This is a genomic window from Nocardia suismassiliense, from assembly GCF_900269665.1.
In the GTDB taxonomy this organism is placed as follows: domain Bacteria; phylum Actinomycetota; class Actinomycetes; order Mycobacteriales; family Mycobacteriaceae; genus Nocardia; species Nocardia suismassiliense.
Genome location: NZ_LT985361.1, coordinates 1,471,919 through 1,516,819 on the forward strand (window position 1 = coordinate 1,471,919; position 44,901 = coordinate 1,516,819).

General features: G+C 67.1%; 35 protein-coding genes (1 of these 35 running past the window's edge). 18 read left to right on the forward strand and 17 right to left on the reverse strand.

All coding sequences use genetic code 11. The features are described 5' to 3' along the window. A protein-coding gene (locus DBO33_RS06540) for an NADPH-dependent FMN reductase (protein ID WP_107654214.1) crosses the window boundary here: on the forward strand, positions 1-376 show its 3' portion. 185 nt of this gene lie to the left of the window's left edge; 376 of the gene's 561 nt are visible here — the last part of the coding sequence; the start codon falls outside the window, past its left edge; it ends in the stop codon at positions 374-376. Between the two features lie 139 nt (positions 377-515). On the opposite strand, the gene eccE is transcribed toward DBO33_RS06540, so the two are convergent. Further along, a complete protein-coding gene (gene eccE / locus DBO33_RS06545; RefSeq protein ID WP_107654215.1) occupies positions 516-2,168 on the reverse strand; it encodes a type VII secretion protein EccE in 1,653 nt (550 codons plus the stop codon). Between the two features lie 111 nt (positions 2,169-2,279). On the opposite strand from eccE, the gene eccB reads away from it, so the two are divergent. Next, the gene (eccB, locus tag DBO33_RS06550; RefSeq protein ID WP_107654216.1) at positions 2,280-3,767 is read left to right on the forward strand and encodes a type VII secretion protein EccB; all 1,488 of its coding nucleotides are present in this window, start codon (positions 2,280-2,282) and stop codon (positions 3,765-3,767) included. Positions 3,768-3,771: 4 nt separating this feature from the next. On the opposite strand, the gene DBO33_RS06555 is transcribed toward eccB, so the two are convergent. The 3 genes from DBO33_RS06555 to eccD form a co-directional block, all read right to left on the reverse strand. After that, entirely contained in the window at positions 3,772-4,572 is an 801-nt protein-coding gene (locus tag DBO33_RS06555; protein WP_107654217.1) for a potassium channel family protein, read from the reverse strand. 208 nt (positions 4,573-4,780) lie between these two features. Then, positions 4,781-6,115 carry a type VII secretion-associated serine protease mycosin gene (mycP, locus tag DBO33_RS06560; protein WP_234390716.1) on the reverse strand — a complete coding sequence of 445 codons (1,335 nt, stop codon included), beginning with the start codon at positions 6,113-6,115 and terminating at the stop codon, positions 4,781-4,783. A 77-nt stretch (positions 6,116-6,192) separates the two neighbouring features. Beyond that, a complete protein-coding gene (eccD, locus tag DBO33_RS06565; RefSeq protein ID WP_107654218.1) occupies positions 6,193-7,659 on the reverse strand; it encodes a type VII secretion integral membrane protein EccD in 1,467 nt (488 codons plus the stop codon). Positions 7,660-7,898: 239 nt separating this feature from the next. Here eccD and eccCa point away from each other — a divergent pair, with 239 nt between their 5' ends. Next, a complete protein-coding gene (gene eccCa / locus DBO33_RS06570) occupies positions 7,899-11,933 on the forward strand; it encodes a type VII secretion protein EccCa (RefSeq protein WP_107654219.1) in 4,035 nt (1,344 codons plus the stop codon). A 17-nt stretch (positions 11,934-11,950) separates the two neighbouring features. Continuing rightward, positions 11,951-13,393 (forward strand): type VII secretion-associated protein, encoded by a 1,443-nt coding sequence (locus DBO33_RS06575; RefSeq protein ID WP_159080134.1) that lies wholly within the window; start codon positions 11,951-11,953, stop codon positions 13,391-13,393. Positions 13,394-13,482: 89 nt separating this feature from the next. Here DBO33_RS06575 and DBO33_RS06580 read toward each other — a convergent pair whose 3' ends face one another. The 8 genes from DBO33_RS06580 to DBO33_RS06615 all read right to left on the reverse strand — a co-directional run bounded on the left by DBO33_RS06580 (position 13,483) and on the right by DBO33_RS06615 (position 22,490). Next, positions 13,483-13,785: a WXG100 family type VII secretion target gene (locus DBO33_RS06580; RefSeq protein ID WP_107654221.1), complete on the reverse strand. Its 303-nt coding sequence runs from the start codon at positions 13,783-13,785 to the stop codon at positions 13,483-13,485. A 45-nt stretch (positions 13,786-13,830) separates the two neighbouring features. Continuing rightward, positions 13,831-14,148, reverse strand: coding sequence for a WXG100 family type VII secretion target (locus DBO33_RS06585; protein ID WP_159080135.1), 318 nt, complete (start codon positions 14,146-14,148; stop codon positions 13,831-13,833). Positions 14,149-14,532: 384 nt separating this feature from the next. Further along, on the reverse strand, positions 14,533-15,792 hold the full coding sequence (locus DBO33_RS06590; RefSeq protein WP_456093892.1) for a DUF7373 family lipoprotein: 1,260 nt from the start codon (positions 15,790-15,792) through the stop codon (positions 14,533-14,535). Positions 15,793-15,797: 5 nt separating this feature from the next. After that, on the reverse strand, positions 15,798-16,988 hold the full coding sequence (locus DBO33_RS06595; RefSeq protein ID WP_159080137.1) for a DUF7373 family lipoprotein: 1,191 nt from the start codon (positions 16,986-16,988) through the stop codon (positions 15,798-15,800). A gap of 148 nt (positions 16,989-17,136) precedes the next feature. Then, positions 17,137-18,690, reverse strand: coding sequence for a serine/threonine-protein kinase (locus DBO33_RS06600; RefSeq protein WP_107654225.1), 1,554 nt, complete (start codon positions 18,688-18,690; stop codon positions 17,137-17,139). Positions 18,691-18,766: 76 nt separating this feature from the next. Continuing rightward, positions 18,767-19,987: a DUF7373 family lipoprotein gene (locus DBO33_RS06605; protein ID WP_107654226.1), complete on the reverse strand. Its 1,221-nt coding sequence runs from the start codon at positions 19,985-19,987 to the stop codon at positions 18,767-18,769. Next, positions 19,984-21,198: a DUF7373 family lipoprotein gene (locus tag DBO33_RS06610; RefSeq protein WP_107654227.1), complete on the reverse strand. Its 1,215-nt coding sequence runs from the start codon at positions 21,196-21,198 to the stop codon at positions 19,984-19,986. Before DBO33_RS06610 ends, DBO33_RS06605 begins: the two co-directional genes overlap by 4 nt. An 86-nt stretch (positions 21,199-21,284) precedes the next feature. Continuing rightward, positions 21,285-22,490 carry a DUF7373 family lipoprotein gene (locus tag DBO33_RS06615; protein ID WP_107654228.1) on the reverse strand — a complete coding sequence of 402 codons (1,206 nt, stop codon included), beginning with the start codon at positions 22,488-22,490 and terminating at the stop codon, positions 21,285-21,287. A 146-nt stretch (positions 22,491-22,636) separates the two neighbouring features. Between DBO33_RS06615 and DBO33_RS06620 the strand changes: the two genes are divergently transcribed. Beyond that, the gene (locus DBO33_RS06620; protein ID WP_107654229.1) at positions 22,637-23,926 is read left to right on the forward strand and encodes an FHA domain-containing protein; all 1,290 of its coding nucleotides are present in this window, start codon (positions 22,637-22,639) and stop codon (positions 23,924-23,926) included. A 20-nt stretch (positions 23,927-23,946) separates the two neighbouring features. Here the strand turns inward: DBO33_RS06620 and DBO33_RS06625 are convergent, their stop codons facing one another. Then, on the reverse strand, positions 23,947-25,395 hold the full coding sequence (locus DBO33_RS06625; protein ID WP_107654230.1) for a neutral zinc metallopeptidase: 1,449 nt from the start codon (positions 25,393-25,395) through the stop codon (positions 23,947-23,949). Between the two features lie 107 nt (positions 25,396-25,502). Here DBO33_RS06625 and DBO33_RS06630 point away from each other — a divergent pair, with 107 nt between their 5' ends. The 5 genes from DBO33_RS06630 (at position 25,503) to glmM (ending at position 32,574) form a co-directional block, all read left to right on the forward strand. After that, on the forward strand, positions 25,503-28,019 hold the full coding sequence (locus tag DBO33_RS06630) for an FHA domain-containing protein (protein ID WP_107654231.1): 2,517 nt from the start codon (positions 25,503-25,505) through the stop codon (positions 28,017-28,019). 76 nt (positions 28,020-28,095) lie between these two features. Next, positions 28,096-29,877: a hypothetical protein gene (locus DBO33_RS43855; RefSeq protein ID WP_234390717.1), complete on the forward strand. Its 1,782-nt coding sequence runs from the start codon at positions 28,096-28,098 to the stop codon at positions 29,875-29,877. A 158-nt stretch (positions 29,878-30,035) separates the two neighbouring features. Continuing rightward, positions 30,036-30,479 (forward strand): 50S ribosomal protein L13, encoded by a 444-nt coding sequence (gene rplM, locus DBO33_RS06640; RefSeq protein WP_107654232.1) that lies wholly within the window; start codon positions 30,036-30,038, stop codon positions 30,477-30,479. Further along, the gene (gene rpsI, locus DBO33_RS06645) at positions 30,476-30,991 is read left to right on the forward strand and encodes a 30S ribosomal protein S9 (RefSeq protein WP_107654233.1); all 516 of its coding nucleotides are present in this window, start codon (positions 30,476-30,478) and stop codon (positions 30,989-30,991) included. Before rplM ends, rpsI begins: the two co-directional genes overlap by 4 nt. Before the next feature lie 206 nt (positions 30,992-31,197). Continuing rightward, positions 31,198-32,574: a phosphoglucosamine mutase gene (gene glmM, locus DBO33_RS06650; protein WP_107654234.1), complete on the forward strand. Its 1,377-nt coding sequence runs from the start codon at positions 31,198-31,200 to the stop codon at positions 32,572-32,574. A 41-nt stretch (positions 32,575-32,615) separates the two neighbouring features. Here the strand turns inward: glmM and DBO33_RS06655 are convergent, their stop codons facing one another. Continuing rightward, a complete protein-coding gene (locus tag DBO33_RS06655) occupies positions 32,616-34,271 on the reverse strand; it encodes an ABC-F family ATP-binding cassette domain-containing protein (RefSeq protein ID WP_107654235.1) in 1,656 nt (551 codons plus the stop codon). 179 nt (positions 34,272-34,450) lie between these two features. Here DBO33_RS06655 and DBO33_RS06660 point away from each other — a divergent pair, with 179 nt between their 5' ends. From DBO33_RS06660 to DBO33_RS06690, 5 genes are all read left to right on the forward strand, one after another. Then, entirely contained in the window at positions 34,451-34,642 is a 192-nt protein-coding gene (locus DBO33_RS06660; RefSeq protein WP_107654236.1) for a PspC domain-containing protein, read from the forward strand. 105 nt (positions 34,643-34,747) lie between these two features. Then, positions 34,748-35,056: a DUF6802 family protein gene (locus DBO33_RS06665; protein ID WP_107654237.1), complete on the forward strand. Its 309-nt coding sequence runs from the start codon at positions 34,748-34,750 to the stop codon at positions 35,054-35,056. Positions 35,057-35,162: 106 nt separating this feature from the next. After that, a complete protein-coding gene (locus DBO33_RS06670) occupies positions 35,163-35,495 on the forward strand; it encodes a hypothetical protein (protein ID WP_107654238.1) in 333 nt (110 codons plus the stop codon). 39 nt (positions 35,496-35,534) lie between these two features. After that, the gene (locus tag DBO33_RS43860) at positions 35,535-37,448 is read left to right on the forward strand and encodes a hypothetical protein (protein WP_234390718.1); all 1,914 of its coding nucleotides are present in this window, start codon (positions 35,535-35,537) and stop codon (positions 37,446-37,448) included. Positions 37,449-37,608: 160 nt separating this feature from the next. Then, positions 37,609-37,956: a hypothetical protein gene (locus DBO33_RS06690; protein WP_159080140.1), complete on the forward strand. Its 348-nt coding sequence runs from the start codon at positions 37,609-37,611 to the stop codon at positions 37,954-37,956. A gap of 209 nt (positions 37,957-38,165) precedes the next feature. Here the strand turns inward: DBO33_RS06690 and DBO33_RS06695 are convergent, their stop codons facing one another. Continuing rightward, positions 38,166-39,023: a dienelactone hydrolase family protein gene (locus DBO33_RS06695; RefSeq protein ID WP_107654243.1), complete on the reverse strand. Its 858-nt coding sequence runs from the start codon at positions 39,021-39,023 to the stop codon at positions 38,166-38,168. A gap of 36 nt (positions 39,024-39,059) precedes the next feature. Between DBO33_RS06695 and glmS the strand changes: the two genes are divergently transcribed. Further along, positions 39,060-40,943, forward strand: coding sequence for a glutamine--fructose-6-phosphate transaminase (isomerizing) (glmS, locus tag DBO33_RS06700; RefSeq protein WP_107654244.1), 1,884 nt, complete (start codon positions 39,060-39,062; stop codon positions 40,941-40,943). A 248-nt stretch (positions 40,944-41,191) separates the two neighbouring features. Here glmS and DBO33_RS06705 read toward each other — a convergent pair whose 3' ends face one another. After that, a complete protein-coding gene (locus tag DBO33_RS06705) occupies positions 41,192-42,388 on the reverse strand; it encodes an MFS transporter (protein WP_107654245.1) in 1,197 nt (398 codons plus the stop codon). A gap of 139 nt (positions 42,389-42,527) precedes the next feature. On the opposite strand from DBO33_RS06705, the gene DBO33_RS06710 reads away from it, so the two are divergent. Continuing rightward, the gene (locus DBO33_RS06710) at positions 42,528-43,019 is read left to right on the forward strand and encodes a MarR family winged helix-turn-helix transcriptional regulator (RefSeq protein ID WP_107654246.1); all 492 of its coding nucleotides are present in this window, start codon (positions 42,528-42,530) and stop codon (positions 43,017-43,019) included. On the opposite strand, the gene DBO33_RS06715 is transcribed toward DBO33_RS06710, so the two are convergent. After that, positions 43,020-43,451: a cupredoxin domain-containing protein gene (locus DBO33_RS06715; RefSeq protein WP_234390719.1), complete on the reverse strand. Its 432-nt coding sequence runs from the start codon at positions 43,449-43,451 to the stop codon at positions 43,020-43,022. It abuts the gene before it with no gap. Positions 43,452-43,562: 111 nt separating this feature from the next. On the opposite strand from DBO33_RS06715, the gene DBO33_RS06720 reads away from it, so the two are divergent. Beyond that, positions 43,563-44,901: NAD(P)H-hydrate dehydratase (locus DBO33_RS06720; protein ID WP_107660034.1), on the forward strand; the 1,339-nt coding region annotated here is incomplete at its 3' end.

A 44,901-nucleotide genomic window follows, 5' to 3' on the forward strand; every position in this document is an offset into this window, starting at 1 on the left:
CCGGGCCAGGCTGGCCGCCGCGGACGCCTTCGTCGCGATCACCTCCGAATACAACCATGGCTACCCGGCCTCGCTGAAGACCGCGTTCGACACGGCGAAACACGAATGGCGCGCCAAGCCGATCGGTTTCGTCTCCTACGGCGGACTCTCCGGCGGCCTGCGCGCGGTGGAGCAATTACGTCAGGTGGTGGCCGAGATCCACATGGTCTCGATCCGCGAAACCGTCAGCTTCCACCAGGCCAAGAAGCAATTCGACGCCGCAGGACAAACACAGGACGGCGCCGCCATCGACGCCGCCGCCCGCATGCTCCGCCAGTTGTCCTGGTGGGCAAGGACTTTGCGGGTAGCGCGGAACGTCGACCCTTACCCGGGCTGATCACAACATCGCGCTGGTTCGCCGCTATAACCGCGTGTCAGTGCTGCAAGCGGTCGAGGGCCGCGCATTCATCAGCATGCGCCGCGCACGAAATCGCGGGCCACTTCATTACGCGGCGGAACAAACTGGTGCGCGGGCGTCAGCCGTTAGCGCCGACCGGTGCGCCGCGACGCCCGCGCGGGTGGCCGATGTACGTGGCTTCGCGGGGGATGGAGACCAGGGTGAGGTCGACCTGTGCGGTGCCGGTGCGCAGGATGACGTGGTTGCCGATCGCCGCGGGCTGGTGGATGGACAGGTCGGGGCGGGTGGCGGGCCAGCCCATCGGGTCGCCGGTGACGTAGATGGTGGTGACACCCGCGTGCGGGGCGGGCGCGAGCACGCCGTCCACCACGGTGGCGGTGAAACCCGCGTCGGACTGGTGGGTTTCGACTGCGAGGGTCAGGCGCTCCGGGTTGCCGATGGTGGTGACCAGGTTCTCCCAGGCGTGCGCCCGGTCGGTGCGGATCAGGATGCGTTCGCCGACCGCGAGCGCGCGGAACACCAATTGCTGTGCGAGATAGAGCTCCCCGGCCACGTAGACGGTCGAGATGCCCGCGCCGACGATGCGGACCGCGACGCCGTTGCCTTCGTCGTCGGAGCCGATCAGCTGACCGCAGCCGGAGGACGGCAGGTGTAGCGCGTCGATCACGTCGATCGGGTATTCGCTCATCGGGACGGTGGCGTCCACGCCGGGCACGGCGAGCGGCAGGTGTGCGAGCAGCCCGTCGCGATGCCTGCCGTTCATCGACACCATGCCCGCGAGTTTGTGGCGCTCCGGCAGTTCCCGCGCGGTCAGCCGCCATGCCGCACCGATGCTCACCGACTCCGCCGAGCTACCCGGCCGCAGCCGCACCGCCACCGTGGTGCCGCGCGAGGGCGCCACCCAGAGCTGGGCGAGCAGGTCCGAGCCGAGTCGTTTCGGGTCGACGGCCATGCCGATGTTCACGCTGTTGCCGATTTCGGCGTAGCGCCACCGATGTTCGAGGGTGCGCGGATCGAAACCGCTGGTGATCTGCAGGACCGCCTTGCGGATTTCCGGTGCGGTCAGGATGCGGGCGTTGCAGTCGGCGTCTTCGAGCGTGCGCATGATGCGCTGGGTCGCGATGGTGACCGCGCGCGACGCGCCCTCCGCGCCGCCGCCACGCCGGGCCGCAGCCTCCGGGCACGCGACCGCATCGAAGCTGATCGCCAACCAGACGGTGCGATGTGCGGTGGCGGGCAGCGGCCCGAGCAGCGATTCGTAGATCTTGCCCGCGGGGGTGCCGGACCGGCTGCGATGACCGTGGCTGACGATGTCGATGCCGCTGAGCAGGATGTCATGCTGATTCAGGCATTTCGCCAGTTCCGGCAGCGGCAGCAGGTGCGAGGCGTGCACGGTGTTGCGGGCGATACGGGTGAGCCCGCCGGGAGGGGCGAGCACCTCGACGACCGTCACGACTCGGCTGCCATCCCAGTACAGCCCGAGCGAGCGTCCGTCCGCGCCGCGGAAGTCGACGGTCTGGCCGATCGTGTAGTCCCGCTTGGTGAGGTAGCGCCACCAGGTGGCGATCCAATCGAGCACGGTGCGTTTGGCGATCGGAATCAGCGGAATCAGTGCGACGACGATGCCCACCCCGAGGGCAATCAGCGGTTGCAGGCCGGCAATCAACGCCACCGCCCCCGCGATGAAGCCGATCACCTGCGCAATCAATAGATTCTGCAGTGAGATTCGGCCAAGGAGCGGCCGTGGTCCCGCCCCGGCAGGTTCCGCCATCGTCGTCCCCCAAGTACCCGGTGTCGGCCCATAATAGTGGGCGAGCTGAACAAGAGTCCTCGGGAACTGTACTGTGTTGCGCGAATGTGAGCACTGTTCGGGGGAGGAATAATGCCTTCAAAACCCACCACTCGGTGGCAGGTGAGCGGCTACCGTTTTCTGGTTCGCCGGATGGAGCATGCGCTGGTCCGCCGGGACGTGCGGATGCTGCACGACCCGATGCGCTCGCAGTCGCGTGCGTACGCGGTCGGCCTCATCTTGGCGATCGTCGTATTGGCAGGTTGCGGCGTCCTCGCACTGCTGCGACCGCAAGCCAAGATCGACAACAGCAAGATCCTGATCGCCAAGGAGTCCGGCGGCGTCTACGTGGTGATCGGCGATGTCGTGCACCCGACCCTCAACCTGGCCTCGGCCCGGCTGGCCGCCGGTGACGCGTCCAAGCCTGCGGTCGTCAAGGATTCCGAGCTGGGTAAGAAGCCGCGCGGCCAGCTGATCGGCATCCCCGGCGCGCCTGGTTCGCTGATCTTCGACAAAGCAGGCAAAGGGCGGGCCTGGACCGTCTGTGATTCGTTGAAGGCGGACGGCAGCGACGACCGCAGCACGTCGGTGTTGATCGGCGACCTCGAACTCGGCGACAAAGCCTCGGAAATGGGGAACGACAAGGCGCTGCTGGTCAAGGGCAAGAGCGCGACCTACCTCGTGTGGAACAAGACGCGTGCCCGGGTCGACATGAACGACCCGTCCGTCACCGGCCCATTGAAGATCCGCGGGGCAACGCCGCGACCCATCAGTGAAGGGCTGCTGAATTCCATTCCCGAAGTGAATCCGATCGTGCCGCCGAAGATCGATGATCCGGGTGGGCAGCCCGACGGGTACTCGATCAACAATCTGAAGATCGGCACCGTAGTTCAACTGGCAGGTAAAGCTGATCAGAATTACGTGATCCTGCGCGACGGACTGCAGCAGATCAATCCGCTGACCGCCGAAATTGTCCGCAGTTCGCAGCCGAACCCGGACCACAACACGGCAATCGGCGATTTCGAGGCCAACCACGCGCGCCCGTCGAAGGCGCTGAAGGTGGACACGTACCCGGCCGCCGCGCCGACGATCGTCCAGGCCAATTCCCGTCCGGTCAGTTGCTTGTCGTGGAAGCCGATCCCCGGCGCGGCGGGTAATGCCGACGTCGCCGTGCGCGCGACCTTGTCGGTGATCGACGCCAGCGACCTGCCGATGTCGAGCAGTGCCAAGCTGGTGTCGCTCGCCCAGGCCGACGGCAAGGGGGACAACGTCGACTCGGTGTACTTCAAGCCCGGCTCGGGCGCCTTCGTGCAGACCACCGGCATCGAACCGGACAGCCGCCGCAAGGACAGCATGTTCTACGTGTCCGACACCGGTGTCCGCTACGGCATCAAGAACAACGATGCGGCGAAAGCGCTTGGTATGGACCCGGAATCGGGCGTGACGCCGGAACCCGCGCCATGGCCGATCGTGGGTCTGCTCGCCGGTGGGCCGACCATGGGCCGCGAGGAAGCCATGGTCGCGCACGACGGCGTCGCCCCTGATCCGAACCCGGCCAAGCAACCCGTCGCCGCCAAGTAGTCGGCTAACGACCGTCCGCGACAACGGCATTCGAGCCGTCGGAGTTGTCCTGCAATGCGGCAACTTCGGCGCGCAACGAACGCAGCTCCTCGACCAGTACACCGATCTCCCGATCCGTGCGGTCGGCGGTCTCCTCGGCGGCCTTCAGCTGATCGATCACCCAGCTGGTCGTGGTGCCGATGGCGAAGGAGATCAGGCCGATGCCGAAGGTCATCAGCACCAGGGAGATCAGTCGGCCTTCCACGGTGACCGGGTAAACGTCGCCGTAGCCGACCGTGGTGACCGAGACCGCCGACCACCACAGGGCGTCACCGAAGCTCAGCACCTTGCTGCCTTCTGCCCCGTATTCGGCGTCGAAGAAAGCCAGGCTGCACAGGAAGAGCACCAGGATCGAACTGGTTCCGACGAACACCGACAGGCGCGACCGTTGAGTCAGCGATTGCCGGTTCAGGGTGCCGAGCACCAGCACCGCGGCGCGCACCAGCCGTAGCGGGCGAAACGGTGGAATCAGCACGATCAGCAGCTCCACGGGATGGGTGCGCAAGAACTCCCACCGGCGAGTGGACAAGGCAAATCGCGTCCCGAAGTCGATAGCGAACAAAGCCCAGATCGCAATGTCGACCCGGCTGAGCCAAGCGTCCAGCTGTGGCGAGGCGCCGGTATCCAGCACGTACCAGGCGTAGACGACGAGAAATAGCACGGCGAGCAGCATCATCGGCACGCCGGTGGCCTGCTCCCACGCCTCTCGCCGGCTCAACCCCTCGGTATCGGGCGGGCCGTCGGGTGCTTGTTCTTGCTGCTTCATGGGAACTACCTGCGTCGATCGGATCCGGCACCTTATGTACCGCGGTTCGCTGTGCAGACGCTACATGCCGTGCAGTCATTGTTCGGTCGAACCCGCGAGTCGCCGATCCGAGCCTTCTTCGCCGAAGGGACACGATCGGATCCGAAAATTAGCAACCCAGATCGGTTGATCAGAAGGGCCTCAGCGGAATTCGCTGAGGCCCTTCGGCTTACATATCGTCGCCGGTGACGCCGAATCTACGGCGGATCGGGAAAGACGCGAGCATGCCGAGCGTGAGCAGGATCGCGACTGTTGCGCTGCCGACCAGGGCGATATTGCGGGCTCGGTTGTCCGGCGGTGGTAAGGGAGCCGGGACCGCGAGTTGCATGCTGCGGGGGCTGGTCGGCTGTTTCGGTGGCAGACTGGGCGGGACCTCGTTGGTCAGCGCGGCTACGGGGTCGACGGCGCCGTAACCGACATACGGATTCCAGCCCTCAGCGGGTGCGTGCGCGGTGGCTTGGATGCGTTTGATTACTTCCAGCGGGGTCAGCTCGGGAAAGCGGGCGCGCACGAGCGCGACGACACCGGCGACGTACGGCGCGGCGAAGCTGGTGCCTTTCAGTGGCGTGACACCACCTTGTTGATTGACGAAACCGGTGATGGTGCCGGTGCCGCGGGCATCGAGGGACACGATGTCCTCACCGGGCGCTGCCACACCTACCCACGGTCCGGGCACACTGAAAGCCGACGGTTGCCCGTTGCGGTCGATGGAGCCGACGGTGAGGACGTAGTCGTCGTAGCGAGCGGGGGTGACGTTGGTGCTCAGGTTCTTCCAGAGGTCACCGCTCGGGTTGAGCGGATTGAGCCCGGGGTTGCCTGCATTGCAATTCTGTTCCTTGTTACCTGCTGCGACCACGACGACGGCGTTGCGCTCGAGCGTGGCGTATCGCAGTGCGGCGCCCAGCGGTCCGTCGGCGGGATTGTAGGAACCGTCGGTGCACAGGACCAGCGAGATATTGATTACCGTCGCGCCCCAGTCCGCTGCTCGCCGGACCGCGGAGGCCAGCGCGTTGATGTCGCCATAGCCGTCGGGTTGATCCTCGGGTCGCTGTTCGCCGGACCGGCCCTCTCGCTGGAACACTTTGCTGGTCTGCCGGATCGTCAAGATTCGCGCATCGGGCGCTACCCCGGAAAAGCCTTGGTCAGCAACGTGTTTCGCACCGATGATGCCGGCGACGACGGTGCCGTGCCCATCGCAGTCGCTGGTCCCGTCACCGCCTTCGGCCACGTAGTCACCACCGGCATCGAGGTCGGGCAGGCGTGGATGGCGCGAAACGCCGGTATCGATGACCGCAACCAGCTGTCCCGCGCCCCGGGAGAAATCCCAGGCGCGTGGCAGATCAAGTGCCAGCTGCGGTGCGGGAGTGGCGAGGCCTTCTCCGCCCTGCTGAGTGCTCACGCATGGGGTGTTGGACTTCTGTTCGGTCTTGTCCGGCGGCCGTGCCGGGTCACCGGGCGGCAGTAATGCCGGATTGACCGGCGGCGGCCGATCAGCATGTGCCACACCCTGACTCGTTCCCACCCCGAACGAGACACTCAGTGCGAGCACCGCCGCTGCCGCACCGGTGCGCAGGATCCGGTTCACAGCCCGCGGACGAGGGAGTAGAGGCTGGCCACCCAGAAAACCAGGGGGAGGACGGCGGCTACGAAGGCGTATTCGAGCAGTTCGACGCCGCGGCGCATCGGCGGGGTGGCCGACTGGTTCGGGATGATGATGCCGAGGATCAGGGCTGCGATGAGGATGACCATGGCGGCGCCGAAGACGGCGAGGGGCTGGTCCATCGCGAAACCGGCACCCAGCAACATGATCAGCACGATGCCCGCGCCACCCGCGATGAGTACGACGGCTTGTTCGGCGCCCGCGTAGGTGCGGCTGCGGAACATCAGGACGACCGCGCAGACCAGGGCGAGCGCGATGCCTTGCCAGTACGGGTTCTCGGCTTCCGGGTCGGTGCTGGCGAGCGCGCCGACGACGGTGACCAGGGTGGTGGCGGCGACCAGGCCGGCCAGGTACATGCGGGCCCGCTCGGACTTCACCCGCAGTGCCTCCATGGTCGGCAGCGCGCGGTGATCGTCGGGGTCGTCTTCGGTGGGGTCGATCGGGGTGCCGGGTGAAGGGACCGGTGGCAGCGGCAGTTTGGCCAGCAGCATCGAGATTCGTGGTGCCAGGGCGAGGCCGGCGAGTCCGAGGGCCGCGGCACCCGCGCCGATGGCGCGTTCCGGTTGCCCGGTGAGCATCCCGACCAGGGCGGCGGGCACCGCGTAGAGCGCGAGGGTGGCCGAACCGATGAACAGCGCGAGGCCGACGCCGCTGACCCGCCACGCCAAAACCGCGGTGGCGCCGAACAATACGGCGCCGAGCAGGATGTGCGGCCAGCCGTAGTGATCGGGTACGTAGAGCATGCCCGCGGTCAACGCGGGTGGCAGCGCGCAGCCGCCGAGCACCAGCGCGGTGGAGGTGTCGCCGTACATCCGGCTGAGCACCATGGACGCGATGACGAGCAGGATCGCGACGGCGAGCGCGACCGAACCGCTGACCCAGGAGGGCAGGGCATCGGGCGAGAGCAGCAGACCGAGACAGCCGACGAGCATGGTGAGCGTGGCGAGCACCGAACCGGTGATGCGCGCGACCTTCGGAGTCCAGCTGCGGTAATGGTCGGTGTCGGCGATCGCGACGTTGTACATGATGTCGTCGAACAGCGGCGTCGGCGCGGTATGCGAGGCACTCTCCAGCATCAGCAGCTCGCCGTCGCGGACACCGTGCTCGCCGAGGCTCAGCGAATTGGAGAAGGGGGGATGACCGATTCGGGCGAGCACCCACTCGGCCGGCTCGAAGCGCTCGCCTTCGTTGTCGAAGTCGTTGGTGCGGCTGTGTTGTGCGACCATGTCGACGACACTCGGGATCACCAGGGCAACGGGCACGTCGACCGGGATCGCCATATCTACCTGGGTGTGTTTGGCGAGAATCGTCACCCTGGCGAGATCTGGTGCGCGGACGATGCCGTGCGCGGAGTTTTCATCGATGTGGTCAAGTCGCGCGTGCGTCAAGCTTCCCCCAACTCGTCTTCTACCTCGTATTTTCGCAAACTCGAGAGCCGACGTCGAGTTTGCGAACCCACGTTTCGGGCAGCAGAATGCTGGTCGAACTGTACGACATGTGCGCTGCTGCCTCTACACTGAGCCGGAATCACAGCAGTCGAGGAGGGGGATTCTCGCACCATGAGGGAGCGTCGCGTCCGAATCATGTGCCAGCGCATTCCGGCGCCGAGCGGTAGCGAGGTGCGGGAATGAGTACCGTACGGTTCCAGCGCCGCGCGCGCAGGGAGATGCCGCGCTCGCCCGGCGGCGAGGTCACGCTCCAGCCGCCGCCCGAGATCCCCCGGGTGACACCCGGCAATCTGCTGATGAAGCTGATGCCGGTCGTGATGATCATCGGCATGGTCGGCATGATGGCGCTGCTGTTCACCCAGGGCGGCGGCATCGGATCGAACCCGATGAGCATGATGTTCCCGCTCATGATGATGTTCTCGATGGTAGGCATGTTCGCAGGTCAGGGCGGCGGCAAGGGGGCCAAGGCCGCTGAGGCGAACGAGGACCGCAAGGACTATCTGCGCTACCTCGACCAGGTGCGCCGGGACGTGGACAACACGGCCACCCAGCAGCGCGCCTCGGTCGAATGGAGCCACCCCGAGCCCGGCCTGATCTGGATGCTCGCCGGCACCAGCCGCATGTGGGAGCGCCGCGCGGGCGACAAGGATTTCTGCCACGCCCGCATCGGCGTCGGCGGCCAGCGACTGGCGACCCGCCTGGTCGCGCCGGAGACCGGACCGGTCGAAGAGCTGGAGCCGATCGCGGCCGTCTCGCTGCGCCGCTTCGTGCGCGCACACTCGACCGTGCCCGATCTGCCGACCGCGATCGCGGTCAAGGGTTTCGCGACCATCGCACTGGACGGCGACCGGGTCGAGGCCAGGGACATGACCCGCGCGATGTTGTTGCAGCTGTGCATGTTCCAGGCGCCGGACCAGGTGCTCGTCGCGGTGGTCTGCGGCCCGGACACCGCGCGGGAGTGGGAGTGGACCAAGTGGCTCCCGCACACCCAGCACCCTGACGCGCAGGACGGCATCGGCACCCAGCGCATGTTCTACGGCTCGATCCGGGAGGCGATGGCCGGCCTGCAGCCGCTGCTCGGCAACCGGGTCCGCTACTCGCGTAACCAGCCTGCCAACGCGAACATGGTGCACATCGTCATCATCGTGGACGGCGGCTTGCTGGAGGCCGAAGAAGATCAGCTGCGCGAATCGGGCTACGAGGGCGTCACCATCATCGACCTGTGCGGGTACGCACCGCGGCTGGCGGTCTCGCGCGGCATCAAGATGATCGTGGAGAACGGCGAGTGCGTCGGCCGCGGTGCGACCGGTAACCAGGAGCGCTTCGCGCTGATCGACCGGATCAGCCCGCAGCAGGCGCAGCAGGTGGCCCGCAGGCTCGCGCCGTACCGGGCGGCGACCCAGCGCAGCAGCGACGTGGAAACCGATGACTCCGAGGTCATCTCGACCTGGAGCCAGCTGATGGGCCTCGGCGACATCGGCTCGTTCAACCCCGAACACGCCTGGCGTCCGCGCTACGGCCGGGAGCGGCTGCGGGTGCCGTTCGGCGTCGGCGCCGACGGCCTGCCGGTCGAACTCGATATCAAGGAAGCCGCCGAGAACGGTATGGGCCCGCACGGCTTGTGCATCGGCGCAACAGGTTCCGGCAAGTCGGAGTTCCTGCGCACCCTGGTGCTCAGCTTGCTCGCCACCCACTCGCCGGACCAGCTCAACCTGGTGCTCGTCGACTTCAAGGGTGGTGCGACCTTCCTCGGGCTCGACAGCGTGCCGCACGTCGCGGCCGTCATCACCAACCTGGAAGAAGAAGCCGACCTCGTCGACCGCATGAAGGACGCGCTCGCCGGTGAGATGAACCGCCGCCAGGAAGTACTGCGCGCCGCGGGCAACTTCGCCAACGTCTCCGAATACGAGAAGGCCCGTGCGGCAGGCGCCGACCTGGACCCGCTGCCCGCCCTGTTCGTGGTGCTCGACGAGTTCTCCGAACTGCTCACCCAGCACCCGGATTTCGCGGAACTGTTCGTGATGATCGGCCGGCTCGGCCGCTCGCTGCACGTGCACCTGCTGCTGGCCTCGCAGCGCCTGGAAGAGGGCAAGCTGAAGGGCCTGGAAAGTCATCTGTCCTACCGGATCGGCTTGAAGACCTTCTCCGCCAACGAATCCCGCCAGGTGCTCGGCGTGCCCGACGCCTACAACCTGCCCAACAATCCCGGTGGCGGTTACCTGAAGTCGGACTCCGGCGAGATCGTGCGTTTCCAGGCGTCCTACGTCTCCGGCCCCTACGTCGGCGGCGGCTCGCAGCGCGACATCACCGTCGCCACCCAGTCCGGCGAAATCGACATCAAGGCCCGGCCGTTCACCGCCACCCACGTGGATTTCCGTGCGGTGGACCGGGTTCCGCTGCCCGCCGAGCCCAGCGCCGCCGACCAGCAGACCGACGACGGCGAGCAGGTCTCCAACGTGCACATGCTGGTCTCGCGGATCAACGGCCACGGCCGTCCCGCGCACGAGATCTGGCTGCCGCCGCTGGACGAGGCACCCACGCTGGACCAACTGATCCCGCGCTCCATCCTCACCGGCGAATACTCCGCGGTGGCCACGCTGCGCGCGCCGATCGGCATCGTCGACCGGCCGTACGACCAGCGGCGTGACCCGCTGGTGGTCGACCTGTCCGGTGCGCGCGGCAACGTCGCCGTCGTCGGCGGCCCGCAGTCCGGTAAGTCGACCGCGCTGCGCACGCTGATCATGGCCATGTCGTTGACGCACACCGCCGAGCAGGTGCAGTTCTACTGCCTCGACTTCGGTGGCGGCACGCTGATGAGTCTGCAGGGCCTGCCGCATGTCGGTTCCGTCGCAAGCCGATTGGACGCGGACCAGGTTCGGCGCACCGTCGCCGAGATGACCACCATCGTGCGGCAGCGCGAGGCCCGGTTCCGGCAGCTCGGCATCGAGTCGATGACCGAGTTCCGCAGGCTGCGTGCGATGGATCCGTCCAGCAGCCCGGCCGCGACCGGCGCGCACGAGGATCCGTTCGGCGATGTGTTCCTGGTGATCGACGGCTTCGGCTCCATCCGCCAGGACTTCGAGATGCTCGAACAGGTGATCATGAACCTGGCCGTGCAGGGTCTGTCGTATGGCGTGCATATCGTCATCGCGCTGGCCGGTTGGCGAGAGGCACGGCCTGCGCTGAAGGACCAGATCGCCACCAGAATCGAGCTGCGCCTCGGTGATCCGATGGATTCCGACCTCGGGCGCAAGTTCGCCTCGATGGTTCCGCAGGCTCGTCCCGGCCGCGGTATGACGCCGGACTGCTTGCACATGCTGACTGCCCTGCCGCGCGTAGACGGCAGTTCGGACCCGGCCGATATCGGCCAGGCCGTTGCCGAGGCGGTGTCGACCATCGCGCGCCTGACTCCGGGCCGCCCGGCCCCGCCGGTGCGCATGCTGCCCGAGGAGCTGCCACGCGAGCAGCTGCTCTACCTGGCGGGCAACTGGCCGTCCCAGGTCGACCAGTCGGTCAAGTGCATGCGAATCCCGATCGGTATCAACGAAGCCGAGCTGGCCCCGGTCTACCTCGACTTCGCGGTGAGCCCGCACTTCATCGTCATCGGCGACACCGAGTCGGGAAAAACGACGCTGCTGCACTCGATCATCGAGGGCATCGCCGCGTCGAACACCCCGGACCAGGCGCGGATCATCATGGGCGACTACCGGCGTTCGATGCTCGGCATAGTGCCGGAGGGTTACCTCGCCGGCTACGGCTCGACCGCACCTCAATTCACGCAGAACATGGCCGATCTCGCCGCGTACGTCAGCAACCGGACGCCGGGTCCCGATGTGACGCCGCAGCAGCTGAAGGATCGCTCATGGTGGAGCGGCCCCGAGCTGTACGTCGTCGTCGACGACTACGACCTGGTGGCCACCTCCAGCGGCAACCCGGTCCAGGCGTTGGTGGAACACCTGCCGCACGCCCGTGACCTCGGCTTCCATCTGATCATCGCGCGGCGCTCCGGCGGCGCGGGACGTGCCATGTTCGAGGCGACGCTGGCCAGGATGAAGGACCTCGGGTCGGCCGGCCTGATCATGAGCTGCAGCCGGGACGAGGGTGTGCTGATGGGGACGACGCGGCCGAGCCCGATGCCGCCGGGCCGCGGCACCTACGTCACGCGCAACACCGAGGGTCTGATCCAAACGGCCTGGATGCCGCCGCAAACCTGATGGTTACCGTCGAGCTGGTGGTCACCGACACACGCGTCTGGGCGCGTGGCGCGACGACGCACTGGGACGTGGCGCCGTCGATCGTGCTGGGCAGCAACGGGTTCGACCTGGTGGTCGGTGAGTCGCTGGCCCCGCCGACCCAGGTGAGTTCCGTGGTGCAGTACGTGCCCGCCGAGGCCGTCGCGTTGCTGCCGCGCGTCCCGTCCGTGGTCGACGGGCTGATCGCGGTGTTCGGCGCCGTGCTGGAGAACCTGCGCGTCAGCGCGCCGTGTGAGCGGATCACGGTGATCTGTCCGACGGAATGGGGTGCGTCCCGGCGTTCCGTGCTCGACCAGGCGGCTCGGCGGTTCACCGCGGACGTGGTGTTCGAAGAGTTGGCGGTGCGGGCCGTCGCGTCGGACGAGGGCACCAGTCACAGTCGTCGCACGTTGGTGCTGGAATTCGGTGCGCTCACCACCACGGCCAGCACGGTCATCCGCAGCCATCAGGGTGTGCACATCGAATCGTGCGAGCACGCGCCAACTCTCGCGCTCGCCGAGATACTGCCGGAATCCAGCGGCTTCACCACCCTGTGCGCGCTGCTCGACCGGCTGCTCGATGGTCAGCCTGCCGATCTGGCGCAGTCGGTGGGTGTCACCGACGCGGCGAAACTCGGTGTACTTCGCGCGGCTGTGCAGCAGCGGTGCGGGCCTGGTGTCGCGCTGCGGGCGCTGACCGGGCCCGATCTGATCCGTGGCCAGCAGACCGAACCGATCCAGCAGCCGGAGTTACCGACCGCGCTGCCGCAGACCGAATGGATGCAGCCGCTGCGCGAACGTGCTGCGGCGCAACAGCCTCGGCGCAACGGGCTCGGTTATGTGGGTGCGGCGGTTGCTGCGATCGTCGTTGTCGGTGTCGCTATTGTCGGCGGGGTTGTGCTGTTGAACGGACCCGATGACGGTCCGACTGCCGCGCCTGGCACTATCTTGGCGCCGAGTAGCGAATCGGTGCCGAGCAGTACCATCGGCCCACCGAGCAGTACCGTTGCCGTCGGGCCGGAAACCTATGGGCGCATTCGTTTTCAGGTGCCGGATGGTTGGCATATGGCGTCGGCTCCCGACGCTGGTGGTAGGTCTCGGGTCGAACTTTCCCCGGATGATGGTGCCCGGCTACGTGTCACAGTGACGCAAACGCCGGTAGCGCCGGGGTCGAGCTATGAACAGGTTGCGGCGCGGCTCGAGACGCAGATGAAGCAACGGCCGGCCGGGGTGATGTCCGAGCTGAAACGCGATGTCGTCTACGGGGGGCGCTCCACTCTGGCGTACACCGAGCGGCCCGGTGACGGTTCAACTGTCCGCTGGCATGTGTTGCTGGAGTATGGAATTCAGGTCAGCATCGGCTGCCAATATGCCGACAATAATTGGCAGGCGCTGTCGACCACGTGTGAGAACTTCGGTAGTTCGGTTCGCGTCATTCCCTGAATTCGGGTGTGTCGGCACCGCGACACTTCACATAATTCGGGCCCCCGGCAAAGAGCTTGCCGGGGGCCCGAATTGGCCGAGACAGGATCTCAGAAAAGGCCTGCGAGGCTGGTGTCGGTGGCCTGCAGATCGCTATTGCCGGTGCTGACAGCCCGACCAGCGGTCTCCAGCGTGGCGTTCAGCTGGGTGACGCTGGTGTTCCACTGCGACTGGAGCATGGCGAACGCGTCGTTCGCATCACCCTTCCAGTAGTTGGTCACGAAGTCGGTGACCTGCTTGTGGAAATCCTCGAGCATGCTCGTGATGTTCCGCGCTTCGGCCACGATGGACTGAGCGCCTTCTTCGACCGAGCCGAAGTTAGAGGCAATTGTGCCTGGATCGTTTGCTGCCATCTGGAGCTTCTCCTTGGTATCTGGTGGTTCGGCTGACCGAGTCGATCAGGGAAGCGTCAGGCTGGAAGCCTGTTGCGTCACCTGCTGGGCGAACTGCTCGTCCTGTGCTACGAAGGCCTGACCGGCCTTCCTGAGGTTGTCGGCAGTCTGGTCCAGTGCGTCGTTCAGCTTTCGTGCCTGGGCGAAGTAGTTGTCCATGAGCGAATCGAAGGCAGCTCGGGCCTGACCGCTCCAGCTCTGAGTGGTCATGTCCGACTTGATGTCCAGCGCGCTGATCCTGTCCATCAAATCTTTGTGCCGATCCCTGCAGTTCTTCTCGAACGCCGTGATCGCTTCGTGGTTCGCTTGAAGCTGTCCTGCCATTTCGGCTCCTCTCGGTTTCCCGTCTCGGCCAACGGCAGAAGCCCCCAGTTGGCCTGTACATCTGATTGGACGCTCGATAGGTCTGATCGGTTCCATCCGACTCGAGAAAGTTTGGATCTCCCCCTACGAAGATCAGACCCAGCGTCCTTTACGCAGCTCGTCCATGCTTTCGGGGCCGCGTGGGCCGCTCGTCAGGCCATGGACGTAATCACGTTGGCATGATTGCAACGCCAGCGCTCGGCTCCCCTCCTTCCCCCTGCTCGCTGATGTCTTGACTGGCGAGTGGGCTGGCTGCTTGTACCTTACCCAACCACTATGGCTCCCGCTACAGCAGATCGTGGGTATATCGGCCAGGAACGCATCGAGAGGCGGAGGGCCGACGTGCTACTGGCTGTTGGCGAGCAGAGCGTACTGAGCTGCCGCTCGCTGCTGTGCGTCCTGCAGTTGAGTGCTCCAGACATAGCCGACGTAGTTGCGGTACCGAACGGTGCAAACCCAGTCCTTGACGTACCTATCCGATGGAATCTCGGCGCATTTGCTGTCAGGAACCCTGGGCGGTGCCTGGCCGGTATCAGGCGCGTCGAGAATCATCGACCAAAGCGTCTGGGCCGTATCGATGTCCCGTGTTCGGATCAGGATGGCTCCGTCCAAGAACCTGCCGATACCCTTGCCGAAACTCTGCGCGATTCCGCTGGTGTAGCTGTTCGTCGACGGCGAGTAGGCGCCCGAGAGGATGAAACGTTCGCCGTGTGCGTAAAGATTCTTAGCCGCTGTGCGGTCGGTCTGCCAATGCAGGAATCCTTGCAATTCGTATGCCGCAAGGCTGCCGACACTGGGTACGCCGTTCTTGTCCGGATTGAGGACTCGGCGGATTACGCCCTCGGGGTCGAGGTCCAATCGCAGGGCCTGTTCGGCCGACAGTGGCGCTAGGGTGTCGAGCATCGGCAGTTGTGCTGCGTAGACCTTCTCGACAAGGGTGGTCAGGTCGGCGAGGTCAGGCTTGGGGGTAGAGATGAATGTACTGACCACATAATTCCCGTGTGCGACGACCGAACCGATTGTCGGAGTTCCGGGGCGCCAATGGGAATGCGCCCGTGGGTACGCCGCCAGCGGTACGCGCTCATTCTGGTCCGGAGCTACTGCGAAATCAGCCTCTTCGAACTCGGCCGCAGCCCGGTCCGCGTACTCGGGGTCCGGGAATTGCATGACCGTCACGGTGGTGAGTGTCGAGTCAGGCGGCACGGCCACGTGCGGATCCGCCTTGAAATCGCTACTGCCGGAGGCGAAGCCGAACAACATCTTGTTCCGAGCCGCGATCGGCACGTTCTGTTCCGCGAGGACGTTCTTGACATCGTCGGGCTTGGTGATTTCCTGCACGCCGGTGCCGTAGCGCAGCTTTGCGTCGATATCAATGCCTGTCACTACATGGTTGGCCAGACGCGAGACGGCCAGCGAGTTCCCGCTGCGCACCGAGTGGATGTATTCGAAGTACGAATCCAGCGGCTCCGTGGAATATTGGCCGACGTCGAACGTGCGGACGTCTACCTCACCGGGCCGCGGTGTCCCGGTCATCGGTGCGCCGCACCCGGTGACGATGACCAGAATGAGGGCAGCGGACGCGTGCCGCATACGTCTGTTGAGCATGCGGCTCACTTCGCCTTCGTGAGAATCGCGTACTGCGCCGAGATCCGCTGATGCACATCGATCAGCTGATCCGACCATACTTCCGCGGTATAGCGGTCATAGGACGCGACGCAATGAAATCTTGGGACGAAAATATCCTTCGCACGGAACTCGTCGCAGCGCGCATCTGGAAGGTTCTTCGGTGAATCGATCCGGCGTTTCAGCTTGCTCAGTGTGCTGTGGCCTTCTCGGATAAGTTGCGCGCCTTTTGGATTCGCAGCACGGTAAACGTTTCCGGCATAGTTCGCCATCCAGTCCACCCCCGCCTCCTCGAATAGCTTCTTATCGCTTACCGGGTGATCACTCATATGGAGAGCGCCGGTGCGGTCGTACAGGCCGGGAGGGTTGCGCCAACCGTCTTCGTTCGGTCGTGGAAGCGAGCGGCCGAGCATGCCGTCGCGGTCCAGGGGGATATCCGTCAGCTTGTCGAGTGGCGTCGGGCGGAACTCACGCAGCCGCGTACCGACCGTATCGATGCTCTTCTCCGCGAGGTCGACCATGCCCGGCAGGTCCGCGGTGCCCAGCAGCTTCTTGGCTTCATCCTGAATTGTGGTGTAGATGACGTACTGTCCGGTCGCCCGAAACGAGATCAACTCCGGTGTTCCTGGTTTCCGGAACGCGAGAGCATCGTGATGTTTGTTGAGGCTGACCGGTTCGCTCGAACCGTTCTTCGCGGCAACGGCCTCCGCGAGAGCTGTAGCAGCCAGCTCGGCGGCCTGCTGGTCGGAGAACAACAGCACGATATTTTCGAGGCTGGTCGCGATCAGGATGTCCTTGTCGGAATATCCGAGGCTGTAGAAACCTGCGATGAAGCCCGGTGTTCTTGCTCGAAAGTCGTCAGCGGAAAGCAGTAGGGTATATACGCTTTCGATGAATGCCAGCGTAGTGCTTGTATCCGAGCCGGACTGGATGGTGAATCGGGGGTCGATGTCCATCGGCAACGGGACGAAGCTGGCGAGGCGCTGACCTTCGCTGACTCGTGCGCGGTCGAGTCCGGGCTTGCCGATCTCACGTGGTGCGGTCGCGTAGCTACCGACATCGAGCTGGCTGATATCAACGGCAGGCGCCGTCGGCGGTGGGGAATCCGACCCGCATCCCGCCGTGCCCACGGACAGTGCAGCCAGTCCAACTGCCAGCGTTCTGAGTGCTCTCCGCATCGTTCCCTCCATCGACCGGCAAGGGGAGGACGAGCCAGCGAGCAGCGATCCCCCGGGTATACGTCCGCGTGCTGGTCACCCCTGCGCGGCTACGTATCGCAGACGGCAACATAACACCCGGGACCGTTGCCCCGCGACACCGCTCGACCTACCTCACTCGCTTCTGCAGCAGCGGCACCAGCTTGTCGAGTAGCCCCTTCTCCGAGCCGGCACCCCAATTACGGAATGCGGCTACGGCTTCGGCATCGTCGAGCGGGATCACGGTGGCCCGAGTACCGGCGACCTGATAAGGCAGGCCACGCAGCCCGCCGCTGCCTGCGTCCTCGTCGGTCCGTACCGCAAGCACGAAGCTGTCGGCGTTTACCTCGAGCGAATCCGCATTGGGCAGCACACGCAGCGACTCGTCACCCTGTTTGGGATAGTTCAGGTTGTAGACGAAACCCAAATCTTCCAGGAACTTTGTCTGCGCGGAGCCGCCCAGGTAGATAGAAACTTGTTTATTCCGTGGCACATCCACCACGGTGATGGTCTTGCCGCGGAATGCCGGATTGGTGGCCCGAGCCTGTTCGATCGACGGCAACGAACTCACCGCGACGGTGGAACCGGCCGAGACCGTACCGGTGGCGGCATTCGTATTGGCGGAGTCGTTTCCGCCCAGCGTCCAGATCCCGAGGCCTACGGCCAGGGCGACGACGACGGCACCGACACCTGCGCCGACGAACCACCGTTTGCGAGAACTGGGCGGTGCGGACACCAATGCCTGAGGACCCGAAACCGCTACGCGCGGATCGGTATTCGGCCGCGGATCGAAGACCTGGATGGGATAGGTCGGCGAGGTGTTCGTGGGGGCGGGGTTGTACCCGGGGGTGAGCGCGCTCGCGGCCGCGTCGGTGAATTCGCGGCACGTGTTGTACCGGTCGGTGGGGTCTTTCGCCAGCGCCTTGGCGAAGACGTGGTCGATGGCGGGCGGTAGACCGGGGTCGACGGCGGTGGCCAGCGGGGGTGGCTCGTGCAGGTGGCCCATCATGACCAGCGCGGGTTGCGTTGCCGGGTAAGGGTTTCGGCCGGTGAGCAGTTTGAAGAAGGCGCAGGCGAGGCTGTAGATGTCGGCACGATGGTCGAGGTGGCCGCCGACCAGCTGTTCGGGTGGGGCGTAGGCGATGGTGGCGACGAAGCTGCCGGTCTGGGTGAGTTCGGTGGTGTCGTCGTTGGATTTGGCGACGCCGAAATCGGTGAGCAGGACGCGTTCTTCGTCACCCTCGGTGGAGGAGAGCAGGAAGTTGGCGGGTTTGACGTCGCGGTGCAGCAAGCCTTTTCGGTGCGCGTAGTCGAGGCCTTTGCCCACCTCGGTGGTGATGCGTAGTGCGCGTAGCGGATTCATCGAATGCCGGTCGCGGGTCAGTTCCGCGGAGGCGTCGGTGCCGTCGACGTACTGCATGGCGATCCACAGCCGGCCGTCTTCTTCGCCACGGTTGTAGACCGACACGATGTTCGGATGGTCGAGTCCGGCGGCGAGATTGGCTTCGCGCTCGAAGCGAGTGCGGAACTCGTGGTCGTTGCTGAGTTCGCCGCTGAGCACCTTCAGCGCGTCCATCCGCGGCAGGCTGGGATGTTTGGCCAGGTAAACGGTGCCCATGCCGCCCGCACCGAGCACGCCCTGGATGCGGTACCCGCCCACGATGGTGCCGGGGCTTATCGCCATGATCCACAATCTCCTGAGTCGGTGCTCCCCACGCGGCAGCATACTGGACCGCTCGGGATGGGACGGCTGCGTGGCATTACCGGCTGTTGGCGAAGATTGCGTACTGCGCGGCGGCGCGTTGGTGGACGTCGAGCAACTGGTTACCGGTGACGAATCCCGCGTATTGGCGGTAAGCGACGACGCAGGTGAATCGTTTCATCTCGAAGTTGAAGGCCTCCTGTCTGTGCTCGACGCAGGCCGAATCCGGCACATTCGGTGGTGCGGCGGCATCGTTCGCAACGGGAGCGGGAGTGAGCCTTTCGGCGACAATCTTTTTCGCCGCCGCCGCGTCGGGCGCGCGGGCCACGATTGTTCCGTCGGATACGGCGAAGCGGTCCGCGTTCATCGCGCTGAAACGCTGTTTCGCGACGCTCAAATCATCGGCGTACTGGACGATGCCGCGCAAATTGTAGAGCGCTTGCGTGCCTATCGCCGGTCGTTCGAATTTGTTCGGATTCAATGCGCGGCTCAGCAAATGATCCGGGTCCCATGGCAGCTGATAGGTCTCTTCTTCGGTGAGCGGCTTGAGCTGGTCCAGCACGGGAAGCTGGATGTCGTAGGTCTTTTCGGCGAGCGCCGTCAGTGCGGGCAGGTCCGGGCCGTTGGAGGAGACGAGCAGTGCGACGACGTAAGGGCCGTGGGCCATGGTGGTGCGAAGGAATGGCGCATCCGGACGCCACTGTGCGCGGGCGGCCGGATACTTCGGCAGCGGCACCCGCTGGTTGTCCCGGTTGGCGGCGAAGTCGGCGTCGTGGAACTCGGTGGCTGCCGCCGTTGCCCGCTCGACGTCGGGAAACTGCATGACCATCGTCGAGATGGTTGTCGTGTTCTGCCGGGTCTTGACCGGCCAGCCGGACGGAATGATCGACGTCTTCTGATCGAAACCGGTTGTCCGGAAGCCGAACAGCAGTTTGTGCCGCGCGGCGATCGGCTTCAGGTCGGGTTCGATACCGAGTTCCGACGGCAGCGAGCCACGGGTGATCTCGAACGGCAGCTGGCCGTATTTCAGTTTCGGGTCTATTTCGTAGGCGGGTACCACGTAGTCCGACAACCGCATCGCCGCGATGTGCGGCATGGTGATGAAATCCGGTTTGTAGTCGTCGTCGTGCGCATTGAGCGGCTCGGTCGGGTAGGATCCGGTATCGAGCGTGCGAATGTCGATCTCGGCGGGCTCGACGGTCCCCGGCATGGTGGATCCACAGGCCGTGAGGCCCGCCGCGAGCAAGGCGGCGAAGGGGATCAGGAACGCGCGCCTCATCGGGCATTCACCAGCACTGTGTATTCGGCGGCGATCCGCTGTTGCGCGTCCAATAGCTGGTGCGACGCGGAGAACGCGGCGTAGCGGTCGTAGGACACCGAGCAGTAGAAGCGGATCGCCAGGTTGCCGCGCCCGATGTACTCCTTGCATTCGGCGACGGGCAGGTTGGCGGGGGAGTCGGCCGTCTTGAACCGCTTCGTGAGGCCGCCGAGGTCTTGCTGCAATGTCGTGGCCGCGGCGGCATCACGGGCCCGATAGAGGTCGATCCCGTTCGCCGCGAAACGGTCGACGCCCGCTTTCTCGATGTCGCGCAGCACCTCGGCCGCGTTATTGGCGAAATGGATGGCAGTGCGGCCGTGGTACGCACCGGGCGGATTGAGCCAGGAGTCTTCTCTGGGGCGTGCGATGGTGCGGTTCAGCATGCCGTCCAGGTCGATCTGCAGGTTCATCAGCTGGTCGGGCGGGGTCGGGGTGAACTTGGTGATGGACGGAACCACGGTGTCGAGGCTCTTCTCCACCAGCGCGATCAGGGCGGGCAGGTCGACCTTCTCGATATAGATCTTCAGATAGTCGTATACCCACGTGTAGACGACGAATTTGCCGGTGGCGAACCAGGATCCGATCGACTGCTGGTTCGGTTGCCAATGGGCATGTGCTGCCGGGTATTTCGGGATCGACACGGCGGTGTTGCGATCGCCTGCCTCGTAATCGACCCGCTCCAGCGCCGCGGCCGCGTCCTTGGCCTTCTGTTCGTCGGGGAAGACCATGACCGCGTTCATCAGATCAATGCCTCGGTTCTCGGCCTCGGTGCGGCCGAAGCTCTGAAAGCCTGCGACGAAATCCGGGGCGGCCTCGGCGAACCGGTCCACCGCCATCACCTTGCCGAGGGCGGCTTCCGGATCGACGAACACCGTCGCCATGAACGGATTGCCGTGCACGAAGCGGGGATCGATGTCCAGGGCCGGGGGGACGAAATTGCCGAGCCGTTCCGCCTCGATAATTCGAGCCTGTTCGAGACTTTTCACGGCGCCTAATTGGCGTGGCTTCGTCTCGTAATTTCCCACATCGAGCCTGCTGAGCTCGATGGCCGGAGGCGGGTTGGTCGCAGGCTGCTCGTCCGACCCGCAGCCGCCGCAGGCGACCACCAGTGCTGCCGTCGCGACCAGGGCATACGTCGCTCGGCGCGGTATCGTCTTCGCGTGCGGCAGCAAGGTCCCTCCCCTGACGACTGTGGTTCCCGGCGGAATACTACGTCACCGCGCGCCGCGGCACCTGACCATAAAGTTGCGGGACCGCCTCACAGACTGTTCGCCAGCAGCGCGTATTCGGCCGCCACCTTCTGCCGGACATCCGGTTCTTTGTCGCTGGTGACGACACCCACATAACGTTTGTATGCGACGTAGCACCGGAACTTGTATTCGCGTTCCGGATTGCCTTTGCTGTTGAGCTGCAGGCATTTCGCGCCGGGCACGTCCTTCGGCGCCCCCAGCGTGTCGTAGTGCGCCCCTTCGCTTTCCATCAATCCGGCGGCCAGTTCCTGGGCGGCGGCGCTGTCCCTGGTGCGCGCGATGTAGCTGTCGTCGGCGATGGCCTGACGGTCCACCCCCGCCGCTTGGATCAGGCGCAGGTGTGCCGATTCATCGTCGGCGCGGTGCACCATGTGGTGCGGGCCGAAAATGGCGAAGGTGGCGGTGTCGGGAGTGCGGTTCTTGCGGTCGCTGACGGCGACGCGGGCGAGCAGCCCTTCGGGGTCGACCGGCAGATCCTTGATCTTCTCCTGCGGCGTGGCCTGGAACTTGTCCAGCTGGGCCACCTCGGCGGCGAGGGATTTCTCGACCCACTCCACCAGATCGGTGCTGTCGGCGCGCGGGCGCTGGATGAACAAGGAGATGACGAATTCCCTTTGGGCCATGAAGGTGCCGACGGTGGGAACGCCGGGGCGCCAATGGATGTAGGCGTCCGGGTAAGCGGTGGAGGGCAGTTTGCGGTTCTCCGGTGAGATCGCGATGTCGACGTCCTCGAGCTCCCGGGCGGCGAGTTTCGCGGTCGCCTGGTCCGGAAAGCGGAACAACGCGATGGTGACCGCGGTGGCCTCGGGGGCCGGGTTGGTCTGTCCCTCGGGGTCGGGGCGATCGGCGCCGCTGGCGGCGTAGCCGGTGATCAGCTTGCGGTCGTCGAAGACCGGCTTGGAGGACTTGGCGACGAAATCGAGCGCCTGCTCGGCGTCGGCGACCACGGCACTGCCCCGGCCGACCTTCAGCGAAGGATCGATCTGCACGGTCGGGACCACCGCGTCGGACATTCGCATGCCCTCGACCAGCGCGGCTTTGTCGCCCGCGTCCTGGTCGTACCGGTGGCGGTCGACCGCGTAGGTGCCGACTTCCAGCTGGCGTACGTCGATCTCACCCGCGGTGGCGGTGCCCGGCACGCCGCCGCATCCGGTCAGCAGACCAGCCACTGTGATACACGATGCGACCAGCGCGATACGTGATGTGCGAACCATGACCGGCCCCTCGTTTCCTCCACGTGCTGCCACTGAAGTTACCGGACGGACGCCGGGCAGGGGGCCCGATAGTTGTGGGATTGCAATACCCTGGGTCGTGTGCAAACGACCCCGCAATGCCCGCTTCGCCGAGGCCGATTCCTTTGATGGACCGGCAGGTCGAGGTCGTTGTCGGTAGTCACGCGGTGGCGCGCGTCGCGGGGTCGGTGGTGGTTGTCGCGCATCGCGGACAGGGCAGGCCGACCCAGGATTCGCCGGCCGCGCTGGCCCTGGAATCGCTGGCCGAGTTGGTTCGTACGGCCACCGAGCACGAGCCGAACGGGCCGGGGGCGTTGGTGGCGCGGGAGGCCACCCGCTGGTTGATGAAGCAGGCCGAGCAGATCAGCCCGGGGGAGCCGATCGATTTCGGGATTCTGTCCACCGCGGAGAACGGTGGGGTGGCGATTTTCCTGCACGGTGCGGTGACGGCGGTGCTGGTCGGGGATGGCGCGATCGAGCGGTACCGGGGAAGTGACGCGGCGTTCACCGTCGATCGGGTGGCCGGCGTGCCCGCCCGGGCCGTCGCGCTGTTCGTAGACGACGCGAAGGGGCGCATCCCTGAACTGCCCGCGGAGCGCGGCATCGGCTGGCTGGTCGAGGGCATCGCACAGGCGGGTGGCGCGATCATCTGGTCCGACGGAGCGCGGGCCCGGTCCAGTGTTGTGCGCGAAGGAGCGCACCGGCGCAACGAGGAGGCGCCGCTGCCGACCGCGCGCATCGACCACGAACCGCCACCGGAGCAGCAGCGAGCAGCGGAGCCGCCCACTGGAAGTCAGGCGGCGACCGCCGCGCACCGGACCGGCGGCGCACCGGAACCGCAGCACGCGCCGACCCAGCTACGCGGCACCACGCCGGCCCCGCCGCCCGACCCGGACCTGCAGCGCCGATTGGAAGCGACCGCGAAGTCCACCGCGCTCACCGTCAAGGTGATGGGATTCAAGTGCGCCAGAGCGCATCCCAGCGATCCACGCGCGGCGTTCTGCACGGTGTGCGGCATGCCGGTGGACCAGACGCAGCCGCTGATCGAGGTGGTCCGGCCGCCGCTCGGCATGTTGATCCTCGACGACGGCATCACCTTCGTGCTCGCCGCGGATGCGGTAATCGGCCGTGACCCAGAGCATTCCGATGCCGCACAACGCGGCCTGGTCCCGTGGCGAATAGAGGATTCCTCGGGTGGCATGTCCCGCGCGCACGCCGAGATCCACCTCATGAACTGGGATGTGACCGTGGTGGATCGCGGCTCGACCAACGGCACCCGCACCCGCCTGCCCGGCTACCGCGACTGGATTCGCCTGGCCCCCAACCAATCCATGGTGCTGGTCCCGGGCGCCGAGGTCATGCTCGGCAATCGGGTGCTGCGCTTCGAGCCGATGGCCCCGCCACCGTTCGGCGGTTGAGACGCGAACCGATCTTCCGGTCAGGAATACCTTGACATGCAGGTCTTTTCGCCGTTGATCACACCGGCGCGGAAGGCGTCGACGCGGGCGAAGCCGCTGCGCACGGTGTTGCCCTCGGTGTCGCTGGCCGCCAGTCCGTCGGTGAGCAGGCCGGAGACGGCCTCGTCGAGATCGCCTGCGGCCAGGCTGATGTCGCCTTGGCCGGAGGTCCGGCCCGGCTGGGCGAGCTTGCCGGTGATCACGCCGGCCAGGCAGGCCGCGCGCAGGCCGGTCTTGGCGCCGACGAGTTGCTGGCCCTGATTCTGCTGCACCGCAAGGGTGTAGCGGGAGATGAAGACGATGTAGCCGTTGTAGTCGCCGGTCACCTTGAGCGGCAGCGGGTCGTCCACATCCCAGTTGGAGGCGCCGCGCTGGGCGAGGGCGGGGATGTCGGTGCCGATGGTGTTCTTCTCCGGGCAGTAGCTGACCGGCCCGGTGGGCACCCCGTTGCGGCAGGTGATCTTGGCGCCGGAGTAGTCGTAGGTCGGTGACGGCTTGGTCGGCAGCAGCGCGGCGAGAGCCTTGCTGAGCTCGATCAGAGTTTCCTTGTTGATCTCGTATTCGCCGCGGCCGGTGTCGTCCTTGAAGTCCTTCGGCAAGTTGCCGCGCCGCTGGGTGATCTCGTCCATGTCGATGCGCTTGCAGCCCTTCGGGCCGTCGGTGAAACCGACCTGCACGGCGGTGACGCGCTCGAAGGCCGAGCCGTGCACGCTTTCCGGATCATCGGGGTCGGAGTCGCGGATGGCCACGGTGGCGGCGAGCACCGAGTTGAGGCCGTCGGAGGTATCGATGGTGAAGTGCTTGGACTTGCCTTCGGCGACCGAGCGCATGAACGCACCGGCGAAGCAGTCGGCCTGCTGCTCCTTGACGATCACCGGATCCTTGGCGCCGACCAGCTTGGCCATGGTCTGCACCGCGTGCCCGTACTCGTGCGCGAGCACCATGACCACGGCCATCTTGCCGAAGGTCTCCGTCATGGCGGGCAGCAGCACCGAGCGGTCCCAGCCGATGGAGTTGTCCAAGCGGCAGTACGCGGCGTTCACCAGATGAAAGGTGGTCTCCTTGCAGAATTCGACGGAGTCACTGCGCGGCGCCTGCGCGCTCCAGGAGATGAGCTTGTCGACCGGCTGGAAATCGGCGTTCTGGAACTCCTTGCCGAACTCGGTGCGCCAGTAGGTCTGGATGTCCTCGACGGCGTTGAGTGCCAGGGTGTCCTCGGCGCTACCGTCCCCGTTGGTCGCCTTCAACTTGCTGTCCTCGACGCCGGGCCGGGGGCCGTTGGGACCGCTGGTGGTTGGCAGTCCTGCCACCTTGAACGGGTCGTCGTAGATCGAGACGGCGCGGCCGTGCACGAGCCGAGTGCAGCCCGCCACCAGCAGCACGACGATCAGCGCGGCGGTAATGATGGCCGTCGCACGGACTTTCGGCAAGGCTCCCCCTAGTCGGCCGGTATCACGTTCACATCGGTCGCCGGATCGGGGTATAAGGCGCATCGGGGGCACCGCCGATGTCCGGGTGATGGAATAGTATCCGCTGCATGTCTTCACCGGGGGCGCAGACCATCACCGTGCGCCATGATGGAAACGAACGAGTCTTCGATTCGAGCCAGCAGGTCACCATGGGTCGTGCGCCGGAGGTGACGCTGTTCGTCGACAGCCCGCTCGTTTCGCGGGTCCATGCGACGCTCGCATGGCAGGGTAGCGCCTGGGTGTTGTCGGACAATGGAAGCACCAATGGCGTGTTCGTCGACGCGCGCCGGTTGACCCAGGCGGTCTCGATCGATCGGCCGACGCAGGTGCGGCTCGGCGACGCGATCAGTGGACCGTTGCTACATCTGCTGCCCGCTAATCCGCAACCCCCGCAGCGCCCTTCGGTGCGGCCACCGCAGTCGGGCCAGCAGCCGATGTCCGGTCAGCCGATGCCGGGTCAGCCGATGCCCGGCCAGCCGATGTCCGCGCAGCGACCCGCCCAGCAGTTCCAGCGGCCGGCTTATCAACCGCCGCAGGATGCGCCGCCGCAGGTCAATATCAATATGACGACCCGGGCCGACACCTCGAACATGCCGCCGGTGCGCGCGCGGGCGTCCACCGCGGCGGTCGCCAGGGCCGATCGGCTGCCCGCCGGGGGCCTGTCGATCGGCCGCACCACCGACAACCAGATCGTCGTCAACGATCCGCTGGCCTCGCGCAAGCACGCGCGTCTCGTCGCGGCCGCCGACGGGCTGACCATCGAGGACCTCGGCTCGGCCAACGGCACCTTCGTCAACGGCCACCGGCAACAGCGGGCGGTGCTGCGCGAGCGCGACATCATCACCATCGGCAATATCGACTTCGTCGTCCAGCAGGGCACGCTGGTCCTGCGGCAGAAGCCGGTGGCCGAGCAGGGGCTCGCGGTCCACGGGGTCGGATTCACCGTCGAGGGCAACAAGCAGCTGCTGGTCGACGTCAATATGCAGGCCAGTAGAGGCACGCTGACCGCGCTGATCGGTCCGTCCGGCGCGGGCAAGTCGACGCTGTCCAGGTTGATCGCGGGCACCACGCAGCCCTCCGGCGGTGTGGTCACCTTCGAGGGCCGCAACCTGCACGCCGAATACGAGGCCTTGCGCTCCCGGATCGGCATGGTGCCGCAGGACGATGTGCTGCACCGTCAGCTCACCGTGCGCCAGGCGCTCGGCTACGCGGCCGAGCTGAGGCTGCCGCCGGACAACAGCCGGGCCGACCGGCAGCAGGTGATCGACGGTGTGCTGAAAGAACTTTCGCTCACCGAGCACGCCGACACCAGGGTGGACCGGCTCTCCGGCGGCCAGCGCAAGCGCGCGTCGGTCGCGCTGGAACTGCTCACCGGACCGTCCCTGCTGATCCTGGACGAGCCGACCTCGGGCCTGGACCCGGCGCTGGACCGGCAGGTGATGGTGATGCTGCGCGAGCTCGCCGATGCGGGTCGTGTGGTGATCGTGGTGACGCACTCCATCGCGCACCTGGACATGTGCGACCAGGTGCTGCTGCTCGCGCCCGGTGGCAAGACCGCCTACTGCGGCAACCCGGCCGGCGTCGGCGCCGCGCTCGGCACCACCGACTGGGCGGAGATCTTCGCCAACGTGGCCGCCAATCCGGATCAGGCGTTCGCCGCGTATCGATCAAGGCAGGCGTTCGCGCCACCGCCACCCCCGCCGCCGCAGCAATACGGGTCCGCGGGCTCGCCGCCGCAATCCAGTGGCGGCAAACAGTTCTCGACGCTGTGCCGCAGACAGATCCGGTTGATCCTGGCCGACCGCGGTTATCTGTCGTTCCTGGTGATCCTGCCGTTCATCCTCGGCGCGCTCTCGCTGGTGGTGCCGGGCAAGGACGGTTTCCAGCGCGGTGCGTTGAAGGCGTTGCCGGACGGCACCTTCGTGCCGACCGGCGGCGGCGAGACCCAGCAGCTGCTGGTGGTGCTGATCCTCGGCGCCTGCTTCATGGGGTCCACGCTCACCGTGCGTGACCTGGTCGGCGAGCGCACCATCTTCCAGCGGGAACGCGCGGTCGGGTTGCTGCCGTCGGCGTATCTGTCGGCGAAGATCGCGGTGTTCAGTATCACCGCGCTGCTGCAGTCGGCGGTGCTGGTCGGCATCGTGCTCGCGGGCAAGAAGCGGCCGGGCGAGGGTGCGGTGCTGGCCTCCGGCAGCGCCGAGCTGTACATCGACATCGCGTTGACCGCGGTGTGCTGTGTCGTTGTCGGCCTGCTGCTTTCGTCGCTGGCGAAGTCGAACGAACAGGTGATGCCGCTGCTGGTGGTCGCCATCATGGTGCAGCTGGTGATGGCGGGCGGGTTGATCCCGGTCACCGGTCGCGTCGTGCTCGAGCAGGTGTCCTGGCTGTTCCCGGCGCGCTGGGGGTATGCGGCCGGAGCCTCGACGGTGAACATTCGTGAGGTGTTCCTCAACGCACAGCCCGACACGCTGTGGCAGCACACGGCGAGCATCTGGGCGTTGGACGTTGGTGTGCTGTTGCTGATCACCCTGGTGCTCGCCGTCATCACCTGGCGACGGCTGCGACTGAAGTCCTCGGCCGCGTGATGGGCGAGCGATTTTGCGGCCCCGACCGGGGCCTCCGGACAACAGCAAGCATCTCGGCCACACACCAGGCACACTTATGCCTGTGACGGTGCGAGTAGGGGCGGTACATCTCGGCTGGGATGTGGTGTCCGTGGCCGCGGGTGGCGGTGGCACACCGATCCGCCCGGTTCAGGTGGAGGGCATGTGGACACCGCCGGCATATCTGCTGGCGGATTCGTCGGGACGGTTGCACACCGCCGGCGTGGACCGGCAGCGCCCGGACCTCGGCATGGCCATCGCCGACGTGCGCGACATCCTCGGGCACCCGCAGATCGTGGTGGCCGGCGCGACCTGGCCCGCGGAGCTGGTGTTCCGGGCCAGGATGTACAACCCGCTGGCCGCCATCGGCAAGCATCTGCGCGGCAAGCCCGACCTGGTGGCGCTGCCGTACCCGGACGGCTGGCCGGACGAGAAGGTCGAGGTGTACGCCGCGCTGGTGGAGCAGCTCGATGTGACCGTCGAGCCGCTGCCGGAGAGCATCGCGCTGTCGGGGTACGTACGTGCGCTCGGACTGGTGCACCCGCCGGATCAGGCCAGGCCGCACGGCATCGGCGCGACCGGTGTGTACTCCGACGGCCGGACGATGCTGGTGGTCGCGGTGCACGGCGACGACGAACAGCCGACCGAGTCGGTCGACGTGCCGGTGACCGTGGAGTCCATGCGCGACGCCAGGTCCGCGGACAACGTGGTGATCGAGGTGATGGCCGCGGCCCGCTCGATCGGCGCGGACACCTCGACGGTGCTGCTGTCGGGCAACGTGTGTTTCAACGACGCGCTGCGGTTGGCCTTCCAGAATCACCTCGGCCATCGGCTGCAGGTCGCCGATCATCCGATGCACGCACTGGTGCTGGGTGCCGCGCACCTGTTGGTGACCGATACCGAATCCGAAGAGCCGGAGCCGGTGGGCAGGCACGCCGAGCCTGCGCAGCCGCGAGTGGACCCCACCCAGTTCCAGGATCCTGGCCCGCAGTTCCGCGATCCAGCCGGGCATTACCGGGCCGAATCCGCGCCGCAGCAGGCCGCGCCCGGACAGCGTCAGGCCGGTGCCGCGCATCGGCAGGCGGAATCGGCACAGCGCCAAGCGGAGTCGTCGCAGCGCCGAACGGAACTGCCGCAACCCCACATGGATCCGTCTCCGCCGCGAACGGTGCCGCCCGTGCAGTACGGGCCCGGCTACCCGACGACCGGCGAGGATCCGACTACGCGGATCAGCCGCGACGAGGTGCCGCGCGGGCTTCCGCCGAACCTCGCCGAGCTGGGCGGCCGCTTCACCCGGCCGCCGGGGCAGTACCCAGAGAACCAGCCGGCTCGGCCCACCGAGCCGGGTAGCCAGGGTGGGCCGCCGCCCGGCCAGCGCTCGTATCAGGCGCCGCAGTCCGACGCCGCACCGGAACGGCCCAGTCCATGGCAGGAACCCGAATCCGACGACGACGAGGGCCGGCCCCGCAAGGGCAAACTCTGGAACAAGATGAAGGACAACCTGTTCGGGGCGCACACGGTGGTCGGCGCGATGGCGCTGGCCGTGGTCGCGCTGCCGGGTGGCGGTGATCGTGTCGAGCTGACCGCGGCCGAGGTGACACTGACGGCGGCACCGGGACCGCTCGCCGCGGCCGACCCGATCGCCTGTCCGCTGACGCCCTACGTGACCAACGAGGTCCGGCCGGGCATCTCGTCCGCTCGCGGGCATGCGGCGGGTGGCCGCCGCAACGATCGGGGCGTGGTGGATCAGGACTGTGAGCAGCCGGGCATCGACACGTTGCGCTACCTGCTGCCCGGTCCGCGACGGGCCATCGATCCCGGTCCGCCGATCCAGATCTGACGCGATTTAGACCGTCCGATCCGGGCTGGTATTGTGGCTCGTTGGCGTATGGATGGCCGGGCAACCGGCTGTGCAATCGAAACCCGGGTCTCCACCGGCCGCCGGGAGCTTCGACCACATGCCTGGCCGGCAACACCGACTACAGACAGGGAAGCACTGTGCCTACGTACAGCCCCAAGGCGGGTGACGTGACCCGTCAGTGGTACGTCATCGACGCCACTGACGTAGTGCTCGGCCGTCTCGCCGTGCAGGCAGCGAATCTGCTGCGTGGCAAGACGAAGCCGACCTACGCACCGAACTTTGACGGTGGCGATTTCGTCATCATCATCAACGCCGACAAGGTTGCCATCAGCGGCAACAAGAAGGCGGACAAGCTGATCCACCACCACAGCGGGCACCCGGGCGGCCTCAAGTCGCGCACTGTCGGTCAGGTGTTGGAGAGCCGTCCGGATCGGCTCGTGGAGAAGGCCGTCAAGGGCATGATCCCGAAGAACAAGCTCGGCAACGCGATCGCGGGCAAGCTGAAGGTCTACGCAGGCCCGAACCACCCGCACGCCGCTCAGCAGCCCATTCCGTTCGAGATCAAGCAGGTGGCCCAGTGACCGCTCCCGAGGAGTTCAACGAGGAAGCCGTTGTCGAGGACTTCGACGCCGTTGAGGTTGTTGAGGACGGCGAAGGCTACGAAGAGGCCGAGGTCGCCGCGGAGACCTTCGCCCCGGTCGTGATCGACCGCCCGGTGCAGACCGTCGGCCGCCGCAAGGAAGCCGTCGTCCGCGTGCGCATGGTGCCGGGCTCCGGCAACTTCGTGCTCAACGGCCGCACCATCGAGGATTACTTCCCGAACAAGGTGCACCAGCAGCTGGTCAAGTCGCCGCTGGTGACCGTCGAGCGGGCCGAGAACTTCGACATCGTCGCCCTGCTGCACGGCGGCGGCCCGTCGGGACAGGCCGGCGCCCTGCGTCTGGCCATCGCCCGTGCGCTCATCGAGGTCACCCCGGACGACCGCCCCGCGCTGAAGCGGGCCGGCTTCCTGACGCGTGACCCCCGTGCCGTCGAGCGTAAGAAGTACGGTCTGAAGAAGGCGCGTAAGGCGCCGCAGTACTCGAAGCGCTGATTTCGGCCTCGTCGACCACCGTCATCCGGCACCCTGGAGGTGCCGGGGGCGGTGTGGTCGGCGGGCAAGCTGTACGAGAGCAGGCGCCCAGCACGGCTGGTCGCCTGCTCTCGTGCTGTATCAACCCGCGGCGTTCTCGGGGCCCTTCGTGGCAACAGGCAGTGGCCTTCGGGCGCGCCGCGGATCCACCGATGAGGGGCTGAGGTATGGGACGTTTGTTCGGCACCGACGGAATCCGTGGGTTGGCCAACGAGTCGTTGAGTCCGGAACTGGCGCTGCGCGTTTCAGGTGCGGCCGCCCAGATTTTGAGCAGTGGCAAGAAGCGTCCCCTCGCGGTGGTCGGCCGCGACCCGCGAGCCAGCGGTGAGATGCTCGAGGCCGCGGTAACCGCGGGGCTCACCGCCGCCGGGGTGAACGTGCTGCAGGTCGGCGTGCTGCCGACGCCCGCCGTCGCCTACCTCACCGGCCTCTACGACGCGTGCTTCGGCGTGATGATCTCCGCCTCGCACAATCCCATGCCGGACAACGGCATCAAGATCTTCGCCGCAGGCGGGCACAAGCTCGACGACGCCATCGAGGACCGCATCGAGGCGCTGCTCGCCGAGGACACCCCGCTGCGACCGACCGGGCGCGGCATCGGGCGGGTGGTCAACGCGTCCGGCGCGCGCGACCACGGACTGGCTATTCCGGAGCAGTACAGCGTCGCGAGCACGCACGAGCGGTACGTCGAGCACCTGGTCGAGGCGACCGCGCAGGATCTGTCCGGGCTGACCGTGGTGGTCGACTGCGCGCACGGCGCGGCCGCCGAGGTCGGGCCCGCCGCCTTCCGCGAGGCGGGCGCGACGGTGATCGCGATCAACGCCGAGCCGGACGGCCTCAACATCAACGATGGTTGCGGCTCAACGCATTTGGACACGGTGCGGCAGGCGGTGCGCGAGCACAAGGCCGACCTGGGCCTGGCCCTCGACGGTGACGCGGACCGGTGCCTCGCGGCCGATGCCGACGGCAATGTCGTCGACGGTGACGTCATCCTGGCGATCCTGGCCCTCGATATGCACGAGGCCGGCGAGCTGGCGAAGAACACCCTGGTCGGCACCGTGATGAGCAACCTCGGTCTGCACATCGCGATGCGCGAGGCCGGAATCACCTTGCTCACCACCGCCGTCGGCGACCGCTACGTGCTGGAGGAACTGCGCCGCGGCGGCTTCACGCTGGGCGGGGAACAGTCCGGGCACGTGATCTTCCCGAAGTTCGGCACCACCGGCGACGGCGTGCTCACCGGCCTCAAGCTGATGGCCCGGATGGCGCGGACCCGGCGCAGCCTCGCCGAGCTAACCACCGTATTGCAGACGGTGCCACAGGTATTGGTGAACGTGCCGGTCAGCGACAAAGCCGTGGTCGCGGCGGCGCCCGAAATCCGGGACGCGGTACAGGAAGCCGAACGCATCCTCGGTGACTCCGGCCGAGTTCTGCTGCGCCCCAGCGGAACCGAGCAGCTGGTCCGGGTGATGGTGGAGGCCACCGATCCCGCGCAGGCCAGGCAACTCGCCGACGATCTCGCCAAGCGCGTCGCCTCGGTCTGAGCCACGCCGGTCGGCGGCACATTGCGATGATGCGCCGCCGGTCAGGTGGTTTCGGTGAGCTTGCCGAACTCCATGTGCCAGCGACGGGTGGACTGGACGGTGTCCAGCATGCGGCGGTCATGGGTGACCAGCAGCAGTGTGCCGGTGAAGGATTCGACCGCCTGCTCGAGTTGTTCGATGGCGGGCAGGTCCAGATGGTTGGTCGGTTCGTCGAGGACGAGCAGGTTCACACCGCGGGCCTGCAGCAGTGCGAGGGCGGCGCGGGTGCGTTCGCCGGGCGACAGGGTTTCGCAGGCGCGCAACGCATGTGAGCCGCGCAGCCCGAACTTGGCGAGCAGGGTGCGCACCTCCGCGTCCGGCCAGTCCGGCATCTGCGCGCCGAAAGTGTCGGCCAGCGAGGTGGTTCCGCGGAACAGCCCCCGTGCCTGATCGACCTCGCCGATCTCCACGCCGGAGCCGAGCGAGGCAGTTCCGGTGTCCGGCTGGATCTTTCCGAGCAGCAGCGCGAGCAGGGTGGATTTGCCGGAGCCGTTCGCGCCGGTCAACACGATCCGGTCGGCCCAGTCGACCTGGATGCTGATCGGGCCTAGGGTGAAATCGCCCAGGGTGACCGTCGCGTCGGACAGGGAGGCCACCACTGAGCCGCTGCGGGGCGCGGCGCCGATGGTCATCCGCAGCTCCCACTCCTTGCGCGGTTCCTCGACCACGTCCAGGCGTTCGATGCGCCGCTGCGTCTGCCTGGCCTTGGCGGCCTGCTTCTCGGTGGACTCGGCGCGCATCTTGCGGCCCGCCTTGTCCGAGTCGACCTTCTTCGGGTCGCGCACCTTGCGGCGGGCGTTGCGCACACCGTGTTCGAGCCAGTTGCGCTGCATCTGGGCCCGCGCCTCCAGACCCGCCTTGGTGTCGGCGAACTCCTCGTAGGCTTCGCGCGCGTGCTGGCGGGCGATCTCGCGTTCCATCAGGTACGCCTCGTAGCCGCCGTCGTAGATGCCGACCTGCTGCTGGGCCAGATCCAGCTCGACGATGCGATTCACCGTCCGCGCCAAGAACTCTCGATCGTGACTGATCACCACCAGCGGCACCCGGACACCGGTGACGAACTGTTCCAGCCGGGCCAGGCCGTCCAGATCCAGATCGTTCGTCGGCTCGTCCAGTAGCAGAATGTCGAAGCGGGACAACAACACCGAGGCCAGACCCGCACGCGCCGCTTGGCCGCCGGACAGGCCCGTCATCGGGGTGTCGAGGCCGCTGGGCAGGCTGGCGATCAGGCCGAGATCGGCGGCGATCTCCTCGGCGCGCTGGTCCAGATCAGCGCCGCCGAGCGCGAGCCAGCGCTCGAGGGCAGGCGAGTACTCGTCTTCGCCGCCGTCGGCGATGCGCTCGGCGGCCGCGTCCATGGTGCGCTGGGCTTCGGCGACACCGGTTCGGCGACCGAGGAATTCGAGGACCGTCTCGCCGGGTACCCGTTCGGGTTCCTGCGCCAGATAGCCGACGGTGGCGTCGGGTGGGCTCAGGGTGATGCTGCCGGTCGGCGTGTGCCGGTCCGCGAGCATGCGCAGCAGGGTGGACTTGCCCGCACCGTTCGCACCGACCAGGCCGATCACGTCACCCGGTGCCAGGGTGAGATCGAGGTCGTCGAACAAGGTGCGTTCGCCGTGTCCCGCGGAGAGGCCGCGCGCATGCAGAGTGGTACTCACTTCCTTAAGTCTGCCGTGTCAAGGCCGCATGCCTCGCACCCGGTCGGACTTACTCGGGGTCACACCCTGAACTGGGGTACTGGGAAATCAGGGTAGGTATCGGTCCACGGAGCGATGCGCGACTAGGCGCGGCTGGGCAGAGTGGAGTTCGAAGAGATCACCACCAGAGAGGGAAGATCATGACCGCACCTGCCCGCCGTTTCGCCCGCTCCAGCCACGACAAGTGGATCGCCGGAGTCTGTGGCGGCATCGCCGAGTACCTCGGCTGGAATGCCAATGTCGTGCGCCTGCTTTTCGTGGTTTCGTGCCTGTTGCCCGGCCCGCAGTTCATCCTGTACCTGGTGCTGTGGCTGCTGATGCCGAAGAAGTGAGGCACAGGGGGCTGCGTCGAGCTCCCATGGATGTCAGGATGGAGCGATAGCGCTGTTGCCGGGTGACCGGATGAACAGCATCACGAGTCCTGCTGAGGAGGAGTAATGATCACCTCGGGTGAATTGCCGGGTCTGGAACTGCCCGGCATCGACGCATCCTCGTCGCTGGATGGTCTCGGCGCGATCGAACTGCACCACCCCACCCAGGACATCGACGGTGACGGCACCCTCGACACCATCACCACCAACGGTGCCGACGCCATGCAGGTGTGGACCGACTACGACCACGACGGTCTCGCGGACCATGTCACGGTCGTGGAGAAGGACGGCGACTACGCCGCCTGGGAATTCCACCGGCATCCGGACGGATCGTCGGAGTGGGTGCGGACCGACCACGGGAAGATCGGCACGTAGTTCCGTCGGCGGGGTCGTCGCGACCCCGTGGATTCGATGGAACCGAACGCCGGGTGCGCGCGTCGAAGGAAGTATGGCGGCACTCGGCGAACACGGAGGGGCGTAGATGACCGGCGATCCGAGCGGCATGGTCGGGGTCCAGACGGGGGAGTTGGGACGGCTCGCCGCCGATCTACGGATATCCGGTCAGGTCGTGGCGCAGCGATCGAAAGACGTGACCGACAACGCGTTCGGGCCCGGCGACGCCGGCGCGCACTACGCCGAGCACGGCAAACAGATCCAGCAGGGCTTCGAGCGCATCGGCCAATGGATGCGGAGCTGGGCCGAAGCGACTATCACCACGGCGGACGCGCTCGGCGCCTCGGTCGTGCGGTACTCGGACACCGTGCAGGAGACCGCAGGTGACATCGCGAAGGCCGGCAATGACATCCAGCCCTGAGCTCCGGGACGCCCGCACCGCGACGGCAGGGGAGTAGCCGTGGTTTTCACCGTGCCCGCGCACGCGCCGATCAAGGAGTACCTCGACATCGGCTCACGAAGTCTTGTGTACTTCGAACAATTCGAGCCGCGCTACCGCCGCGCCTTCGGTGATCCACCCGCCGACCTCGCCAGTTATGCGCAGTTGCACGAGCGCTTCTACGAGCAGAACGGGCTGAACGAGGACAAGCTGTACAACGCCTCGGCCAGGCTGCAGGAGGTGCTGCAGGAGGCCGGGGTGCAGGTGGACAGCCAGCGCGTTTCCGCGCAGGCGCTGCCGTCGCTGTGGCAGGGGCAGGCCGCCGATGCCGCGATCGACATGCTGAATCAGCAGGTCGGGCGGGCCGACGCCGACTGGAAGACGGCCGGGACGGCCTGGCGGGCACTGGCCGGATCGATCGCCGCCTTGCGCAGTGCGGTGAAGATCAAAGCCGATGTCGTGGCGCACATTCTGGAGCACGGCGAGTCGGTGAAGATCGACGGGAAGACCCCGGAAGACGTCGACGACATCATCTCGGGCACGTCGATCTCGTTCAGCAACATCACCCAGAACAGTCTGCTCAGCAAGCTGTGGCGGATCTTCCCGGAACTCGCCGAGGGCAACGTCGCGCAAGACATCGTGCTGTTGATTCCGGGCACCGACTATCGGGACCGGATCCAGCAGCGGTGTCGCGACTGGCTCGATAAGGTGTTCCAGCCTGATTACACGGCCAAAGTGCGCAAGTTCACCGATGTTTGCGACCTGACCGATCAAGGGGTCGAGAACGTCTATCAACCGCTCATCGGTGCGCTGAATCAGGTGCCCGACACGGCTTATCCGCGTCCGGCGGGGATGCCGGTGCCGGAGCAGCCGAAGAGTGAGGGCACGCCGAAGGACACCGTGTTGCCCACCCAGCCCGGAAATCCCACGGCGCCAACCGTTCCGGCGGGCACGCCGGCGACACCTGTCTCGGTTGCGCCGAGTACGCCTGCGTCGCCGTCGCCGAGCACGCCTTCGTCTCCCGCTGCGCCGTCGGTACCGAGCACGCCTGCTTCGCCGTCGACAGGCGAGTCGCCGTCGACGCCGGCTTCGCCGTCGAACCCGGGCACTCCGGCGGCACCCAGCGTGCCGTCGACACCGACTGCGCCGACCGTGCAGGTGCCGAACACCTCGTCGTTGGAGGGTCTACCGGCACTCAGTCAGGTGGCGAATCAGTTGTCGCCGTTGGCATCCGGGATCAGTAGCCTGGTCGATGCGGGGATCAGCTCACTGACCGGGATCATCAAGGACGGCGTCGACGGCGCGGTGCAGATGGTTGAGGACGTCATCGATCCGAACCAGGCGGACCGGGATCACGACGGTAAGCCGGACGGTAAGCCCGCCGCCGAATTCGATGTTGCGGGTAAGCATCTGAAGTTCGAGATGGGGCCGGACGGCCAGCTGACGTTGATGATGTCCGAAGCCGACGGGAAGACGCAGGAGTTCAGTCTGCGGCTCGACGAGCACGGGATGCCGATCCTCGAGATGAGCGAGCCGAAAGATGGTTCGCCTGCGGACAAACCGTCGTCCACCGATCCCACCCCGTCCGCGCCCTCGGCAGAGAAGCCGTCATCCACCGACTCGGTGCCGCCCGCGGGTAAGTCACCCAGCGACTCGAGCCCCGCCGCGCCGCCCGCGGACAGGTCGTCGCCCGCCGACCCCGCCCCGGCCGCACCGGAGCAGAAGAAGTCGGTCGAGCAGCCCAACGCCGCCGAGGAGAACACCGGCCAACCCGGCGGCCGCCCCGGTGCCCCGCCCATGCGGCGCGAGGAAGACGGCGAGCACACACCCAAACGCATGCCGGGCGAACAGAATGCGGAGGCGCCCTTCGACAGCGGCGCCGAGTTGGCCGAGGCGGGCCCGATGGGTGACCTGGCCGAAGCGGGTCCGCTGTGAGTACACCATCGCGCAGTGGGGAGCCGGAGGCCTGAGGTGCGGTCGAGTCAGGAAGTGAGCGAGCGCTCGGTCAGCCTGGTGCGCTCGGATAGTGGTCGCGTCGAGCGCGGTGCGGAGCCGTGAGCTGATGTCCACCTGCGGATCGGGGAGAATCGACATCGTGAGTTATGCCGAGGAGATCGAGCGCGTCGCCGAGCAATGCCGCCGCCGCTCGGCACAGCTGCTGGACGAACTCGACGAGATCAACCGCCGGACCGCGGACACCAGCCGGGAACTCGCCGATAAGTCCGCCGCCGACCTGCGCGAGTTCTGGGCAGCGCACTCGGACGAGCTGGACAAGGCACGCGCCGAGGCCGAAGAAAAAGAACGCCAGGAAACCGAGGCCCGCGAACAACGCGAAGCCGTCGCCCGCTCCATCGCCGCCCGCAAAGCCAACCGCGATGTGCTCCCCGTCGACCAGGAAGACGAAGAGGCCGCGTTCTACCAGCGCGAAACCTGGTTGATCTAACCGCCCAGCCGACGGCATAGTGCTCCGAGCTGCCGAGCTGCCGAGCTGCCGAGCTGCCGAGCTGCCGAGCTGCCGAGCTGCCGAGCTGCCGAGCTGCCGAGCTGCCGAGCTGCCGAGCTGCCGAGCTGCCGAGCTGCCGAGCTGCCGAGCTGCCGAGCTGCCGAGCTGCCGAGCTGCCGAGCTGCCGAGCTGCCGAAGGGGTGCTTGCGCTAGCGGCGGAGCAGGCTTGCGAGCTGGCCGACCTTCAACTTGGGCGGCTTGGTCTCGTCCTCGGCTTCCGGATCAACGACCACCGTGTGCGGGATCTCCGCCTCCGGGTCGGCGAAGGGGCGATAGGTCTTGTCGTCGGCGACGGTGGCGAGCAGGTAGCCCGCGAGCAGGGCTCGGGTGGTGCGGGCGGTTTTGGATTCGTGTTTGCCCGCGCCGACGGCGGCCAGCACGCGGCGACCCTCGATGATGCCGTTGTGTGAGGCGCCGTCGATCGCCCGGAACACCGACGGGCCGCCCCATGCGGTGGCGAGTGGGATGGCGTTGGAGCTGACCGAGGCGAGATCGGTGGCACCGGCGAGAATCAGCGCGGGCGTGTCGAGGTCGGGTGCGAGGTTCTCCGCGGACGGCGCGGTCGGCGCGGGGAACAGAGCTGCGACCGCGGCGACCTCCCGCTGGGTAGCGGCGATGACGGCGGCTCCGGCGCCCATGCCGTGCCCGACCAGCGCGAGCCGGTCGGGGTGCACGCTGATCGAGCCGTCACCGAGCCGCACGCCGGTGCAGATGTCCAGGGTGGTGAGCAGATCGGTGGCCAGGCCCAGGTGTGACGGGATCGGGCCGCGTTCGGTATCGGGCGCGGCGGCGACGAAACCCCAGGACGCGAGATGCTCGAGTAGCGCACGGTAGTTGGCGGCGCCGGTCAGCCAGCCGTGCCCGAACGCGACGGCGGGCAGGTTGAGCCCGGATTCGGGCGTGAACACCACCCCCGGCTGCCCGGCGATCGCCAGATTGCCGCGCAGCACCCGATGGGGGCCGCGGCTGGTCAGGGTGCTCAGGAGCGATTTCACAGACGCCGACACGACGAGAACGTTATCCGATAAGTACTCTGGTGAGCCATGTGCGGAATCGTGGGGTACGTCGGATACCGGGACGCGCTCGGCGTAGTCGTTGACGCGTTGCGCCGCATGGAATATCGCGGCTACGACTCCGCGGGTGTGGCGATCGTCGACGGCGCGGGCGCGTTGGCAGTGGAACGCAAGGCAGGCAAGCTGGCCAATCTGGAGGCCGAACTCGCCGAAATCGGGGTGGCGCGGTTCGCGGGCACCACCGGAATGGGGCATACGCGCTGGGCAACACACGGCGCGCCGACCGACCGCAATGCGCACCCGCACCGCGATGACAGCGGCAAGGTCGCCGTGGTGCACAACGGGATCATCGAGAACTTCGCCCCGCTGCGCCGCGAGCTGGAGGAAGCGGGCGTCGAGCTGCGCAGCGACACCGACACCGAGGTCGCCGTGCACCTGGTGGCGAGGGCTTATGCGGAAGGACCGACGGCAGGCGACTTCGCGGCCAGCGCGCTCGCGGTGGTGCGCCGGTTGGAAGGCGCGTTCACGCTCGTCTTCACCCATGCCGATCACCCCGATCTGATCTTCGCGGCGCGCCGGTCGACCCCGCTGGTGGTCGGCGTCGGCCGGGGCGAGATGTTCATCGCCTCCGATGTCACGGCGTTCATCGAGCACACCCGCGAGGCGGTCGAGCTCGGGCAGGACCAGGCCGTGGTGATCACCGCGGACAGCTACACGGTCACCGACTTCGCGGGCGACGACGCGACAGCGCGCACCCGCCCCTTCACCATCGACTGGGATCTGGCCGCCGCCGAGAAGGGTGGCCACGACTACTTCATGCTCAAGGAGATCGAGGAGCAGCCCGCCGCGGTCGCGGACACCCTGATCGGGCATTTCACCCACGATCAGGAGGGCGGCGGCCGGATCGTGCTGGACGAGCAGCGCCTCGCGGATCAGGAGCTGCGCGACTTCGACAAGGTCTTCGTGGTCGCCTGTGGCAGCGCCTACCACTCCGGGCTGCTGGCCAAGTACGCGATCGAACACTGGACCAGGCTGCCCGTCGAGGTGGAGCTGGCCAGCGAATTCCGTTACCGCGACCCCGTTTTGGATCGTTCGACGCTGGTGGTGGCGGTGTCGCAGTCGGGCGAGACGGCCGACACGCTCGAGGCGGTGCGGCACGCCAAGGAGCAGAAGGCGCGCGTGTTGGCTATCTGCAATACCAACGGCGCGCAGATTCCGCGCGAGTCCGACGCGGTGCTCTACACCCGGGCGGGGCCGGAGATCGGTGTCGCCTCCACCAAGGCGTTCCTGGCGCAGGTGACCGCGAATTACCTGGTCGGTCTGGCCTTGGCGCAGGCGCGCGGCACCAAGTACCCGGACGAGGTGGCCCGCGAGTTCGCCGAACTCGAAGCGATGCCGAAGCTGGTGGCCCGGGTGCTGGAGACCGCGCCGCAGGTGCGGGCGATCGCGCGCGAACTGGCGCACGTGTCGACGGTGCTGTTCCTCGGCCGCCACGTCGGGTACCCGGTGGCGCTGGAGGGTGCGCTCAAGCTCAAGGAGCTGGCGTACATGCACGCCGAGGGTTTCGCGGCGGGCGAGCTCAAGCACGGCCCGATCGCGCTGATCGAGGAGGGGCTGCCGGTGATCGTGGTGATGCCCTCGCCCAAGGGCCGCGCGGTGCTGCACTCCAAGTTGCTCAGCAATATTCGGGAGATCCAGGCGCGCGGCGCGCGCACGATCGTGATCGCCGAGGAGGGCGACGATACGGTCCGTCCGTTCGCCGACGATCTCATCGAGATCCCCTCGGCGCCAACGCTGTTCCAGCCGTTGCTCTCGACGGTGCCGTTGCAGATCTTCGCCGCCGAGGTAGCCCAGGCGCGCGGTTACGACGTGGATAAGCCCCGCAACCTGGCCAAGTCCGTCACCGTCGAATAGTCCGTTCGCCGAAACACCCCGAACCTCCAGCGGTTCGGGGTGTTTCGCGTTCGGGGTACCCGTCTGTGGTTGCCGCCGAGCGGGGCAAGTCTGCGGCCCAACGCGAGAACCGCTCGGTGCTTATCAGTTCGGCGCCGGCTGGTGGGTGCGTCGCGCCTCGCGTGTAGTACATGGCTGCGGCAAGGCGCGAGAAGGCTTCCGTCGAACGCCGCACCCGGCCACGTTGTGTGCCGCCGGGTGCGCGAGCGTCAGGGGTGGGCGGCTACGAGGGGTTTTGCTGGGGCCGAGGCGGATCGGGTGAGCGAGCGGCGCTCCAAGGCACCGGACCAGACGGCTAGGGCGAGGGCAATGAGCACCAGGGCGACGCCGACCCAATTGGGGGCGGTGTAGCCGAAACCCGCGGCGATGACCAGTCCGCCGAGCCAGGCGGCGATGGCATTGCCGAGATTGAAGGCGCCGATATTGACCGCCGAGGCCAAAGTCGGTGCGCCGGAGGCCTGATCGAGCACGCGCTTCTGCAGCGGCGGGACGGTGGCGAAACCGAGTGCGCCGATCAGCACGACGGTGACCGAAGCGGCGATCTTGTTGTGCGCGGTGAGGCTGAACAGCGCGAGCACCACGGCCAGGCCGCCGAGGGACAGGTAGAGCATCGGCATCAGGTGCCGGTCGGCGAACTTGCCGCCGATCAGGTTGCCCGCGAAGAAGCCGAGCCCGAACAGCACCAGCAGCCAGGTGACCGAGCTGTCCGCGAAACCGGTGACCTCGGTCATCATCGGCGCGAGGTAGGTGATCGCGGCGAAGACACCGCCGAAGCCGAGCACGGTCATCGCCATCGCGAGCAGCACCTGCGGGTTGCGGAAGACGGCGAGTTCGGTGCGCAGCCTGGCGTCCTGGGGCGCGGGCTGTTCGGGCACCAGCAGCGCGACGCCGACCAAGCCGATCAGCCCGACCAGCGCGACGATGAGGAAGGTGAGCCGCCAGCCGAAGTGCTGGCCGAGCAGGGTGCCGAACGGCACGCCGACCATGGTGGCGACGGTGAGTCCGGTGAACATGATTGCGATCGCACCGGCGCGCCGATCCGGCCGCACCACGGTGCCCGCGACGACAGCGCCGATGCCGAAGAACGCCCCGTGCGCCAGCGAGGCCACGATGCGGCCGGTCAGCATCAGTCCGAAAGTTGGTGCGACGGCGGACAATACATTGCCGGCCACCAGGAGCAGCAGCATGCCGAGCAGCATGCGCTTGCGGGAGACCCGCGTGCCGAGCCCGGTCATCAGCGGCGCGCCGACCACGACGCCGAGCGCATACCCGGTGACCAGCATCCCGGCGGTGGGGATGGACACCGCGTAGGTGTCGGCGATGTCGGGGAGCAGTCCCACGACGACGAACTCGGTGGTGCCGATTCCGAATGCCCCGAGTGTCAGGGCGAGCAGTGCGAGCGGCATGAGCGGGGAGCCTCCACGATAAGTTGCGCCTGAGCCTTACGGGCGTCAACAATAATTGCAGACGCGTGATAATTGCAAGCGCGGGCTATCGCGATAGTCATCTACTCTGGAGGGACAATCCCTACGCGGAAGGAACGCAATGACCGCGGATGCCGCCCTGACCGGCCTGGCCGATGGCTGGTACGCACTCTCGCTGCTGCACGATCGGATCGAGGCGCACATCGAACGGGCGCTACAGGCGGGCCACGATCTGAGCGTCCGCGAGTACTCGCTGCTGGTCGTGCTCAGCCGACAGCACGACGGGCCGGGCGGTCACCTACGGATGAACCAGGTCGCCGAGGCGGTCGTGCTGAGTCAGAGCGCGACGACCCGCCTGGTCACCCGGCTGGAGGACCGCGGGTTGCTGCAGCGCTACCTGTGCCCCGACGACCGCCGCGGCATCTACACCGATGTCACCCCGCCGGGGCTGACGCTGCTGGAACAGGCCAGGCCCACGCACGACGCCGCGCTCGCGAGCGCCCTCGGCCAAGCCGCCGCCGATCCCGAGCTGGCACCGCTGGTGGCGGCCGTCGAAGCCCTCAACACCAGCTCGGCGCGCAGTCCGCGCACTCGTCAGTACCGCCCCGTCTGACTACTGCACGGTGATGGTGCCGCGCATTTCGGGATGCAGCGAGCAGAGGTAGCGGTAGGTGCCGGGGACGGTGAAGGTGTAGCTCCAGTCGCCCTTGTCGATGATGGGGCTGTTGAGACCCATGGCCTTGTCGCCGATGCCTTGCACGGTGTGCGGGGCCTTGTCGGCGAAACGCCAGGTGACGGTGTCGCCGGTTTTGACGGTGATCTCGGCGGGGGCGAACTTCATGTCATCGACCGCGATCGTGACGGCGGCGGGTTTCGTATCGCCCGGCGGCGTCGTGGCCGAGGTCGTCGACTGCGCTGACCGCTTCGTGGTGGTCGCGGCGGAATCCGTGTCGCCGCCACCGCACCCGGCTACCAGCAGCGCCGCTACCAGCGCGCATCCGGTGACTACCTGCGTTGACCTGGCACGGCGCTTGACCATAGACATGATGGCCAAGCGTAGTCTGCTGGAGTTGCGGGCCTGCGCGGCGCTCTCGGCGCCTCGGCACGCCCGCGGTGATCGACAAGCAGTGCCGAACAACCCAGTGGAGGATCGACCATGTCCACGCAGCGGGGCTATTTCACCGCCGACGAAGTGCGCGCGGCCGAGGCCGAGCTGTTCACCCGGGTGCCGGACGGTGTCCCCATGCAGCGCGCGGCCCACGGCCTGGCCACCGTCGTCGCGGGCGAGCTGCGGGCGCGCACCGGCGGGGTCGCCGGACGCTCGGTGACCCTGCTCGTCGGCTCCGGCGACAACGGCGGCGACGCGTTGTGGGCTGGATCGATGCTGCGCCGTCGCGGGGTCGCGGTGACCGCGGTGCTGCTGAACCCGGCCCGCGCCCATGCGAAAGGTCTTGCGGCGCTGCGTAAGGCAGGCGGTCGGGTGCGTGACGAGGTCGGCGCGCCCGACTTGGTGATCGACGGCATCGTCGGCATCTCCGGTCGTGGTGCATTGCGCCCGGACGCGGCGGAACTCGTTGCCGCACTGGAGGTCCCGATCGTTGCCGCGGATTTGCCCAGTGGGGTGGATCCGGATACCGGAGCGATCACCGGCCCGGCCGTCCGCGCTGCTGTCACCGTCGCGTTCGGCGCGTACAAGCCGGTGCACGTGCTCGCCGCGCCGCACTGCGGGCGAATCGAGCTGGTGCCCATCGGTTTACAGCTGCCGGAGCCGAAGCTGGCGGCGCTGGAGCCCGCGTCGATCGGTGCGAGCTGGCCGGTGCCGGACGAGCACGACGACAAGTACACCCAGGGCGTCACCGGCGTCTGCGCGGGCAGCGCCGACTATCCGGGTGCCGCGGTGTTGTGCACCGGTGCCGCGGTGCTGGCGACCTCGGGCATGGTCCGCTACGCCGGAACCGGCAGCGCCGACGTGCTCGCCGAGTTCCCGGAAGTCATTGCCACCCAGCATGTCTCGGAGGTCGGCCGGGTCCAGGCCTGGGTATTCGGTCCGGGCGCGGGCACCGACGCCGACGCCCGCAAACGGCTCACCGAAATCCTCGCCACCGACCTGCCCGTCGTGGTGGACGCCGACGGGCTCACCATGCTCGCGTCCGAACCCGAGTTGGTACGCGGCCGCTCGGCCCCGACCGTATTGACCCCGCACGCAGGCGAATTCGCCCGGCTGACCGGCGCGGAGATCGGTGCGGACCGAGTGGCCGCGGCGCGCGCACTCGCCGAGGACTGGCAGCTCACCGTCCTGCTGAAGGGCCGAGCCACCCTCGTCGCCACCCCCGGCGCCCCCGTCCTGGTCAACGAGGCAGGAGCGTCTTGGGCCGCCACCGCCGGCGCGGGCGACGTCCTCTCCGGCATCATCGGCGCCTTACTCGCCGCAGGCCACACCCCCGCCTGGGCCGCCGCCTCCGCCGCCCGGGCCCACTCCCCCGCCGCCAACCTCG

What these genes read in the sequence shown, in the direction of transcription:
- eccCa (WP_107654219.1), top strand. Translation starts at nt 7,899, where the DNA reads ATGAGTACCGTACGGTTCCAGCGCCGCGCGCGCAGGGAGATGCCGCGC.
- DBO33_RS06580 (WP_107654221.1), bottom strand. Translation starts at nt 13,785, where the DNA reads ATGGCAGCAAACGATCCAGGCACAATTGCCTCTAACTTCGGCTCGGTC.
- DBO33_RS06600 (WP_107654225.1), bottom strand. Translation starts at nt 18,690, where the DNA reads ATGGCGATAAGCCCCGGCACCATCGTGGGCGGGTACCGCATCCAGGGC.
- DBO33_RS06705 (WP_107654245.1), bottom strand. Translation starts at nt 42,388, where the DNA reads ATGCCGCTCGCACTGCTCGCCCTGACACTCGGGGCATTCGGAATCGGC.
- DBO33_RS06605 (WP_107654226.1), bottom strand. Translation starts at nt 19,987, where the DNA reads ATGAGGCGCGCGTTCCTGATCCCCTTCGCCGCCTTGCTCGCGGCGGGC.
- DBO33_RS06615 (WP_107654228.1), bottom strand. Translation starts at nt 22,490, where the DNA reads ATGGTTCGCACATCACGTATCGCGCTGGTCGCATCGTGTATCACAGTG.
- DBO33_RS06660 (WP_107654236.1), top strand. Translation starts at nt 34,451, where the DNA reads ATGACCGCACCTGCCCGCCGTTTCGCCCGCTCCAGCCACGACAAGTGG.
- DBO33_RS06715 (WP_234390719.1), bottom strand. Translation starts at nt 43,451, where the DNA reads ATGTCTATGGTCAAGCGCCGTGCCAGGTCAACGCAGGTAGTCACCGGA.
- glmS (WP_107654244.1), top strand. Translation starts at nt 39,060, where the DNA reads ATGTGCGGAATCGTGGGGTACGTCGGATACCGGGACGCGCTCGGCGTA.
- DBO33_RS06630 (WP_107654231.1), top strand. Translation starts at nt 25,503, where the DNA reads ATGTCTTCACCGGGGGCGCAGACCATCACCGTGCGCCATGATGGAAAC.
- eccB (WP_107654216.1), top strand. Translation starts at nt 2,280, where the DNA reads ATGCCTTCAAAACCCACCACTCGGTGGCAGGTGAGCGGCTACCGTTTT.
- DBO33_RS06555 (WP_107654217.1), bottom strand. Translation starts at nt 4,572, where the DNA reads ATGAAGCAGCAAGAACAAGCACCCGACGGCCCGCCCGATACCGAGGGG.
- DBO33_RS06590 (WP_456093892.1), bottom strand. Translation starts at nt 15,792, where the DNA reads ATGCTCAACAGACGTATGCGGCACGCGTCCGCTGCCCTCATTCTGGTC.
- DBO33_RS06665 (WP_107654237.1), top strand. Translation starts at nt 34,748, where the DNA reads ATGATCACCTCGGGTGAATTGCCGGGTCTGGAACTGCCCGGCATCGAC.
- DBO33_RS43855 (WP_234390717.1), top strand. Translation starts at nt 28,096, where the DNA reads ATGCCTGTGACGGTGCGAGTAGGGGCGGTACATCTCGGCTGGGATGTG.
- DBO33_RS06595 (WP_159080137.1), bottom strand. Translation starts at nt 16,988, where the DNA reads ATGCGGAGAGCACTCAGAACGCTGGCAGTTGGACTGGCTGCACTGTCC.
- DBO33_RS06710 (WP_107654246.1), top strand. Translation starts at nt 42,528, where the DNA reads ATGACCGCGGATGCCGCCCTGACCGGCCTGGCCGATGGCTGGTACGCA.
- glmM (WP_107654234.1), top strand. Translation starts at nt 31,198, where the DNA reads ATGGGACGTTTGTTCGGCACCGACGGAATCCGTGGGTTGGCCAACGAG.
- DBO33_RS06620 (WP_107654229.1), top strand. Translation starts at nt 22,637, where the DNA reads ATGGACCGGCAGGTCGAGGTCGTTGTCGGTAGTCACGCGGTGGCGCGC.
- DBO33_RS06585 (WP_159080135.1), bottom strand. Translation starts at nt 14,148, where the DNA reads ATGGCAGGACAGCTTCAAGCGAACCACGAAGCGATCACGGCGTTCGAG.
- eccE (WP_107654215.1), bottom strand. Translation starts at nt 2,168, where the DNA reads ATGGCGGAACCTGCCGGGGCGGGACCACGGCCGCTCCTTGGCCGAATC.
- DBO33_RS06670 (WP_107654238.1), top strand. Translation starts at nt 35,163, where the DNA reads ATGACCGGCGATCCGAGCGGCATGGTCGGGGTCCAGACGGGGGAGTTG.